Below are 57,671 nucleotides of genomic sequence, written 5' to 3'. Positions count from 1 at the left end.
CACGAGCATGCTGCGAATGCCACTCAAGGCATTCTGGATGGCCCCCATCGAATCTTCGCTGTAACCAAATTGAATCGATTCGTCGCCGAGCCCCAAGATGATGAACGGGCATTTCCAGGGCCCGGCGCCAGAGGGCCATACAGGAACACCGATGCGGACCACCACGATGCCCCCGACGGCATCACGCCGCTCGAGACGGCGCTCGGCGATCCAGCGAGGTCGTTTGGTTTTCGAGGTGGTTTTCGCGCTAGCAGGCATGTTCTCCCTCGCTACGGCAGGATCCCCAGCAGAATCATTCCGTTCGCGGCTTCGCCCGCGCCTTGCGCCGAGCCTCTCGACGCTCGTGGCGCTCGCTGATGGGCCGGACGAGCTCCTCGATCTCCGCTTGGATCATTTTTTCCATACGCTGTTGGAACGCGAGGCCGAATGCCGAGGGCACATAAACGAGAAAACCCGGGTCACCTTCTTCACCGCCCTCCCATCGAAGGGGAATTCCGCTCTGCACGAGCTTGCATCGAATACCTGTGAGGGCGTTTTGGAGCGCAGCCATCGAATCGATGCTTTTGCTAAATTGAATCGAGTCATCACCCAGTCCCAGGATGACGAAGGGGCATCTCCACACCTCGTCGCCAGGGGGTAATTCAGGAGAACCGATGCGGACCACGACGATGCCCCCGACGGCGTCACGTCGCTCAAGACGGCGCTCGGCGATCCAGCGAGGTCGTTTGGTTTTCGAGGTGGTCTTTCGAGGCTTGGACGTCGTCACTTTCCGAATCTCCATTTACACCAATTTCTCTTCATCTCTTCGCTTTCCAATTTTAGCTCCCAGCAATCCTGGGCATGAATTTTGTTCGTTATCGAGTTGCACAGATTGTCCCACAGCACACCGCCACCCGCGGCGGCGTCGAGGCATCGGTTCAAGTTCGGCTTGGGCCGCTTCCGAGCCGCCTCCGCAATCTCCGACTTGCCAATCTCCACCGACGCGGCGATCACGATGATGATGGCGGGCCCCGCCTCGATGACGAGGTCCGCGAGCGCGATCCCCACGGCCACGAGCACTCCGGGGTGCCCGACGAGCCCACGCTCGGCCGCCGCCTGCCCGTTCGTGGAAGCGGGCGACGCGGGCAGGCGCAGCTCGCGCAGCCTGACGAGCTCCTCCGGGACGGTCATGCCTCGCAGCGCGATCCGCATGCATATCGCGAGCTCTTCATGGGGCACGCCTTTGCTCTTGACATCCACGACCTGTCCATCTTCGTCGACCGTCAACGCGACATCGAACGTGAATTCCCCCCGGGGCAGGTCACCGCCGAACTCATCGACGCACGCTCGCAGCCGCTCCGCGGTGGCGTCCGGCACGCGCGGGCGGTCGTCCTGCTGCACGGGGTAACGAATCTTGGCCGCGCAGCCGAGCGGCACGAGCGCCATCGTCGCGCAGGCCACGAGCCCAACGGAGAGGAGGGAACGCACGCGCGGAGAGGTCATCGCCTGAAGGCGATCAGAAGTCTCGGCCTTCTGTCAACCGTCAGTGGTCCCCACGACGCATCAGCCTCCCATGAATTGGCCGCGCACGTGGAGAGGTGACAAAGATTCTTGCGGAGGGTTCGTCCGCGCTGTCCGCGGCTGGGACCACGCAATCGGAAGACGAGATGGCACTCCCCTGAGCTGCGACGTCTCCTGCGAAGGTTGGGACGTGTCCTCCCAAGAATCACAGGACGCATCTCCAGGATGAGACATGGCATCCACGAACCAAGACGTCCCATCCCGGCGGATGCGATCGCATGTGCGAAGCGCGGATGTCTCATTCGAAGAACAAGACCACACGCCCTCGGAAGGTGACCTCGCAATACACGACCGAGACATCCCATCTTCGAGGCTGCGAGATCTCCCGAGCGGGATGCGCTCCCATGCCCCCAAACCGACCCTCGCATGACGCAACATGAGACCGCGCATGACGCAGACGGGATGTCGCCTGACGCGGAGGGCGACCTCAGGGCCCCGATCTGGTACCCCGCTCGTTTTGTATCTGTCCTCTGTGTTAATTGACACTTCGTATCCAGATCGGTAACGTGCTCCATCCGCCTAGTACGGAAATGGAGGCCTCATGGCAGACGATTCGGTGGGGAAGTACACGGGGGAAGGCATCTTCGACGTGACGTCTTACAAGGACAAGCTCGTCGACGTGAAGAGCGGGGAGCTCAACAAGTTTCGCCGGTCCAAGCCTGGCCTCGCGCGCGTGCTCAACGAGCTGGCCAAGGCGATCCCCGAGCACGGCGATGAAGCCCGGATCCACGCCAAGACCTACCAGGAGATCCTCGAGATCGTCGTCATCCTCGCGCTCATCCGGAAAGACGCGCCAGGCGTCGCCAAGCTGTCCGAGATCCTGCGCGAGAGCGAGGTGTACTACGAGGACAAGCTCGAAACGCTCATCAGCCGGCTCGGCAAATCCGTGATCGACACAGCACAAGACGACAAGAAGCCAGGGCTACTCGCCATCTTCGAGGAGACGCTCGCCTATCGCTCAATGTACGCAGACAAGGCCGCCGCCACGCGAAAGAAGAACGAGGCGGCAGCGCAGGAAGGCAAGCCGACGACGTCCGACGGCCAAGAGCCAGCAGGCTCCTGAGCATGGGTCTCATCTGGAGGCGCTGAGCTGGGGCGTTGCCCCAGGCCCCACCAGGGGTTGTCCACCCCTGGACCCGGACCAGCGCAAGCGCTGGACCCGGGGTCGATGAACTGCGCGATGCGCAGTTCATCGAACAGGCCAGGTCAAGACCAACGACGACCCTGCCCACCAAGACAGCGGCGTTGAGGATTCAACGGGCAACGTGCCCGCTGCCAGCGTGCAACGCACCCTCATGGTCTTGCCACCGGCCTGTGGGAAGAACTGCGCATCGCGCAGTTCTTCCACCCCGAGTCCAGGGCTTGCCCTGGTCCGGGTCGAGGGGCGGATAGCCCCCGCGGGGTCCGGGGCAGCGCCCCGGCGCGGCGGCCCCAAGCGTGGAACACCCTCTCAGAGCCACGATCGCACGAACTCCACGATCGCGATCGCTGCCGCGGCGAACATGCTCGTGCGCGACAGCCGCTGCACCACGCCTGGTCGCGCCCAGATGGGCGGCGGCGCCGGGATCGCCTCGAAATGCTCGCCCCAGAGCACGCGCCTCACCTCCGGCGCGCTGCGGTAGTTTGCCTGCGCCGCTTGTGGCTGCGTCTCGCGCGAGGCGCGCACCGTCACGAGCAACGCGGGCGAACCGGACGCACGCTGGGCTGCTTCGAGCGACGCGCGCGCCGGACCCGAGAGCACGAGCTGGGCAACGTTCTCCTCCGGCGTGTCCTCCTCGACCAGCACGCTCGTCTCCGTCGTCGAGACGACCCGCGCGCGGACGAGCCCCTCGTCGCGTGCCCCCGACGTGAGCTCTCCGAGCGGCACCGTTTGCGGCGGAGCTTCCTCGGCCGCTGCGGGCATCCGGCGCTTCACGAGATGCGCGGCGACGAGCTGCACGCCGGCCCAGAGCAGCGCGACGAACACGCTTTGCCCCACGTTCACGTAGGCGAATGCGCGCGCGCCGAGCCCGTTCACGCCGGCGAACGTGAAGAGCCCGAGCCCGTTGATCAGCGCGATCGCAGCCGTGCCGACCGCGTTCATCCCGAGCCCGAGCAGGATGCCCACGGCGTTGATCCCGATCGCGATCGGCCCGACGGCCACGCTCGCGCCGATGGCGATGAAGCCGACCGCGACGTTGCCGATGGCGATGAAGCCGACCGCGACGTTGCCGAACGCGACGAGCCGGGGGCGTACGTCGTGCAAAGGGCCCAGCCGCGGATGCAGGACCATCGGGAGAAAGGCTAGGCGAGGAGGCGCGGCGTGGTCAACGCGTGCCTCGGTTCGGTCCACGAGGAATCTGCAAAGCTCGAAATTTTCCCGGAACGTCCGCCGTCCGCCCAAGGGGACCTGCGCATGGGCCGCGCACCCCCCTGCGGATACCCTGCCGCATGCGGAGCACGTGTCGCACGCGTGCGTACCGTCCGACGCACCTCGCGCCGGTGTCGACGCTGCTCCGATCCGCCCTCGCGTGCTCGCGACCGCCCGGTTTGGTCACCTTCTCGACCGAATCCCGACGCTCCCGCGTCACGGGCCGCGAAAAACCATTTGCGCGCGCCGCGTCATTTCGCAGCGAAATCGCGTCGTGGGCGTTTGTCCGTGCCGGGTACGCCGTTTGCCCTTGGCGCCCAGCATGCCCGCCCGCGTGATCCTCCCTCGATTCCTCGCCTTGCCGTTTCTCGCGACACTCGCCCTCGGATCTTCAGGCTGCGCCCTCTTTGATCTGTTCGAGTCCGAGACCACCCTCGCTGACCTCGACCCTACCCGCGCGCGGGTCGAGGTGGAGTTTGGCGAGTCGCCGCGCGTCTCGCTCGCGCTCGTGGCCAAGGAGGGGACGTGCGAGGCGATCACCGACAGCATCGAGGCCAAGGTGGATGAGCGGCCGATGGATCTCTTCATCCGCGGCGGCGAGACGCCCTCGAAAGACGGCTGGGTCTGCGGCGCGCCCACCTTCCGCAAGGCCCTCGCCGAGGAGAACCTCGGCAAAGACAAGACGCACTTCGTGGTCTCGGACGATACGGCCCGCATCGCGCTCGACTTCGAGGACCTGCTCGCCGAGCGCACGATCACCCCGAGCCATCCGCAGAACAAGATCGATCCCGGCATCGACCTCGCGCTCGCGTGGTCCGCGCCCGGCGATGAGCTCGCCGAGGAGGACATCGACGTCGTGTTCACGTACGACGACGAGACGCTCGAGCTGCCGGCGCCGCCGCAGGTGAGCGTCGTGGACAGGGAGATCGTCGTGCGGATCCCGGAGGGCTCGCCGGCGGGGCACGCGACGCTCCGCGTGGACGCGAAGGTCCAGGTCGCCGCCACGTCCTGCGAGGGCACGGAGAGCTGCGAGGCCACCGTAAAAGTGTCGCCGGAGGTCGCGCTCGAGGTGACGAGCGGCATCGTGCCCTGAAGCGAGCGAGCAGCGCTCCCCAGGCGCCGCGCGGGGCAGTAGACTCGCGCCCCGATGAGTGACGTGTCGTTGACGGAGGTTCCGGTCCTCGTGACCGGCGCGAGCGGGTTCATCGGAGGACGCCTGGCCGAGCGCCTCGCGGCCGAGGACAAGGCGAGCGTGGTCGGCGCCGGGCGATCCTTTTCGGAGGAGGCGCGGCTTCGAGACGCGGGCGTGACGATCCACCGGGCCGACGTACGCGACGCCGGCGCGATGGAGCGGCTCTGCGAGGGCAAACGCGTGGTCTTCCACCTCGCCGCGTGGGTCGAGCGTGGCAAGGGCGGCGAGGCGGACGCGTACGCGGTCAACGTGGACGCGACGCGCGCGCTCGTCACGGCTGCGGCGCGCGCGGGGTGCGAGCGGTTCGTCCTCGTGAGCACGATCTCTGCGTACGGGCTCCCGTCGACGGACCACATCGACGAGTCGGTGCCGATCGACGTCGCGCAGGCGGATCTCTACGGCCGCACGAAGGCGCTCGGCGAGGAGGCGGCGCGCGAGGCGGCGGCGAAGACGAACCTCGCGATCTCGATCGTGCGGCCGGCGATGGTGTACGGGCCGCGATCGGGCGGGTGGACGGTGGGCATGCTCCGGCTCGTGCAGAAGGGCGTGCCCGTGATCTTCGGGAACGGCCAGGGCTATGCGTATCCCGTCTACGTGGACGACGTCGTCGACATGGTGCGCCTCGCCGCGACGCGGCCCGAGGCGCGGGGCGAGGCGTTCAACGCGAGCGATGCGGCCATCACGTGGGAGCGCTTCTTCAGCTTCTACGGCGCGATGAGCGGCAAGCGCCCGCGCCGCGTGCCCATGCCCATCGCGTACCTCATCGCCCGCGCGAACGAGCTCCTCAAGCTCGGGATCCCGCTCACGGCGGAGCGGCTCGAACGGTACGTGCGGAAGCTCCAGTATCCGACGGAGAAGGCCGAGCGATTGCTTGGCTGGCAGGTGCGCGTGCCGCTCGACGAGGGCATGCGGCGGAGCGAGGCGTGGCTCCGCGAGACGGGGAAACTCAACCAGACATGAGTGCACGGAGGCGCGGGAACGCGGCCTGAATGTCGTCCATCGACACCGCGCCCACGCTCAGCCGGAACCAGCCGTTCTCCTCGCGTAGCCCGAACGCCTGGAACGGCACGACCGCGAGGCCCGCTTCTTCCAGCAGCACCTTGCGGATCTCGTCGTTCGTCTGGATCGTACGACCCCGGATCGTCTTGCCCATCCAGTCGAACCGCGCCGACAGGTAGATCGCCCCTTGCGGCGCGATCGCGTCCACGGGCAAACCCTCGCGCTTCATCGCCGAGAACCCGGCGAAGAGCGCGTCGAGCCGCTCCTTCACCTTCGCCTTCGCGCCCGAGAGGAACGTGTGCATCGCGTCGGGCGCGTCGAGCAGCGCCGCTGTCGCCACCTGCTCGGCCTTCGGCGCCCAGGCGCCCACGTGCCCGAGGATGTCCGCCATGCGTCGCCGCACCGCCGGCGGCATGAACCCCCAGCCGACGCGCATGCCCGTCGCGCAGAACGACTTCGACAGCGCGTCGAGCAGGATCGCGTACGGCGCGATCTCGGGCACGAGCGAGACGGGCGTTTCGTGGCGCGCCTCGCCGTGCGTGAGCATCCAGTAAACCTGGTCGTACACGAGGAACACCGGGCGCAGGTTCTCCGCCTGGCGCCGGCGGTTCTCTTCGAGGACGAGCTCGGCGATGCGGCGGAGCTCGTCCTTGGCGATGACGGTGCCGGTCGGGTTCAGCGGCGAGTTGATGAGGAGGAGGCGCGCTGTGCTGATGTGCGGCCGGAAGTCGTCGGCGGTCGGGAAGAAGTTCGACGCGGCCGAGACGGGGATCTCCACGGCCCTCGCGCCGGAGAGGTAGGCGTAGTGGTTGTTGTTCCAGGACGGCACGGGGTAGACGGCGACGTCGCCGGGATCGATGAGCGTGCGGTAAGCGCCGTAGAGGAGCGGGCGGGCGCCGCCGGCGACGAGCACGGACTCGAGCGGGTACTTGAGGCCGAGCTCGCGCTCGTAAAAGCGCACGAGCGCCTCGCGCAGGACGAGCACGCCGTCGGAGGGCGGGTAGTTCGTGTGGCCCTCGGCCAGCGCGGCGCGCGTGCCCTCGCAGAGCTCGGCAGGGATGGGGAAGTAGGCGGGATCGAAGTCGCCGACCGTGAGGTTGCAGATCTGGGCGCCCTTGGCCTTCATCGCCCGGATCTCGCTGGCAATCTTCAGGATCTCGGAGCCGATGACGCCGCGCGCGAGCGCGGAGAGGCCGGCGTCACCGACCTCGAGCGGAGGAAATTCGAGGGCCGTTACCATGGGGGACGCGGAGCATACTCTCGGATCCGAGGTCGGGGAATGGATGTCGTCGGTGCTTTTTGGGGGCGCAATCCGTCCGGGGCAGGGAATGGAAGCGGGAACGCAAGCGGGAGCGGCAATCAGGGAATCCTGCTCGGGGAGGGCGAGCGTACCGTCGTGCTCGCGCTCTTCAGGGCCAAGCCATGCTCGTCGTCCTCGCGCTTCGCGCTGCAGGCGGCTGCGCGCGGTGCTTACAGCCCGAGAATGGGTCGAGTCTCGAACAGGTGAACGGGGGACGTCTGAAAGCGGCCAGCAGCGGCAAGGCTCAGCCGCTCACCGTACTTGCACGAATCGTCCCTTCGAGAAGACGTGTCGCCCCACGTTCCTGCACGCCTTTTCCAGGAAGCGCCGGTCGGCCGCGTTGCGCTTCGCGTCTGAAGGGTCATAGTCCTCGCGCTTCGCGAGCGCTCGGGCGCAATTCGCTTCGGGACGCTCCTCCACCACGACCGCGGCGCCCTCGTCTTCTACGCGCACGTCGAACCGGAGCATGACGCCGGTGTTACGCGAGGGCGCATCCATGAGCAGCACCCCATCGATTACGTCGAAGACTTTGCGAAGATTCTTGCCAGACACCGCTAGCACGACGGTGTGTCCGACCGAGTACCAGTAGGCCGTCTCAAGATCAGGCCCCACGTGGGCCTGGTCGGCCATGCGGCACAGGAGCATGTCTGGTCGGTCGGGCGCGCTTGGAAATGGCTGTCTACAGGAATGGTTCTCGGGAATGGGTGCGGTGACGCCCCGTTGCGCGAGCCATGCTGCCGGATCGAAGGGCGGTGGAGGCGGCTCCAGGTCGACCGCGTGGGGAATGTCATCGACGTCCTCCTCGGGCGGAGGCGGAGTGGACGCAATGGGCGGAGGCACAGGAGACGGAGCAGGCGCAGACGGAGGGGGCGGGGGAATCAACTGGGATGCATGCGGCTCGCAACCCAGTAGATGTAGAGTTATAAGACATGCACCGATTCGGTTCGCCACGTGGACGGTTGTCACGACGAACGACTCCTTCAAAATCCGCTCCGCCGAAGCGCATCCGTGAGCATGGATCCACAGATGAGCTGGTGGACGATTTGCCCCTCGTCGTTCGCGCTCAGTTCCGCCACAGCACGACGCCACGATGACTCTGGCAGCACGGCGATGGTCCTCATTGGATGAGTGGACACATAGGGTGCCACCGCAGGACCAGGCTTGGAGAAGAAAGCCTGGTGGACCGGCGCATACGCCCCCGGGTTCGTACCATACATCCGGATCATCTTTCCCGTATGCTCCTTGCCAGTGCTGGCCCAGCGCAGCGCTGCGTCGGCCCATCCAGTCACCAGCGGACTCTTCGTGTCGAAGCAGTACACCTCCCGCAGAGCATCCGAGCGGAATCGGTGTGAAGCATTGCGATGCCGGCTCAAGAATCGCGGAATGTGGTTGTTGCCAGAGCTGAATGCACCGAGCGCCACACGCCCGATGTACGGATTCGGCGATCGGAAGAGCCCAGCCTCCTTGAAGAAGAACGATTGGATCTCGAGGAGAAACGCCTCCATCATGCCGGCATCGAGGGCATCGCCGAGCTCCGCGTCTTTGTCGTTCGCGTTCGGCACCGGGAGCACCAGCACGAGATTCTTTCCGGAAGCAGCGATCTGCGGTAGCAGCCCCCGGGTGTACGGCCCGTCGCTCGCAGCGTCGAGTGGGTTGCCCATGAAATTGAGGTATCGATATAATGATGTATAGAGATAATCCCAGCCGTCGGGATACTGCTTAAGGTACGGCAGCACATTGATGTTCTGGGCGAGCTGGTGCGTGAAGAACACCAGGAACGGCGTAGGATTCGCCCCCTCGTCACGCGGCAGCGCGCGCGGCCACGCCACGGCGAAGTATTTCGGAACGACCTGATCCCCCTTTCGCTCCAGGACGCGGACGTCGAACCCCGGAGCATACGCAAACTCCGCGAACGCCACGCTATCGCCGGAGACGACCTGCTCGGTCACGATGGGGACCAACCCAGGCTCCGAGGAGACCCAGGACTGCCCCCAGGTCGGCTCGGCCATGATCGGCTCCCACCGATCGGGGGGTGGATTCCGCAGCTTCTCGAGCAGCCTCTCGGACGCATCCCGGAAGATCGAGAGGTGGAAGTGCACGACGGTGACCGTGTCGCGCCCCGATCGGAGGGTGCCCATTGTGGAGAAAAACTCACGTGGGCTATCGGGACAGGCGACGGCGCCGTCCGGGAGCACCTCGAACACCGCCGACTCTGGCCAGTACCGCGGGTCGTCCGGAATGGCGTATACCGTCACGCGCGCCAGCTCATCGAGGGGTATACTGGCGTAAGCGTGCCCTGCGCTCGCCTGCTGGGCAGGTGTGAACGTTTGCCCTTCGTCGGTCGAGATCATGAACTTGCACGCAGGGGAAAACGCGCCACGACGATCGACTGCGCGGAAGACCAACGTGTTCATCGCTCGTTCCCTTCAGGGAGTCTCATCATGGGGCGGAGGCTCGATGATCTCGATGCACTCGAGCCATACCTGCCCTTCGTCCGCTTTCGCCTCTTCATGAATCTTCTGCGACGCGCGGAGCAGCTCGGCCGGGCGAAAGCGGATGCGCGGGCCGGTGAACTCCGGCTGCGGAGTCGCTCCCGCGAGCGCATACCCGATCTCGTGCCGCCCGTCCGGCTCGAGTCGGCGTAGATCGATGTCGAACATGGCGCCGGGCGTCGACACCTTGGATAGCGAGGAGCTCGTACCTTGCTCATCACGCGCGAGCACGAACATGCTCGGAGCTCCGGCTGGCAGAGCGCCAATCCAGCGGATCGTCCGCACGAGGCGGATGGTATTACGCGTGCCCCCGAAGGAGGGTGCTACGTGCACGCGATACCTCTCGACCGGGAAGCGGAAGCTCGGATCACGCATGGTGGACGGGCCGAGAGGATTTCAAGTCATGGGACGGTCGTCAAGCTCTGTGTGAAGGACACTCAGCCTTGCCATGACCAGCCTCCGGCTGTTACCTTGGCAGTCGCCATGGGTTCCCCCGGCGCAAAAGAGGGCGATTGCATCAGCGGCATCGACACGCACGTCGTCCTCGTTCCCTCCCCAGGCGGCCCTGTCCCGACGCCGACACTCATGCCTTTCGCTGGAACGCTTGCGGGAGGGCTCGCCAGCGACGTTTTCCTGGACGACAAGCCCGCGGCCACTGAGGGAAGTACGGCACGGAATCAGCCCGCGCACGTCCCCGTCGGTGGGTCGTTTCAAACGCCTCCGTCCAACGAGGCCAGGGTGCAAAAGGGGAGCGGCAGCGTTTTCATCGAGAACAAGCCGGCCGCCCGGATGGGTGATCCGGCAACGACCTGCAACGACCCGGCCGACGCGCCGAACGGCAGGGTGATCGCCTCGGGGACCGTGTTCATCGGCGGTTGAGGATTGACGCGATCCGCGCGTAATGCGCTTTGTAGGCATCGTGCCATGCTCCGCGCTTTCGCTCGTCTGCGCTCACGATCGCCTGGTAGAGCCGATCAAGCGCTTCTCGATCCGCCTGCGTGATACGGTAACGCGCGAGCACCTCCGCCGAGCGCTCCGGCGACATGGCGAGCTCCACCGTGAGCGCGGCGTGCTCCTCGAGCGTGAGCTTTGGCGGAAGCTCCGGCGGCGCGGGGGCGGAGGATGGAAGGGGCCGGCGAACGAGCTCTCGCGGTATCTCGAGGAGGAGCTGCGTCGATGCAAGCTCCTTCGAATTCTTTCTATCATCGAACGGCATGTCGGTGCCACGAGGGACATCGAGCGCAAGCGCCGTCCCCGAAATCGCCGCGCGCGGCGATTGGGAAAGCTCGATGGCCGACGTTGGCGACGGCTGGGCCGCCGGCTCTTGCGTCTCCACGAACGGCAGCGCAGGGCCTCGCGGGACATCGAGGGCAAGTGCAGTTCCCGATAGCTCGACAGGGGCGCGCACCACTGCCGGGTGACTTGCCTTCGACGTTGCATCCGTCCCGACGAATGGCATTTCCGAACTGCGCGGGACGTCGAGCGCAAGCGCCGTCCCCGAAATCGCCACGCGCGGCGATTGGGGAAGCTCGATGGCCGACGTTGGCGGTGGCTGGGCCGCCGGCTCTTGCGTCTCCACGAACGGAAGCGCGGGGCCTCGCGGGACATCCAGGGCAAGCGCGGTTCCCGACAGCTCGACAGGGACGCGCGCCGCGGTTCGTTTGTTCACGAATGACAATAGGTCCGCATCGACGAACGGCAGACCAGGGCCGCGAGGCACGTCGAGCGAAAGCGTGGTGCCTGATAGCGCGGCACGCGGCGGAGCGTCCACAGGGAGCCGGAGCGGCTCGGGCGGGCCCACGTCTGGCCCTTCCACGAATGGCAAGGCCGGACCGCGGGGCACGTCGAGCGAAAGCGCAGTACCCGAGATCGCGGGGGGCACGTCACGGACCTTGGAGCGTATGGACAATGCGGGCGCATTCGGTGACGGCGGCACGGGCTTCGGGCGAGCATGGGGAGAAGGAACGAGCTTCGCAGGCTCGATGCGCAGCACCGGCAAAGCGACCTTCCGGTCACCCGCGCGCGCGAGCTTTTCGGCGCGTCGAGCGAGCTCGCGATCGGCCTCGAAACGTTGCTTCCACGCCCGACCCAGCCGGGCAAGATCGGGCAGCGTCAGACCCAGATCCTGGAGTATCGAGCGTGGATCTTCGCTGGCCGCATACATCGCAAGAAAATGGACCCATGCGCCGAGATCCTCGTCGAGAGGCTGGACGCGACGCGTGAGGAGCTCCTCGGCCTGCTTTTGGGCCGACGCGTACGCGGCGAAGAGCCGAGGCCCGGCCTCCGGATTGCAGAGCATTTCCTTGCAGGCCACGTCGGCTGCGCGAAGCTCCTCCACCGCGAGGCCCTCGACGGCGAGGATCTCCGCGAGCGAAAACCCTTCGGCCTGCGCAGCCGCCACGTGGGCGAGCTGCGAGAGGGGGACACCAGCAAATGACATGACCGAGTCACCCACGTCGTCCCCGGGGGCCTCAAGCCCCATGCGCCTCGATGAGCGCCTTTCTCGTATCCGCGTCGAGCTTTCCCGTCACCGGCAAACCACGCGAACGCTGGAAGGCCACCAGGGCTCCGCGGAGCGCCTCCTCACGATCGACGGTGAGATCCGGGCCCGCGATCAAGAAGCCCAGGTTTTCCAGGCGCTTGCGGATGCCGCTCTCCTCGGAGCCTGGATCCATGTCCCCCACGAGGCCGGTGTATGCCACGTTTCGTCGAGGAAACAGGATCTCGATCTCCCGCACCGTGACCGGCACGTCGAAATGCACGCGCCCATCCGCGTCCGTCTGTCCATTCAATGGCTCCCCGTCCGCGCCCCGGAGTCCACGGACCTCGTAGGGCTCCTCGGCCATCGGTCCTTCCTCGTCCTCGAACACCAGGTCGACCGCTACGCGTGACACCGACGCCCGGTATCGATTCGCCGTCCCCGCCGTGAAAGGAAGTCCCTCCTTCGTCTGGACCGGGATGTGTATCACGTCTCCCGGCGCCAAGAGCTCCGGGTTCGGCCGCATTGCACGCAGCTCGTCGTTCTTCGGGTGTCCCCACACCTCGTCCGCGTCGAATCCGTGTACATGAGCGAGCTTCGTCAGGTAATCGCCCTGCTTCACCACGTAGGGTCGCATCACGCCATCTCCACCTTGGAAAGGTCCGGAAAGACGATCCTCCCTGACGCCTTCGCGCTCACCTCTGCTCTCCCGTCCTTGTCGAGGATCCCGCTCTGCTCAGAGCCGTCGTCCAGGATGATGAGATATCGCTGGTATGCGAGCGGATGGCCGTCCTGATCCACGAGCGAGAGGGTCGTCGTCGGCTCCGGCTCTCGCGGCGGGGAATCCTTGGCCTGCTCGGGCGAATTCAGGAGAATCCTCGCTCCGTCGAGCTTCACCTCGCTGCCCATGGCGATCGAGGCGCCGCCCTGCGTCTTCAGCACGACCTTGCCGCCGAGGAGCTGCGCCAGCGCATTCTCCGTGTTCATCTGGACGCCCTCGTCTGCCATCGACAGACCGCTGGTGCCGCCCTTCACCCGCAGCGACGGCGTGGAGAGCTCGATGCCGTCGGCCGTGATCCGCACCGAGCTCTTTCCGCAGCGCAAGACAAGCTCTTTATCGGTGGTTATCTCCATCGCCCCCGTGCTCCCGAACTTGGCCACTCCCTCCACGTGCAGCAGATACGAACGCTCCGCATCGTGGCGTCCCACCACCTTGGTCTCGCAGCCATGGATCTTGGTGGTCAAATCGTCGCCATACGTGAGATCCGCATTCCCGGTCACCTGCCGCCGCTCGCGCCCTTCGAGCCGCGTGGTCAGATCGCCCGACACGCGCCGATCTTCGTGCCCGCTCGTGACGTCGATACGATTTCCTCTGACCTGCGAGGCGCTGTCACCCTCCACGGTGACCTCACGACGCCCACCGATCCGCGACGTGGCGTCACCGAGAATCTCTTCGCGCCGGTCTCCATTCACTCGGGTCGATTCGTCGCCTTGCACGGCCAGCGTATGATTGCGCTCCACCACCTCGTCGAGATCCCGCTGGGCGTGCACGTAAATTTGCTCGCTGCCGACCTTGTCCTCGAAGCTCAGCTCGTTGAACCCATTTGCGCCCGGCGAAGACTGCGTCCGGATACCACTCCGCGTCTTGTCCGCGGGCAATCGGAACGACGGCGGGTGGGTGCCATTGAAGAGGCATCCCAGAACCATGGGTTTGTCTGGGTCTCCGCCCTCGAACGTGACCACCACCTCCATCCCGACCCGCGGGATGAACTGCGTCCCCCATCCTGCGCCGCCCCAGGCTTGCATCGTCCGCACCCAGCACGAGCTGTCGGCGCTCCCCTGTCCCTCGCGGTCCCAGTGGAAATGCACCTTGATCTGCCCCAGCGGATCCGTGTGAATCTCCTCGCTCGCGGGTCCGACCACCGTCGCGGTCAACGCCACGAGCACACTCCTTCGCTTCGGGCGCGGCGGGCACATCGTCACGTCCTCCGGCGCTGCGCTGAAGGTATTGCGGAAAATCTCCTTGTGCGCAGCCTGCGGAGTTGCCCATCCCTCGTGCTTCACGGATGTCACCACGTAGCCACGGTTCAGGTGGTGCGCCGGATGGTCCTCCAGCCGAAATCGGTGGCCCACGGCGAGAGCCTGGCACGTGCTCTCGCCCTCGGCGGTGTGCGCGCGGCGGCGCTTCTGGCGCAGGATGAGCGCTGGTTCGTGCTCGGCGTGGCGCCACTTCGGGAACAGAAAAGGCGCGTGGTGCTCGTAATGCTCGAGCTCGGGAGCAGCGATCAGCGACGAGATGGCTTCCGTCGGCACGTTCACCGAGGCGCTCGCGCGGAAGGCCCCGTCGGAGCCGGAGGAGGCGCTTGCAGACACCTGGAGCACGGCTCCCTCGTCACGCTCGTGGACGGCGCGCGTCGTGATCAGAGCGAGGGGCCGCTCGGGATCGTAGTCCCGGTAGACGGCCGTGTTGGTACGCACGCGGCTCACCGGCTCGAAGCGCGTCACTTTGTCGAATGCCGCGGTGCTCGTGCCCTCGATCGAGAGATAATGCAACACCGGGGCCTCGAGGCCAATACTCATGGAAACGCCGCCGACCTCGGTGGAGGCGGACGTGGGCACGCCCAGAGCGCTGACGACCGCGCCGATCCGGTCGCCGTCGTCGATCGGTGGATACGCCGATGCGTCGTCCGCGAAAACCACCGTCTCCCCGGTAAACACCTTGGCAGCCATCGCGCTCGCGGCATAGCCGAGCAGCCCTGCGGCAGCGCCACCGATCGCATCGCTCGCAGCAGCGAGGGCTTCTTCCACAATCGCCGAGGGCTGGGCGTAATGGAAGAAGATTCCCGCCTCGGCCGTGATCCTCCGGACGAACTGGTAGTCCGTCTCCTCGTATTGCGTGCAATACTCGCGTATCGGGTGCTCCCCGCGGAGCAGGAAGCGGGCATCGATGTTCGCCTCGCCGAGCACCTGCGCGAGGATCCGATCGATGCGCTGGTTCTGAAAAATCCGCGAGCGACGTCGGTGCTTGAGCAGCCATAACCTGGATACGAGGCGCATTCGAACCTGTGAAGCTCCGTGCGCCCCGCGCAGCCCCTCGTGACGCACCGAGGCTACGATCCCGTGAAAGACGCGCGGCGCCTTCCCGGCCCGCAGCACGAGGAGCGCACGTTGCCCGAGCGAGAGCCGCTCCACCGTGCCCTCACCGATATCGGGCCCCGTGACAACGACATCGAAGGAGTAGATGCCGGACAGCTCCTCTCTGCCTCGGAACGAGCGCACAGTGAAATGGTTGAAGGGGAAAGGAAAGACGAGGAGCTGGAAGGGCTCCCCGCTCGGGCGCGAGGCGCCGCCTTCGACGCCGAAGGTTGCCGACAGGCTCATGATGTCTGTTCGGACGATAACAGAGGTATGGGGGTCAAGGCCAGGGTCTTTCGCGTGTATGTTCACGCGACCATCGTTCGCGGATCCGGAGCCGTACGAACGTGCGTCCATGCCGAGGCCGGCGCCCGCATCCGCTCTCTTCGAGGTCTCGAAGGTTCACCTGTCGAGCATCGAGAACGCCGACCGTTGACCATCGCGACATGCCGAGCCCCTCCGCGGGGCTCGTTGTTCTTCTTTCGCTGGCCTGGGGCTCGCTCGGGAGCGCGCGGGTTGCGACAATGTGTCGCATCCGCGGACGCACGGAATCACCTAAACTCCGGTTTCTGAGGTGTGTCATGGATCGAATCTCGATCCGCCGGGCCGGCGGGGCCCTGAGATGAAGCAGGGGTACGCGACCCTTGACTGACCCGGATCACGTCATCGCCGTGACCACGTAGCGGCTTCGATCGTCTCGATGTCAGAACGCGGCGTCGAGCACGACCTCCCCGGATACGCCGACCTGGTAGGCCGAGACGCGCCGCTCGAAGAAATTGGTGACCTCTTGCACGTCCTGGAGGTCCATGAATGAAAACGGGTTCTGCGTCCTGAAACGCTTCGGGAGCTCGAGCGTCGCGAGGCGTTGATCCGCGCAGAACTCGAGGTAGCGGCGGACATCACGCGTCGACATGCCGGCGATGCCGTCGCCAAGCAGGTCCTCGGCGAACTGCATCTCGCAATCGATTGCCTCGTCGAGCATGTCGATGACCGCACTGGAAAGCGCGTTGTCGAAGAGCTCCGGTTCCTCGCGCCTCACCGTCTTCACCACCTCGAAGGCGAACGCCATGTGCGCGCTCTCGTCGCGGAACACCCAGTTGGTCCCCGCCGCGAGCCCGTGGAGCAACCCACGGGAGCGAAGGAAATACACGTACGCAAACGCGCCGAAGAAGAAGAGGCCCTCGATGCAAGCAGCGAAGCAGATGAGGTTCAAGAGGAAGGCTCGCCGCTGCGCACGCGAATCGAGCCGCTCGAGCGACCGCGTGGAGTCGAGCCATTTCATGCAAAACGCAGCCTTCTTCCTGATGGATGGAATGTTCTCGACCGCGGCGAACGCACGGTGGCGGTCCTCCGGGTCGGGGACGTACGTGTCGAGGAGCGTCAGATAGAATTGCACGTGGAGCGCTTCCTCGTAGAGCTGCCGCGACAGATACATCCGCGCCTCGGGTGCATTGATGTGCTTGTACAGGTTCAAGACCACGTTGTTCGCGACGATGGAATCGCCGGTCGCGAAGAAGGCGACGAGGCGCTGCACGAGGTGTCGCTCGGCGTCGCTCATCTTCTTCTTGAGGTCGCCGACGTCGGTCGAGAAATCGACCTCCTCGACGGTCCATGTGTTCTTGATGGCCGCGCGGTACATCTCGAAGAATTTCGGGTACGTCATTGGCCGGAGCGTCAAGCAAAGGCCCGGGTCGAGCAGGCGGGCGGGACGGGCGGCGGCGCTCATTGGCATGCCTCGCAGCTCTCGGGGTTTTCGAGGGAGCACGCCACCGCGGCGGCGTCCGTGGTCGCGGCGCGGGGGGGCGGCGGCGTCCATCCGGGCGTGCCGCCGGGATTGCTCTCTCCGCTCGATGTCGATTTCGGCTCCTCGACCGTGGCCTTCGCGATGCGCGTCGCAGGGCGGGACCGCAGATAGTAGGTCGTCTTCAGGCCCTTCTTCCAGGCATAGAAATACATCGACGAGAGCTGGCCGATGTTGGGGCTCTCCATGAAGAGGTTGAGCGACTGACTCTGGTCGATGAAGGCCCCACGATCGGCGGCCATGTCGATGAGCGAGCGCATCGGGATCTCCCACGCCGTGCGGTAGACGGCGCGCAGCTCCTCCGGCAGTTCATCGACCCTTTGCACGGAGCCCTCCGCGAGCTTGAGGCGCGAACGCATCGTCTCGGTCCACAGCCCGAGCGCCTTGAGCTCTCGGGCGAGGTATCGATTGACCTGGAGGAAGTCGCCGGAGAGCGTTTCCCGCTTGAAGAGGTTGCTCACCTGCGGCTCGATGCACTCGTAGCAGCCGGCGATGGAGGCGATCGTCGCGGTCGGCGCAATGGCGCAGAGCAGCGAGTTGCGCATGCCATGCTCGGCAATCCGGGCGCGAAGGTGCTCCCAACGCTCCGGGTCGTCAGGCGTCACGCCCCACGCGTCGAACTGGAGCTCTCCCCGCGCGGCGCGCGTCTCCTCGAATGCCGGATGACGCCCCTTCTCGTTCGCGAGCTCGACGGACGCCGCGAGCGCGTGATAATACACTTCCTCCGAGATTCGCTTCGAAAGAGCGCGGGCCTCGGGCGCGTCGAATGGGAGACGCATCTGAAAAAAGACATCCTGAAGCCCCATGAGACCGAGCCCGATCGGTCGCCAGCGCAGGTTCGACGCGCGCGTCGTAGCGATGGGGTAATAGTTGAGGTCGATGACGCGGTCGAGCTGCCGGACCGCGGTCCTCACGGTACGCCCAAGCTTGTCGAAATCGAACGCAACGACGTGGCCGTCGATGACCCGCGTGTGTCGAGCGAGGTTGATCGAGCCGAGGTTGCAGACTGCCGCCTCGTCCTTCGATGTCACCTCCAGGATCTCCGTGCAAAGGTTCGAGAGGTGCACGACGCGTCCCGGAAGGGCCGTCTGGTTGCAGGCGCGGTTCGACTTGTCCTTGAACGTCATCCAGCCGTTCCCCGTTTGCGCGAGCGTGCGCATCATCCGCGCATAAAGGTGACGCGCCTTGATGGTCTCGAGCGCTAAGCCCGCTCGTTCTGCCTCCTCGTATCGGCGCTCGAACGCCTCGCCGTAGAGATCGGGAAGATCCGGCACGGTCTTCGGGTCGAAGAGGCTCCAGAGCGCGTCGGCCTCGACGCGTTTCATGAACAGGTCCGGGATCCAGTTGGCGAGGTTCAAGTTGTGCGTGCGGCTCGCCTCGTCGCCGGTGTTGTCGCGCAGCTCGAGGAACTCCTCGACGTCGGCGTGCCACGGTTCGAGATACACGCAGCACGCGCCCTTGCGCTTGCCACCCTGGTTGACGGCCGCGACGGAGGCGTCGAGGGTCTTCAGCCAGGGCACGATCCCATTGGAATGGCCATTCGTGCTCTCGATGAGGGAGCCGCGCGAGCGGACGCGGTGGTAGGCGAGCCCGATTCCACCGGAGAACTTCGACAGCATCGCGACGTCCGTATAACTCCGATAGATGTTCTCGAGGTGATCCTCGGGGGAGTCGAGGAGGAAGCAGCTCGAGAGCTGCTCGTGGCGCGTCCCCGCATTGAAGAGCGTCGGCGAGCTCGGCAGGTATTCGAGGGACGAGAACAGGTGGTACAGCCCGAGCGCGTCCTGCACCGTCTCCGAGAGGGCGCACGCGATGCGCAGGAAAAACTGCTGCGGCGTCTCGATGACGAGACGCGAGGTCGGGTGCTTGAGCAGGTACCGATCGTATACCGTCCGGAGGCCGAAGTATTCGAACTCGCAATCCCGCTCCGGGACGAGCGCGTCGTTGAGCTTGCGGGCGTTTCCCGCGACGAACGTTTGCAGGCGATCGTTGACGAGGCCGAGGCGATGCCCCGCGGCGATCGACTGCGAGAAGGCGTGGATTTCCTGATTGCGAACTTCCTTCTCGATGTACGTCGAAAGAAGCCGGGCCGCGAGGCGAGCGTATTGCGGCTCCTCGACGATCAGCCCAGCCGCCGTCTGGATCGAGAGCTGGTCGAGCTCGCGGGTCGTCGCGCCATCGTAAAGGCCGCTGATGGTCTTGGTCGCGATGCGCAGAGCATCGACGTCCGAAAGTCCCGTGCAGCATCGGCCCACGGCGCGTACGATCTTGTTGACGTCGACCGGCTCACTCGACCCATTGCGTTTCTTCACGCGCATGGTCGTCTGCGTATAGATCTCACCAGCCGTCGAGCTCGTCGTCCGCGTGGTCGCGTAGAACGGCGCCGCGCCGTTGCTGTTCGGGGTCGTCTCGTTTTGCATCAGGCTGCCTCCTCTCCGGTCCCGTATCCGAGCGGGACAAGACCGCTCGGGTTGAAACCCGCGAGAGAGGAAGCCGGCCGATGCGCGCGCCCGCGCTGGACCCTTGGGGAGCCCTCGGACCGACCTTCGCCCCCGCGGGCGACTGGAACACCACAGCGAGGGACAGGTCGATACCGAGACGGGCACACGAGAGTGTGCCGCTCGGACCTTCCTGCCTTCCCACGAGGCTCCCAGGTCGAACCGACTCCGGATATCTCCCGGGGTCGGGTGCGGGCAGGTCTTCGGACTCACGAGCGCTTCGGCGATTGCCGGATTCCTACTTTCCGCCGCTTCCCAGGTCCCGAAGGTCCCAGTGCATGTGGCGAATTTCGTTCTCGCTTACCGCTGCGGGGCAGTCCCGGAGTTTCACCGGGTTCCCTTTTTAAGGCCGGGCCGAAGCCCAGCCACCAGCACGGGACGCACCCTATGGTCGTGTCGGGTACGATGTCAACCGAGATGTTCCGATGACGTGTAAAGGTTTGAATTTACATCTGTTCTTCGACCAGGTGGCCCCGATCTCGCGTGGCGAAGGATCGGCCCTAGCACCGGTGGTCGTATGTACGTTCTCATGGTCGAGCCTCTCCTTGTGGAGCCGTATCGCGCTGTCCCCGCAGCGACGAGATCGGTGCCTCGGGCAAAAGGGGCAGCAGCGCGCGCAGCCCGCGCAGGTCGATCGATGAGGGCCGCGTCCCCGATACGGTAAGAGCGGAAGTTTGCTGCAAAGTTCAAACGAGTCTTCCGCGGCGGGTGCACATGGCTCCCTTGCAGCCTTGCATCAGCGCTCATGGCCGCCAAAGCACCGTGTTGATGGCCTCACACCTCGCCTGGCCTCCAGGGATCCTTTCGCATCGTCCACAGTAATTCATCTCACGACATACCAGATTTTAGTCACGGTCTTGCTCTGGGCTGGCTTGATAACGGAACTTGTGGTCGTCCTGTCTCATGGAGGGCTCATTCGCACCATGGCCAGGTATCCCTCTCCTGTAGCAGTCCCCACTGATGCGGACGTCCACTCATTGCGGCAACGCGTCAAGGATCTGGAGAAACAGCTCGAGGTTCGGGCCGACGAGATCGCAGCGGCCCAAGAGGATGCACTTCGTTACCGCCGCTATTTCAATTTCGCTCAGATCGGAATGACGGTAACGTCGCTCGGAACCGGCTGGATAGACTTCAATCAGCAGCTGTGCGAACAGTTGGGCTACACGCCGGAGGAGTTGAGGGGTACGAATTGGGTAGACCTCACGCACCCCGACGACGTCTCGCTCGACAAAGATCTGTTCGAGAAGCTCGTCCGAGGCGAGATTCAGCGATACAGTCTCGACAAACGTTTTTTGCGCAAGGACGGCAGCATCATGTATGGAAACATTCTCATTCAGGGTGTCTACCGCCCCGACGGTTCGTTCGACCATATCTTCGGTTTCCTGCACGACGTCACCGAACGCTTGCAGAACGAAAGGGAGCGCTTGGGGCTCAAGCAGGAGATCATCGACACACAGAAGAAGGCGCTGCGCGAACTGTCGACCCCACTGATCCCCGTCGCCAAGCACGTCCTCGTGATGCCGCTCGTGGGCACGATTGACAGTGTGCGCGCGCAGGCGGTGCTCGAAACATTACTCGAAGGCGTCACGAGGTATCAGGCGAGAATGACCATCCTCGATATCACCGGCGTGCAGGTCATGGATAGTGAAGTCACCAGTGCATTGGTCAAAGCCGCCCAAGCCGTGGAGTTGCTCGGCGCACAGGCGATCCTGACGGGCATCCAGCCGGGCATCGCCAAGACGCTGGTGGAACTCGATGCCGAGCTGAGCAACGTCATGACCCTCAGCACCGTCCGAGAAGGCATCTCCTACGCACTGGGGAGGCTTCATCGATGACGAGTTTTCAGGGGCTCGATGATTGGTTCGACTATTCGACGGCAAGCTGGCGGGCGGCGGGTGGCCATGCTCCGCTCGATCCGCGCGACATCCCCAGGGACCCGACATCGTACAATCGCGAAACCTACCGATGGCTCGCCGCGCGGTATCGGCACATTTACCTTGACTTCTACGAGGCCATTCGGGCTGATGGAACGCTGATACGTCAGCAGCCCGCCCATTTTGCGCGGCAGTGGGCGGCACATTACGAGTCCATCACGATCTGGAAGCAGGTCTGCCCGCTCTTCGTATTCGGTCAGGCGCTCGGCGGGCTCGATGCGCGCCATCGAGACCTCGCCCGTGCCTACGTGCTGGGGTACGGCATTCCGGTGATGGCCATCGATCGGATGATGGACGCGCTACCGGGGACGCCGTCCTCGAAAAACACATGGCTCTTCGTCCTGGCATCCTATGCGCTTGGACTCGAGCAGCTCCGAAAGGTCGATGCGAAGGCCTCCGTCGAAAGCTGCTTCCTTCGCCATACCCAGGAGATGTATCACTTTTTCTGGGGAGAGGAACGGGAGCGGTATCGGTTGCCCGAAGCGGTCTCGGCGGCCACCCTGAACGAGTATCTCGAGGGCCATAGCCGGCTTCTGTCGTCCATCTTCTTTGCCGTGACGATCGAATGGGCTTTCGTGCTCGCCAAGGGAGCGTTACCTCCCGAGTTCGCGCCAGCGCTCGTTGCATTGCGGAAGATGCGGCAGCTCAATGACGAGTTGGTGGACGCCGACGAGGACATTCGCTACGGTATCGTCACATTCCCCTACTTGCACGGCCTCGCCTCACCCCACGGCGCCGTGCTCGCCCAGAATATCATCTCGACCTGGCAGCTCGATCGCGACGAGCCCGGCTCGCCGAAGATGGCCCTGCTCACGGCGCAGCGCCGCGCCATCTTGCAGGAAGCCGGGAGCTTGGAGGCGGCCGCACAGGCCTCGATGCGTTTCTTGCGGACGGTCATGCAGGCTGTGATGAGCCATTTCCCAGCCGAGAACGCGTTCGACGTCACGCTGCTGGTCAATCAACGCGTGTCGCACTTGTTCAGGTTGTTGCAACACGGGTGGAACGAAATACCCAACGTATATCAACCAGAGCCGTTCTCTGAAGCGAGCGAACCTGCCGCTCCCTTGCGCGTGCCATGGAAGTGATCTCACGCGAAACTCACGCTGGCGGCTGGCACGTTGCCAGTTGAATCGCCAGCGCCGCGATCGTGATGGGCGGGGTCGTCGTTGGTCTTGACCTGGCCCGTTCGATGAACTGCGCTTCCGCGCAGTTCATCGACCCCGGGTCCAGCGCTTGCGCTGGTCCGGGTCCAGGGGCGGATAGCCCCGGTGGGGTCTGGGGCAAAGCCCCAGCGAAGCGCCTCCCAAGCTGATACCAATGCTCAGGCGCGCCCGGCCGGGGCCCGAATCGTGCTACTTCCTCGCTTTGAGCGTGGTGTAGGAGGTGATCAGATTCCGGTAGTCCGGGATGTGGTTCGAGAACAGCGTTCCCAGGCCCTCCACGTCGTTGCGCCAATCGCGGTGCAACTCGCACGCAACGCCGAACCAGCTCATGAGCTGCGCGCCGGCTGCGGCCATGCGGCTCCACGCGGCATCGCGGGTCACTTCGTTGAACGTGCCCGAGGCGTCGGTCACGACGAAGACCTGATAACCTTCCTCCAGGGCCGAGAGCGCCGGGAATGCCACGCAGACCTCGGTGACGACGCCGGCGATGAGGAGCTGCTTCTTTCCGGTCGCCTTGACGGCCTTGACGAAGTCTTCGTTGTCCCAGGCGTTGATCTGCCCCGGACGCGGAATGAACGGTGCGTCGGGGAACATCTGCTTGAGCTCAGGCACGAGCGGACCGTTTGGGCCGTCCTCGAAGCTGGTGGTCAGGATCGTCGGCAGGTTGAAGTACTTCGCGAGGTCGGCCAGGGCGAGCACGTTGTTCTTGAACCTGTCGGGATCGAAGTCGCGGACCAGCGACAGGAGTCCGGCCTGGTGGTCGACGAGCAGGACGGCGGCGTTGTTCTTGTCGAGTCGGGTATAGGGCGTGCTCATGACGGTCATTTTCTCCTTGGTGGTTCTCCGGTTCGAGGAACCGGTTTCGGGTTCAATCCAGGTAGCCGAACTTTCCGCTGTCGAAATCAGCAAGAGCCTGCGCAATTTCGCGCTCGCTGTTCATGACGAACGGGCCGTATTGCACCACGGGCTCGTGGATGGGCTCGCCGTTCAGGACGAGCAGGTGCGCTTTTTCACGGGCTTCGATGACGACGCGTTCTCCGATGTTCGCGAACACGACGAAGTCGTGCGCTGTCGCTTTGGTTTCGTCGTTGATGGTGATGTCACCCTCCATCACGAGAAGGCTCGTGTTTTGATGTGCCGGAAACGTGAACTCGACGTTGCCTCTGGCGTTCAGGCGGACATCGAACACGTTGATCGGCGTGTACGTCCTCGCTGGCCCCTTCACGCCTTGGAACTCGCCCGCTACGATCCGCACGACTCCCGCGTCATTCGGCAGTGTCACGAGACCCATCTGGTCCGCGACGAGGGCCTGATACCGAGGACGGGCCATCTTGTGCGCCCTGGGTAGATTCACCCAGAGCTGCGCCATCTGAAATGGGCCGCCCTGACGTGCATAGGTCGCCTCATGGTACTCCTTGTGGAGGATCCCCGAAGCGGCCGTCATCCACTGGACGTCGCCTGGACCGATCACGCCTCCGCCCCCGGAGCTGTCGTGATGCGCGACGCGCCCCTGCCAGGCGAGCGTGACGGTCTCGAACCCGCGGTGCGGATGCACCCCAACGCCCCGCGCGTGCTTCGTGGGCGCATAGTCGTACGCGGGGTGGTAGTCCAGGAGCAGGAACGGATTCAGCTTTCGTACTGCATCTGGAATCGCCCGGAAGTAACCGGCGACGCGAAAGCCGTCGCCCACCCAGTGCAGTCCCGGCGCCCGGTAGATCCCGTCGAGCTCACGTGGCTCGCCACGTCGCCCGTGATCGGTGGTCGTGGCAGTGGTCATGGTTCTTCTCCTCGTCGTTCTCCCGACGCCGAGTAGAATGTACACCCCGGACCAATGGAACAATACTGAGCTTCGGCAAATCACTGTTCCAAAACCGAGAACAATCTTTGGTCTAGGTCCGAGCTGGTCCGTCAGCCAACACGAGGCGGTTGCGGAGCAGATCCAGGAGCGCGATCACCTTGGGGGACAGGTGGCGCGTGCTTGGATAGAGTGCGAACACGGGCACCTCGGCAGCCGCCCACGCGTCGAGGACGCGACGCAGGCGGCCTGCCTTCAGCTCCTCGGCGCACTGGTACTCGGGCAAAAGCGCGACGCCGAAGCCCGCGAGCACGACCGCACGGAGCATGTCGTAGTCGTTGACGGCGAGGCGCGGGCGCACCGTCATTTCCAATGACTTTCCACCGGACACGAGTCTCCATGTGTTCCCATCCGGCGCGAACACGAGCGACGGAATACGCTGGAGATCGGCGGGCTCCTTCAGCGGCCCGAGCCGCTCGATCGCCTCCGGTGCCGCAACAAGGAAGCGGCGCACCGTCCCGAGCCGACGAGCCACCCATGCTGAATCCCGCGGTCGACCTGCGCGAATTGCCAGATCAAAACGCTCCTCGACGAGGTCGACCCTGCGATCGGTGCAAAGCAGGTCGAGCCTGACATCGGGGTACAGCGCCATGTATTCGGCCAGGATCGGCCCCAGAACGGAGAACGTGAGGGGGGTGGTGACGCGAAGCAGCCCGCGGGGCGTGGACTGGAGCTGCGTCACCGCGAGGTGCGCTTCCTCGAGCTCTGCAACGATTCGAGAACAGTGCTCGTAGTACACGCGCCCGACGTCGGTGAGGCTCAGCTTCCGGGTCGTACGCTGAAGCAATCGCGCGCCGACGCGCGCTTCGAGATCGGAGATCCGGCGGCTCGCGGTCGATTTGGGTATCCCGAGTCTGGCAGACGCGGCGGAGAAGCTGCCCAGCTCGACGATCGTCGTGAAAACAATGATTTCGTCGAGGTCGACGTTGAGCGCTCGGTGTTCCATCGTGATGCCTGCTTTGCCTCTGGGCGGCGGGGGCTCAGGTGCTGCGACGGCTGGCGAGCACGAGATCAGCGCCCTTGGCCGCTATCATCATGGTGGCCGCGGCCGTGTTTCCGGAGACCGTGGTGGGTATGATGGAGGCGTCGACGACACGCAGGCGCTCTGTGCCTCTGACCTCGAGGTTGGGCGTCACCACGGCCATGTCATCCACGCCCATCTTGCACGTGCCCGCATAGTGGTAGCAGGTGTCGGCAGTCTGGCGAATGTAGGCTTCGATCTCGGCATCCGTTTGCACGCGGGGTCCAGGTAGGATCTCTTCGGCGAACCAGTCGGCCAGGCCTCGGTTGTGGCCAATATCGCGGGCAAGCTTGACGCCGAAGATACAGCGCTGGATATCCTCGGGTGCATTGAGATAGCGAGGATCGATGATGGGGTGCTCGGCGGGGTTGGTGCTCGCCAGCTTGATCGTGCCACGGCTCCTGAGGAGCTGGAGGTTCGGGTAGATGAAGTAGCTTTGCCGCTTGTCTGGAGGCAACTCCAACCCCTCCATGGTGCCGCTGGCCAGGGAGCATTCCACGTCGGTGAGGTAGGGGAGGGTGGAGGGATCCGTGGACGTGAAGATCACCGCACCCATGAGACCGTAAGGTTGTGGTGGCATGGGCTTTCTGCTCAGGAACATGGCCGTGACGAAGAGGTCGTCTTGGAAGTTCTCGCCAACTCCGGGGAGCGCTGATACCACGGGGATACCCAGATCCCGGAGCTGATTCTCCGGGCCCACCCCGGAGAGCAGCAGGAGATGCGGGCTGCCGATGGCACCCGCTGCGATCAGGATCTCTCGGCTGGCGTGAATCTCCACCTGGCGCTGGGTGCGCAAGTCGGTGGCCGCCACGGCCACGGCACGCCGCTCGCCGTCGAAGACGATGCGATCGAAGCGGACTCCGCTCGCGATGTGGAGGTTCTTGTGCCTCCCGGTGCCCAGGAAGTTGCTGAACGTGGTCTCCCGCTGCCCCCCTTGGCTGATCAGGAACTGGAATGGGGAGACACCGAATGCATGAGGGGATGTGTTGTAGTTGGGGGTGTAGGGGATGCCCATAGGATTGCAGGCGACCACCAGATCCTCGATGAAAGGATCCACCGCTGCCTGGGTGATGTGCATCCGCTCTTCCACCCGCTCAAAATAGGGGAGGATGTTATCGTAATTCCAGCCCACGCACCCCTCTTGGGCCCACCGATCAAAGCCGTACGCGCCACCGCGCACGTACACCATGGCATTGTGTACGCTGCAGCCGCCCAGCGCCTTGGCCCGGCGGAGTTGGATCTCGCGGCCATGGAGTCCCGTCTGGGCGACCGAGCGGTAGCCCCATTCCAGCGTTCGATCACGCGAAACCAGTACCCACCTGGTGGGGTCCCAGACGGTCTCGTGATGGGGAGGAATGTCGTCGCCGGCTTCCAGCAAGAGAATCCGGTCGTCGGGGAGAGCCTCCGCGAGCGTGGCGGCAAGGATACAGCCGGCAGAGCCGGCCCCGAGAATGATGTAGTCGAATGCTCCTTCGAATGGGCTCATGTGTGCTTCCTTTGAACGCGTCCCGAAAGGGGAAGCGGTCCCTCGGATTCGGGGCGCCCGATCAGTTCTGTGTTTTCCGAGAGGTCACGATTTGCCATTCATCGAATCGCATGCCGATCTCCGGGCCTATTCCGAAGATGATGTCGGAGAGGCTGGCCATTCCCTGGATGCCCGCATAGAACGGCCCATAGAACTTTGCGCCCACCGCTACCTGAACCCCATACCGCGTGCCTTCACCGAACATGAACTGCGGGCCGACGCGTGCGTAAAGGAGTGAACCATCGACGCGGACGGCGGGCGTCATCGCGAGGCGAAAACCTGGATGGCCCCACGCATCTTTGATCGGAATCATCCCCGAGATCGCGAGCTCGATCGCGACAGACCTCCATACCCGAATCGCAGGCGCAATGTCGATGGGTACCCAGCCGCCATGGCCCAACGTGTGAACGTCGCCGTACCCGAGCGTGACCATGCTGTATCCGACGACGGGCGTGACGCCGACTCCGATACGAAATGGGAAGGGGATGCCAGGGGGCGAAAGAGGCTCAGGTGGCGGCGTCGAAGCACGCACCGGCACGAGAGGCGTTTCCGGCGCCTGCGCCGCCGCGCGTCCTGAACTGAGGAGGACGAGCGTAGGCGTCAACATACACACGAAAAGGGTCGGTCGTATGCGCATGCTCAGAGCCTCGTCGACAGCCAGTCAATTGCACGGTTGCTCGCCTCGATGGCGTCGAGACCGTGGCCGACGTCTTCCAGGTACTCGATCGAGACGTCTTGGTCAGCCCCCTCTGCGGCAGCCATGAACCCGCGCTGCGTCTGCGGCGGGACGATCGTGTCGGCGGTTCCTTGGAGGATGAGCGATGGGATCTTCGGCCCCGTCCGCAGGTAGCTCAGCGGGTTTGCATCTGCGAACTGCGCTGCGTAGTCCGTCACGCTGGCGCCGTCCGGCAAGTCGAGCCAGCGGGTCATGTACACCCGGACCCACCACTCCTCTGTCGTGTCGTAAACAGCAGCAAGGTCGTTCGCGCCGTAGAACGACACGACCGCTCGAACAGCAACGCTTTCTTCGTGCGGACACCAGGTGGGCTCGAACTTGGGATCGGTCTGCGCATACCCCGCCATCATCGCAAGGTGCCCACCGGCAGAATCGCCCGCCGTGGCGACGCGGCCCGTGTCGATTTTGAAGGGAACAGCGTTGGCCGAAAGCCACCGAAGCGCGCAACGCACGTCTTGAATCTGGGCGGGCCAGGGTGACAACGCGTCGCCCTCGTCGTTGGATTCGTTCGCGAGTCGGTAATTGATCGTGACTCCGACGAAACCACGGTTCGCCACGTTCTGGATGGCGTCTCTGAACGTGCTCAGGTCACCGAACATCCAGCCGCCGCCGTGGATGAAGACGACGGTGGGGAACGGTCCCGGCCCTTCCGGGACGCGAATGTCGAGCGTCAATCGATGCTTGCCCTTGGGCGTCGGGGCCTCGGCGTACGTAATCGCCCCTTCCACGGGGGCTTGCGCGCAACTCATCAGCGCAATTGCCACCAGGCTCAGAGCTCCCTGAATTGCGCGTGCCATGTCGACTCTCCTTCTCCGGGACCGGTCCTGAAGGGAACGCCGACCCTTACCAAGGCTCAAGGGCCTGGGGCAAGGCAGCACGAAATCGTCGCCCCCTTCACGCGCCACCCTGGGATGGAGCCAGACGACGCCGACTCCGCCCTCACCACATGAGCCGCGCGAGCTCCTCCGCCGCGCGTGCGCCCTGGGAGGCGGCGCCCTCCATGTGCCCCTGGAAATCGAGCGAAGTGTGCTCGCCGCAGAAGAGCACCCCGCCTTGGCGAGCCGCCTCGTGGCCGCCGAACAGGACCCGCTGACCCACGCGATAATAAGAATACGACGCCTCGTAGAGCGGGTTCAAGTGCGGCATCGATTGCGTCGCTCTCCCGTTCCAATGCGCAAAACCTCCTTTCAGGACCCTCTCCAGCGAGCCGAGCCCCGCACGCGCGTCCGCGAGGACGCCCGCGTCCTTGACGATCGCGAAGGGCTTTCGTGTCGACATCGCGTCCGTCACGGCCCCGCCGGTGTACAGGACGAGGATCCCGGGCTCGCCCGGCTGGGCGCGGCTGACCTCCCAGGTGTTCTGGTAGCCGGTATCGGCATAGGTGGATCCATTGCTTCGGCCTGGCCAGGGGCCCTCCTCGCGCCAGTAGCGGCGCGAAAACTGGAGGTGAAGCTTGCCGTTGTGCGCCCGACCGAGCTCCTCGATCGCGAGGCGCTTGCGCGCGTCAAAATTGGCGTCCCGCAAGTCGATGGTGCGCAATACGGCGAACGGGATAGCGAGGACGACCCAGTCGGCCACGACGTCGATCGCGCCCGGCCCTCGCTGAAAGGTGAGGATCTGCCTCCCCGCCGGGCTCTCGCGTAGGCGGAGGAGTCGGTGCCCGCGCTTGATGGCGTCCGGACCGAGCGCCTCGGCGATGGCCATGGGGATCTGCTGGTTGCCGCCCTTGATATGATGAGCCTCGTCGGATTCGCCGAACATGGAGAAATGGTCGGGATCGGGCTGGTGGCCGAGCAGGTAAACGAGGTTCAGGGCGGATTGATCCCGCGAATCGGCGCCCCACTCGATGACGTAGGCCACGTCGAGGAGCTGCCCGAGCGGCGAGGCGTGCCCGCCCGGGACCCGCGAGGCGATCCAGTCGAATACGCTCATTTGATCGAGCGCGCGCCCCGCGGGCGTCGCGCGGTGATGGGTGGTGGTCTCGCCCGCGGCGAGCAGATCCGAAAGGAGAGCGGGGTAAACACGTGCGAAATCGCGTTCGGCCTCGGCGACGGGGTAATAACGGCCGTCGAAGAAATACGTATCCTCCAGGCCGGACGACTTTTCGCTCTCCAGGCTGTCCATGGTCAGGCCGAATCGGTGGGCGAGGGCGAACAGGGTGCGGTGATTGCTATCGATGAGCTCACCACACCACTCGCTGACTTGACCGGCAGCCCAGGAGGTGGTGTTGGAGAACATGCGCCCGCCGATGCGGCCGGAGGCTTCATACACCGTGGCCGAGAGGCCGCGATCGCGCAGTGCGAGGGCGCAGGTCAGGCCAGCGATGCCGGCGCCGACGATAGCGATGGTTGGATGGTCTGCGGCGCGGAGCGCGCGCGGGAACGCGAGGGTCAAGGCCCCCGTGGCCGCGGCGCCGAGGAAGCGGCGGCGATCGAGGGAAATTCCACGGCGGGCCTCCCGTTCGCGAGCGGCCGCGCGCTCCTCGCGCAGCGCGGCGAGGGTGAGCCCTCGCTCGCGCGCCGCGCGGTGCTCCGAGGCCAGCTTCTCCAGTGATCGCAAGAGTGGTGTCCGTGCCATGCGCGCCCTCCCAGCGGCATAGCTGGCGCCCGGGCGGGGCCATGTCACGGGCTTGCGCGCGACGGCGTGGAGGCTCTAGGAACGAGCACGCGCCGCCTATCGATACGCGTCCCAAACAGCCAATTCCAATGGGTTATAGGGGGCACCCCGGCTCACGTGTCGCGAAGGACCCTGCGCGCGTGTGGAAACTCCCTTCGCGCGGCCACTGCGTAGCCGTCTACTCCCCGAATCGGGTCGATCGACCTGCCGTCACGTTCCTCCCGGGGGCGCCATCATCCGCAGTGACGGAGATTCGACACCATAGCTCCCCAAGGGTCGCGCGCCATCTGGACCAATCCTTGCAATCTCACCGCGCTCCTTCCCCAGACCACGATACAGGATGACATTCATGCGGGAAAAACCCCACACCGTTTGGCTCGGCTTGGCTTCGTTCGTGTTCGCGACGAGCACCGTTGCCTGTTCCACCAATGGTTCCTCCACCCCGACGCTCATCGACGTGGCCCCGGCGGCGCAGCTCAGCGCGGGACGTTCGCATACCTGCGCTACACTTCGTAATGGTAACTTGGCTTGCTGGGGCAAGGGCGACCGGGGGGAGCTCGGCAAAGTCCTCGCGGACGGCGCCGATTCTTCCGCAGCGCCCCAGCCGGTGCCCATCCTCGACAAGGTGATCCACGTGGGGGCCGGGGCCGCTGGTTCGTGTGCGGTGCTCGAGGATCGGACCGTCCGTTGCTGGGGCAATAACGCCGACGGTCAGCTCGGTGTGACGGCGACCTGTAACCCAGGCCTAACGTTCTGTATGATCGAACCAGAGACGGTCGATGCGCTCGAGAACATCGTTACCGTCGTCGCGGGAAGGTCCCTCGCCGAGGAGGCGGTCGACGCCCCACGGAACCATGTTGCCTGCGCGCTGGACGATGGAGGCCTGGTGCGCTGCTGGGGGGGAGCTGACCAGCAAATGCTCGGGCGCGGGAGCATTGCAACGTTGAGCACGACACCCATGGTAGTGGTGGACGCCCAGAACTTTCCTTTGCGGGACATCACGCAAGTGGCGGCGGGAGCGTATCGGATATGCGCGCTCGACATCGAAGGCGTTGTGTGGTGCTGGGGCGCTGACGACACGTATCATCAGCCCGGTGGTCTGTCCGCCGAGCCGGTCGCGTTGCCCATTCCCGCGAAGACCATCGCGGTGGGCGAGGGGCATGCCTGCGCGGTCCTCGACGACGGAAGCGTCTCGTGCTGGGGCCGCAATCAAAACGGCGAGTGTGGTGTCTCCTCGGGCGGCAACGATTGCTGCAACGGGGAGGAGGGGTTCTGCATACCCGGTTGTCGTCACGAGCCGGTGACCGTCCCGGGGGTGGTCGGCGCCGTGGGTGTCGCCGCAGGCGGATTTCACACCTGCGCGTGGTTGGCCGACGGAGGTGCCCTCTGCTGGGGCAGCAACCAGTCTCTCCAGCTCGGAAACGACACCCGGTCCCTGGAGAGACCGCCGAGCGCCGTCACGTCGGTCCCCGGACGTATCGTCGAAATGGTGTGCGGCAACCTGCACACCTGCGCGCGGACCGACAAGGACGAGATTCATTGCTGGGGAACCAGTGAGCGCGGGGAGTCGGGGCAATGAGCAGACGCATGGGCTGGGGGCTCGCGATCTTGCTGCTCTCGGCTCCGGCCGAGGCGCAAACCGAGCCGAACGAAGCGCAAGCCGAGCCGGACGAAGCGCAAACCGAGCCGGGCGGAGCGCAAACCAAGCTGGGCTTCCGTTATTGGCACGGCGACATTGCTTTTGGCGTGCGGGGAGGCGGTGGAACGCGCACGGTGGATGCGCAGCTTTACGCCGGTGCCTTCTTGGCGCGCGCCGTGAAGGTCCCGGGCTGGGCGCCCTTCCTGGGCGCCGGCATGCACCTGAGCGGCGGAGAGGTGACCGTCGATGATCCTCGCGGCATCGATGGGGAGGTCGACGTCGCACGTTTCGCCGTCGGCCCCGAGCTTCGCCTGGGCGTCGCGCGAGGCAAGAAGGTCGAGCTCTTCTCGCGCGCTTGGCCCCATGTTCAGTTCTACGTCAGCTCGGCATTGACGATGGTCTTCGCGAGCGCCTTGACCGACAGGTTGCCGGAGGCAGGACATGGCTGGGACTACAAGTTCGGCGTTGGAGCATCCTTCCCTGCGTTCTGGTCGGTCATCAATGAAGACAAGGGGGCCTCGTGGCTCGTGTTCCTGTGTCCCAATACGTACGCTTTCGATATGGAGGTGCCGCTGGATGAACCATCCAGGCGCCGTTACGGGATACGTATAGGATACGGTTTCTAGCACCACGCGACCGGACCGCGTGTCCGCCGCCGCCGCCACCACGCGTGCTTCAAGTCGAAGGGCGGTTCTGATCGTGGTCGTGTAATGCGGCCTATCCAGTCAAATTCCTGGGGGGTGTACAACCGCGATCCACAGCGGCTTGCCGGCGCTGCGGGACGTGCGGGTGCGTCGAGGCGTCGCTGAGGAGGCTTCGCGTACGCGCGCATCGCGGGGAAACGCCGCCGCGCCGCAGGGTTGTACGGCTGGGAGCCGCACGCCGGCCGGTCACGCGTGGATCTGTACGGGCACTTGTTGCTCCTCGGCCGCCGCCGAACCGTTTTGTACGGCCCGGCGCGCCGCGGGGCGGCCGACGCGCCGTTCTGTACGGCCCGGCGCGCCACGGGGGCGGCCGATGCACCGTTTGGTACGGCCCGGCGCGCGCGGAGGCGGCTGGTGCGATGAGCTGTACGCGCGTTGGCGCTGCCGCTGCCGCTTTCGCTCCCGCTCCCGTCTCCCCTGACTCGGCGTCATCCACTGTATCCGCGTCGTGCGCAGCCCTGCGGGTCGGTCCTGCGCTCGCCGCTTGTCACGGGGGGCAGCTTCTTTAGGTTTCACGCATGTCGTATCGAGCAGCAGCACCGGTCTCGATCTGTGCCCGCATTCAGGGACGGGAGGTGGCGCGAGCGCAGGTGCTGCGCTGGGAGAATCGCCGCGTCACCGCCGCCGCCAAGAAGCTCGGTGTAGTCGTTCCGGACGGCGATGTCTTCGTGCGCCGCGCCGCGCTGCTCGACGCCAAGCTCGAGCTCGGGAGCGCGCAGATCGCCGAGCGCCTGGCACGGGACGTGCGCGGGGCCGACCTCGTGGGGCGGACAAACGCGCGGATCACCAGCCGCCGCCGGATCAGCGTGACCGAACTGTACATCTCCGCCGGTTCCGCGGCCGGATTCGTCGCGTGGTTCGCTCACCGCAAGTCCGACGAACGAGCCATGCTTGCGGCCTGCCCCGACCACTTCGTGATCCGCCCCCGCAGCGACGGCCAGCTCGAGGTGCTGGAGACCACCGGAGGGAGCCCGCTGGCGACCCGCTTTTTCATCGATTACGTCGACACCTCCACCCTGGTCACGGCCCCAGACCCGTCGTTCCCGCACCAGATTGCCGGCGTGGCCCGAGCGTCCGACGGCACCGCCATCGGCGGCGTCCGCCACCAGTTCCGTGACGTCGAAGGCGGCTTCCACGCAAACCTGACCGTCGAGTTCCCCTTCCTGACCGTCTCGCACATGATTGCCGAGCACCGCTGGCACCTCGCCTGCGAGTTCTCCAACTGGATCGAGGCCGCCCTCGCCGACCTCTGAACCCACGGCAATCTCGGGCGGTCGCCACGTCCGCGGCGCATCGAAATGCGCGCATGCATTGAGGTCCACCTTCGCCTGCCCGACGCGGAAGCAGTAGCGGAAGCGGTCGCGGTAGTGATAGCGGTAGCGGAGGGGAACATCCCATGGTGAAGCCCGAGCTCTCCGGTTTGCCCACGGCGCCCGATGCGCCGGAGGTCATTTCCGCGGCGTCCGAGGGCGTCTTGCGCGTGGGCCAGATCGTCGCCGGGCGATACGAGGTCACGGCGCGCCTCGGCGCGGGCGGCATGGGCGCGGTGTGGCGTGTGCACGATCGATCCCTCGACGAGGACGTCGCGCTCAAGGTCATCTTGCCCGATCGCGTCGGTGATCCCGCGGCGCTCGCGCGGTTCCGCGACGAGGTCAAGATCGCTCGCAAGATCACGCATCCAAACGTCTGCCGCGTCTTCGACCTCGGCGAGTCCGAGACGCTCACGTTCCTCACGATGGAGCTTGTCGAAGGAAGCACGCTCCGGCACCTGCTCGCGGCCGAGCTGCTCTCGCCCGCGCGCGCGCTCGACATGCTCCAGCAGATCGTCGACGGCGTCGCCGCGGCGCACGAGCGCGGCGTGGTGCATCGGGATCTCAAGCCTGAAAACGTGCTCGTGCGGCGGGATGGGCGTTGCCTCGTCGCCGACTTCGGCCTCGCGCGTGAGCCGGGGATCGGGGCTGTGACGACGGCGGCGGGCGCGGTGGGCACGCCTGCGTACATGTCGCCCGAGCAACTCAAGGGCGAGAAGCTCGACATTCGCAGCGACGTGTTTGCCCTGGGCATCGTGGGATACGAGCTGCTCACGGGGCGATCGCCATTCGGTCAGGGCTCGCCCGGGACGATTTCGACCGCGATTCTGCGCAGCGAGCCACCGCCGCTCGAGGTACCGGGGCTCGCGGAGCCCGTTCTCCAGGGCCTTCGCGAGGTCCTTTCGCGGGCGCTCGCCAAGGATCCGGATGGTCGATTCGCCTCCGCGGGCGAGCTCGGGGCCGCGCTCGCGCGGGCGCGGGACGCGACGCAGGCCCGGAGCACGCTGCGAGGTTTGTCCGAGCCCGAGCCGGACACATCACGCGCGCCCGCCGCATTTCAATGGTGGAAGCTCGCCCTCGTCCCGCCGCTGCTGTTCGTGAGCCTCTTTCTCCTGGCGCAGTTCCCGCGGGGCGACATCCGCCATTGGAGGCCTTTTTCCGGCGACGACGAAGAACCCGAACCACAAACCCCGCCGGGCGCATCCGCGTCGCCGTCGGACGCGGACGAACGCGCGACCCTCGTCGTCCTTCCCTTCGAAAACCTCACGGGGGACGCGGCGTGGAATGGTTTGTCCCTCAGCGCGCCCGAGGTCGTACGGACGGGGCTCCGCACGATGCCGGAGGTCCGGCTCTCCGAGGTCACGCCGGCTGATCGAGACGCGGCCATCGCGGCGGGGGTTGCCTTCTGGGTGCGTGGCAGCGTGCAACGCGTGGGCGGCACGCTCCGGCTCTCCGCGCAGCTCGATCCCGTGGGGGACGAAAAAGAAGCATTGCCGGGCGAGCCCGTCGAGGTCGACGCCGAGGGCAGCGACGTGACGCGACCGCTCGAGACCCTGCGCAGCCGTGTCCTCGACGAGGCGCGGCTCGTCGTGCGCCACTGGGGCAAGCGTCGCAGGGCCATGCTCGGCACGACGAACGAGGCCGCGAAGAAGAGCCTGCTCGATTATTACAAGATGGTGGGGCCCGGGCCCCGGAAAGAGCATTTTTCCGAAGGGCTCCGGCTTCTCGATCGGGCGATCGCGGCCGATCCGGCGTTCGTCCCGGCGCTCGTCGAGCGCGCGCATCTGCGCTCGATGGGCGCGGGGGAGGGGACGCAGGCTTCCAGAATGGCCGACGCGAATGCGGGGATCGAGCAGGCGCTCGCGACGAGGCCGCAGGATCCGATGGCGCTCGTCACGCGCTGTCGGCTGATGCAGGTCGCGCTCGAAGTGGGCGGCGACAAACCCACGGACGCCTCGATCGAGCGGGCGAAGGCCGCGTGTGACGCGGCGCTGGGGGTCGCCCCGGCGCTCGCCGACGTGTATCTCTCGCTCGCGCGCCTCCAGGATCGCGCGTGCCACGACGAGGAGGCCATGCTCTCGCTCGAACGGGTCCTCGAGCTCGATCGGAGCCTCTCGGGGCGGGTGCTCAAGTATTCCGTGAGCCTCGCGCTCGCGAATGATCGCATGCTCGTCGCCGAGAAAAAATCCGAGGCGCTGATTGCGTTTCACGAGGAGGAGCGGCGGCTCGGCGCCCGGTCGATCGCGCGGCGGGCGGGCATTCCGCCGGAGCAGATGGGCGTATATTTCCGGCGCGGCGTGGTGCTCCTCCGCGCCTCACGGCTCGACGAGGCCGAGCGCGCGTTCGAGCGGGAGATCACGGACGTCGAGGCGCTCGCCGGCAGCGCGTGGGCCGAGGCCGCGGCGATTCGTGGGCTCTTGCGGGTGGGAAAGGCCCGGGGCAAGGCCGTGTTGCCGGAGCACCGGCGGAGGCTCGCCGAGATCGAGGCGGAGATGCGCGCGAAGGCCGCGTCGGATCCGTCGGTCGCGAAGACCATGGTCGGCGCGTATCTCTGGGTCGATCCCGAGGCCGCGGTCGAATGGCTCGGGCGCCTGTCGGCGCGGGGATCGTGCGAGGACGCGATCTGGCGAGGGCTCGTCTATCGCGCGGCGGGAAAAACGAAGCTCGCGCGGGAGGCACTCGCCGCATGCAGCGCGACCGAGCAATGGGAGAAGCGCTGCGTTTCGCGGATCGAGTCGCTCTTGCCGCGGTGAGCGGATCAGTCGTCGCTGGCGCCCGATCGATCACAATCGTCGGGCGTCGTGCAGCCGAGATCCGGCGGGATCGCCTGCGTCTCGAAGGGCGCGTTCATGGCGTCGTCGCAGGGCACCTCGACGCTTTTTCCATCCTTGCCCGTGGTGAAGCAGGCATTGAACTCGTCGTCGTACCAGATGAGATCCGCGGGCTCGGTCGGCTCGGCCATGCAGCCGGTGGTGAAAAGGGCCGAGAGCGCGACGAGAACGAGACCGAGGAGCGACGTGGAGCGAAGCATGGGGAAGACCTCTCTAGGCGCCGATGGGGCGCCGCGTTCGGGGAGAGGTCTAAGCAGGCGGCGTGCCAGGGGAGGGGAGGGCGCGCGATCGTGCGGAAACCCTTGGTGGTTTTCGCGCAGGGGGAGGATCGGGGCAGGGGAGCGATCGATCGATGGATCGATCGGGTGATGCAGGTGGATCGATCACGTGATCGATCCACCTCGCGGGCCGCGTTTCACGGCGTGATCACGACGGCCATTCCGTCGAGGAGCGCCCCGATGTTTTCGAGGCTCGTGTCGAGCGCGAGGGCCGCGTTCCGGGGCGAAAGGCTCGTGTAGAACACGGTCCCATTGCGGAGGTAACGCACGGTGTTGCCCGAGACCTGGACGCGGAAGACGTCGTTCACCGTGTACGTCCCGAAGCTGCCCTTGTCGAATGCGCCCTCTTGCACCCGGACGAGCGGCGCGCCGCTCGCGTCGTGCGTGAGGTAAATCCCGTATTCGATGTCGTTGCGGTTCTCGCTCGTGTTCACCGTCCCGAGGCCGGCGGCCTTCTTCGCGTTGACCTCCGCGGCGGAGAACTCGGCGTACCCATTCTGTCCCATCGCGATCGTCTGGCGCGACACCGCTCCGCCGACGCTGCTCGTCCCGGACACGCTCTCGAGCTCGTTGCCCTCGGCGAAGACATAACGGACGTCGTCCCACAGGCCCGGATCGATGCACGTCGTATCGCCTTCCGCGCACGTCATGATCTCCATGTCCACGATGACGGCGCCGATGTTCTCCAGGCTCGTGTCGAGGCGGAGATCCGCGCTCGGCGCGGTGCGGCTCGTGTAGAAGGGCACGCCATTGCGGAGATAACGAACCTCGTTGTCCAGGACCTCGACGCGGAAGACGTCGCCCGCGGCGTACGTCCCGAAGCTGCCCTTGTCGAATGCGGCCTCCTGGACGCGGACGAGCGGCGCGCCGCTCGCGTCGTGGGTGAGGTAAATGCCGTATTCGATGTCGTTGCGAAGCTCGCTCGTGTTCCCGGCCCCGAGGCCCGCCGCTTTTTTCGTGGTGGTCTCGATCGCGGTGAACTGCATGTACCCCTCCGCGCCGAGCGGGATCGAGGCGCGCGAGATCGCTCCGCCGACGGAGCTTGTGCCCCACACGCTTTCGAGCTCGCCCTCCGTGGCGTAGACATACCGAACGTCGTCCCACATGCCCGGATCGATACACGCCACATCCCCCGGCTTGCACGTCTCGAGCGCCGCGTTCGTGATCGTGGCCCCGAGGTCCTCGACGCTCGTGTCGAGGCGGAGATCCGCGCTCGGCGCGGTGTGGCTCGTGTAGAAGGGCACGCCATTGCGGAGATAACGCACCTTGCCGTCCAGGACCTCCACACGGAACACGTCGTTCGCGGCGTACGTGCCGAAGCTGCCCTTGTCGTACGCGCCCTCCTGGACGCGAATCAGCGGGGTGCCGCTCGCGTCGTGCGTCAGGTAAATGCCATAATCGATGTCGTTGCGGTTCGCGCTCGTGTTGCCGGCGCCGAGCCCGGCGGCCTTCTTCGTGGTGATCTCGCCCGTGGAGAACTGGACGTATCCATTCGAGCCGAGCGGGATCGACTTGCGAGAGATGGCGCCCCCGACCGAGCTGCCGACCCGGCGCAGGTTGTTCTCCCGCGCCAACGCATACACGACGTCGTCCCAGAAGCCGGGCTTCACACAGCCGATCTCGCCCGCGATGCAGGCGTGCACGCGCGCGTCGGTGAGGAACGCGCCGGCCCCTTCGAGGCTCGTGTCGAGGACCATGCCCGCCGTGGGCGCCGTGGCGCTCGTGTAGAACGGCATGCCATTGCGTAGATAACGTACCTTGCCGGAGACGACCTCGACGCGGAAGACATCGTCCCAGGCATACGTCCCGAAGCTGCCCTTGTCGTACGCGCCCTCCTGGACCCGGACGAGCGGCGCGCCGCTCGCGTCGTGCGTGAAATAAATGCCGAATTCGATGTCGTTGCGGTTCGTGCTCGTGTTCCCCACGCCGAGGCCCGCGGCCTTTTTCCAGGAGACCTCGCCCGGCGAGAACTGCACGAATCCATCCCCCGCGCCTATGTTCCCCGACGAACGCGCGCCGCCCACCCCCGCCGCCGTCCTTGCGAGGCGCGTCCCCGAGGGGTTCGTCGCATTGACGAGATCGACCCAGCCGACGGGATCCAAGAGCTCGCAGAACGTCTTGTTCGTCCAGGCGCAGTTGAGGTCGTTCCACTTGCCCGTATCCCACATCATGCCGCAGTCCTCGTTGCCAGCATTGTTGGGCTCGTAGGTGGACCAGTTCAGGAGCGACGCGGAGAAACCGTTCGACCAGCGGTAGTCTCCCTCGACGACGCGGTCGTTCAGGTCGATCCAGAATCCTTGCGTGCCCACGGCGAACGGCTGGAGGAATGCGTTCTCCGTGAGGCTCTCGATCCGGGCGAGGCCGTAGCCGCGCCCCTCGCACATCGCCTGCGCGGTCGCGTGATCGAGCTGGTTCTGGCACACGCGGTATTCGTGGCCGCCGTCCACGTGCGTCTGGCAATCGCAGATCCCGTCCTCGTCGATCCGGTCGTCGCCGTCGTCGTCGACGCCATTGCAAATCTCGGTCGCCAGGGCCTGCGCATCCTCGCTGGTAAAATCCTCGTCCTCGGTGCCGGGCTCGGCGACGCAGCCGGCGAGGGGCGCGGCCGCGAGCGCAAGCGGGGCGGCGAGGAGCAGCGAGCGAAGCGAGGAGCGGAAGAGACGCGTCGTCGAAAGCATGGCGAGAGAACCTCCGGGGAGCCACGCCTTCCGCGCCGGTCATCGGGCGGGGTGGCTCGTCGTTCGCCGGCGAGCGATTGCGTGAAGCGTGCCAGCCTCGAATCGTGCCGAAATCTAGGTTTTTTGGAGGGAGGCGCCCGGTGCGGGCCCCGTGGTCGATCGCTCCGATCGATGATCGTTCGATCGACCGATCGATCGTCTGATCGATCGGGTAGACTCCGTCGATCCATGACGAGCTCCGAGAGCAACGCCACGGCCCCTGAAGCCCCGGAGGTCATCCGGGTGCCGTCCAAGGAGCTTTTGACGATCGGTCGCGTGCTCGCGGGTCGTTACGAGATCCAGGGGCGGCTCGGCGCGGGCGGAATGGGGGCCGTGTATCGCGCCCACGATCGCGAGCTCGACGAGGACGTCGCGCTCAAGATGGTGCTCCCTGAGCGGCTCGACGAACCGAAGACGCTTGCGCGGTTCCGGGCCGAGGTGAAGATCGCCCGCAAAATCACGCACCCGAACGTCTGCCGCGTCTTTGATCTCGCGGAGGACGAGGGGCTGCTTTTCCTCACGATGGAGCTCGTCGAGGGCTCGACCCTGCGCGAGCTCGTCGCGGCGGGCCCGATCGATCCGGCGCGGGCGCTCGATCTCTTCCAGCAAGTGACGGACGGCGTGGCCGCCGCGCACGAAAAGGGGATCGTCCACCGCGATCTCAAGCCGGAGAATGTACTGCTCCGGCGCGACGATCGGTGTGTCGTGGCCGATTTCGGGCTCGCGCGTGGCCCCGGGCTGGGCGCTTCGACGGCGGCCGGCGGGGCGGGGACGCCCGCATACATGTCGCCGGAGCAGATTCGAGCCGAGCCGCTCGACGTGCGCTCGGACGTATTCACGCTCGGGATCATCGGATTCGAATTGCTCACCGGAAAATCGCCGTTCGCCGCGGATTCGCCGGGCGTCGTCACCACGGCGATCCTGCGCGCGGGGCCGCCGCCGCTCGTTTTGCCGGGTTTGCCGGAAGGGACACGAAAGGCGATCGAGGCCGTGCTCGTGAAGGCGCTGGAAAGGCGGCCGGAGGACCGGTTCGCGTCCGCGGGCGAGCTCGCCGCGGCGCTCGCCAAGGCGCGCCGAGGAGGCGCCGAGACCCGCAGTACACTGCGCGGGGTATCCGATGGGGCTCCGGCGGCGCCGCCTTCCATTGGGAAAACCAATCTATTCGTAGGGCGGCGCGGTGTAATTGCGGCTGCGACCGCGGTGGTCGTGGTGGTCGTCGTGGCATTCGTTCTGCGCCGGAGCTCGTTCGAGCGGTCGGCGACGGCGCCGCCTGCGCCAAGCGGATCGGCCGCCATTCCGCAGGAGGATCGCGCGGCGATCGTCGTCCTTCCGTTCGAAAACCTCACGGGGGATCCCGCCTGGGAAGGCCTCGCGAAGAGCGCGCCCGAGGCCCTGCGCGGCGTGATGCGCGCCATGAAAGAAATGCGTCTCGTCGAGACGGCGGCCGTGGATGTCGTGGCCGCGCGCAATGCGGGCGCCACGTTCTGGATGCGCGGGAGCGTGCAGCGGGTCGGGGCGCGGATCCGGCTGGCCGCGCAGATCGAGCCGATCGATGCGGAGACGGGCGCGGCGCCGGGAGAGCCGATCGAGATTGACGAGGTCGAGGCCGATCCCCGGGCCGCCCTCGCGGAGCTGCGCCAGCGGGCGCTCGATGAGGCGAGGCTCGCGGTGCGCGCATTCGAACGGCGGCGGCGGGCCCTTCGAGGGACAAACGTCGCGGTGGCGCGGGAAAAATTCCTCGCGTACGAGGCGATGATCGGGCCGGCCCCGAAGCCCGAGCATTTCGATCGAGGCCTCACGCTGCTCGACGAAGCGCTCGCCGCGGATCCCGCGTACGTCCCCGCGATCGTGGCTCGCGCGCATCTCGCCTGGCAAGGCGCCGGGCCAGGGACGGACGCGACGCGTATGGCGCGGGCGCTCGAAGAGCTCGGCCGGGCGCTTTCCCTCGCGCCCACGGATGGCCTCGCGCACGAGACACGCTGCCGCATTGCGCGCGGGGCGACGGAGCTCGCGGAGCGCCGGACGGATCAGGCATTCGAGCAGGCGTTAGAGGCATGCACCCTCGCATTGCGCGTGTTTCCCACGTCCGCGGAGGCGCGTATCGCGCTCGCCCGGCTGGAGGATCGGCGGTGCCGGGACGAGGAGGCGATGCGCTTCTTGGAGGAAAGCCTCGAGCTCGATCGCGCCGTCTCCGGCCGCGCGCTCCGGTATCTCGTCACGCTTGCATTGCAGGGCGACAGGCTTCCGATTGCCGATCACGCGAGCGCGCGGCTCGTCGCGTTCCAGGAAGAGGAGCAACGCCTCGGGCCCCGCGCGCTCGGCCGGCGCGCTGGCATGCCGCCCGTGCGGGGCGCGCATCTGTTCCGCGGCGTGACGCTCCTCCGGCTCGGAAAAACCGACGAAGCGGCAGAGGCATTTCGCAAAGAAAGGGTCGATGCCTCGGCGAGCAAGAGCGACGCCTGGGCCGAAGCGGCGGCGATCCGGGGCCTCGTGCGGATCGCATCGCAAAGGCGCGAGGCGCCGGCCGAGGATCTCGTGCGGCGGCTCGATCGGATCGAGGCGAATTTCAAGGCCAAGCCCGGGGGCGCGCGGAGGCTCGCGAGCGCGTATTCGTTCGTGGATCCCGCGGCGGCGCTCGCGTGGATCGAGCCGCCGAGCGAAACGGACGGGTGCGAGGCCGCCTTCGACAAGACGCTCGCGTATCAGGCGGCGGGAAAGCTCGATCGAGCCCGGCAGAGCCTCGCCATGTGCAAACCGGCGTTCGCCTGGGAGCGCTCGTGCGTGGAGGCGCTCGCGCCCGAGCTCGGGCCCTGACGCGTCCGCGCGGGGCTCAATGCTCCGCGGTGTTCTTGGGGTCGCAATTGTCGACCTGACAGCCCGCGTTCGGGTCGCGCACGGCCGCGGGCTCTGCCCCCGGACCTTTCACCTCGGCCGGCGAGTCCGCGGGCTTCGTCGTGCCGGCACATCCGCTCATGAGGAGCGCTGCGAGCGTCATCGAGGGGAGGATCCAGTGCGCGCCGTGCTTCATTGCTTTTTCTCCAGTCCGAAGGGCCCTTGGCCCGGCGCCGGCTCGGAGCACGGCGCATGCCAAGATGGTCACTTTCGCTCGCCCGCGGCCGCGTGGCAATCGTCGTGACGAGGATCGATCGTTTGATCGATCGGATCGATCGACCGGATCGATCGCCCCGATCGATCGATCCACGCTTCGAGCGAAAATCCCGGCGAAAACCGCCTGAACGTGGGATGGCACGGTCCTTGGAAAGACGTCCTTCCGAACCACGACGACGCAGGAAGGCAGGTCCCCCCATGAAGAGCATCCAGAACATCGTTCGTTTCGGCCTCACGGTTCTCCTCGCCGCGCTCCCCGTGGCCTGCGTCGCCCCGGAAGCCACCGACGAGGATCTTTACGTTGTCGCCGAGGCGGACGATCTCGACGCTCTCGCGACGGAAGAGGACGATCTTGCGTCGGGCGACGAAGGCCTCCTCCTTCCGACGGCCTGCCTCACGAAGCGCGTCACGTTCGACGAGACGACCCAGGCGTTCACGAGCGGTTATACGCCCGTCACGGGGTCCCTCGCGTCGGGCCAGTTCAAGACCACGACCGACGCGACGACGTGTAATGGCGGCTTTCGCGGCAAGTCGCCGAACGGCAACAAGTTCGCTTGCTACGACGGGGCCACAACGTCCAGCGTGAATGCCGCGTGCGTGAGCGTGCCCATCGCCGCCGGCATCGCATATCGAGCCCAGGTCTACGCGCGCAGCCTATCGACGCAGACCAGCGAGGCGAACAAGCCCTCGCTCCAGTTCTTCGTGGCCGGCGCGGCGTGTGGCACGCCGAAGGCGCTCGCCTACAACAGCGTCGACACGGCCTGGGAGCTCGTCTCATGTGATTTCACGCGCCTGAGCTCGAGCATCGTCACGATTTGCGTCCAGGACCTCTCGACCTCCGGCTGGGCCAACGATTTTGGCCTCGAGGATCTGCGTATCGCCGCGAAGGCGGGCCAGCAGCTCGGCGAATGCATCGACGGCGGGGGCTACCACCGTGAATGCGACGGCAACGGGAATTGCCGCACGGTCGCTCTCGTCGACGGGGAAGGCGCCTGAACGCCGCTCAATCCTCGTCCTTGCCCGCGCCGCCCATCAGCCGATCCACGCGCCGCTTCATCATGATGCGCGTGATCCCGAGCAGCCGCGCCGCCTCGCTCACGTTGCCTTTCGCCCGCGACATCGCCTCTTCCACGAGCAGTTTTTCCGTCGGTTCGAGCTCGGCGAATTGCTCGGCCAGGCTCTTGCCGCGCGGCTGCCCCGGCTTCGGTCGCGCCGCGCCGAGCCGCGGGGAGAGGTCGTGCGCGTCCACGAGCGGCCCGTCCGCGTTGATCACGGCGCGCTCGACCTCGTTGCGGAGCTCGCGCACGTTGCCCGGCCAATCATGCCGCAAGAGCGCTGATTGCGCGGCCTCCGTAAAACCCTCGATTCGTTTGCCCATGGCGGATGCCGATTTGCGCATCAGCGCCGTGGCGATGAGCAGGACGTCGCTCTCCCGCTCGCGCAGCGGCGGCACCTCGATCTCCACGACCGCAAGCCGATAGTAGAGATCCTCGCGGAAGCGCTTCTCCGCGATCTCCTTCGTCAGATCCTTGTGCGTCGCGCTCACCACGCGCACGTCGACCTTCTGCGTCCGCTCCGCGCCGAGCGGCTGGATCTCGCCCTCCTGCAGCGCGCGCAGGAGTTTTGCTTGCGCCGGCAGCGCCAGATCGCCGATCTCGTCGAGGAACAAGGTCCCCCCGTCGGCGAGCGCGAACTTGCCGCGTTTTTTCGCGACCGCGCCCGTGAATGCGCCTTTTTCGTAGCCGAAGAGCTCGCTCTCCAGCATCGTCTCCGGGATCGCGGCGCAGTTCAGGGTGACGAACGGCCGCGCCGCGCGCGCGCTCGCCTCGTGCAGGGCCCGCGCCACGAGCTCCTTGCCCGAACCGCTCTCGCCCCGCACGAGCGCATTTGCGTGCCCCGCGGCCGCGTATTTCGTGAGCTGCGCCCGGAGTCGCGTCATCGCCGCGCTCCGGCCGATGATCTCCTCCGCGACGCCGCCGCCCGTGAGCGCCTCCGCGATGGCCTCCGCCCGCTGATAACGCTCGGCGCTCTCCAGCGCCGCGCTGACGAGGTGCCCGAGGGCCGTCAGATAAGCGAGATCGTCCGGTCCGAAGCGCTCCGCCTCTTGCCGATCGTCCACGTAGAGCAGACCCACCGGCCGCGCCGAGAGCCCGAGCGGCACGGCCATCGCCGACACGATTCGCTCGCGATGCATCGTCTTGAGGCCCGCGTCCCGCAACGCGTCGCGCACGATCACCGCCTCGCGCCGGCCGAGCGTCGCTTCGAGCACCGCGCGCGAAAGGACCACGTCCGGCGAGGAGCCACGCCGCGCACGGCAGAAGCGCCGCACGATGCCGCGCGTCGCGTCGCCGAGCCCCACGAGCGCGCGCTCGCCGCCGAGCACGTCCACGATCGCCTCGAGCATCTCGCCGAGCATCACCTCGGTGTCGCCCATCGCCCCGATGGCGCGGCTCACGTCGAAGAGCAGCGACAGGCGCCGATCGGCCTCGGCCTTGCGCGGCGGCGGCCCAGCGGCCGTGACCTGATGGTGCACGATCGTCCGCTCGTCCTCCTCGTAAAGCTCGAGCAGCACGTTGCCGATCTGGATCCGGTCGCCATCGGCGAGCGCGTGCGCCGTGACGGACTCGCCGTTCACCCGCGTGCCGTGCCGCGAGCCGAGGTCGCGCACCTCGAAGCCTTTTTCGGTGCGCGTGAGCGTCGCGTGCTGGCGGGAGACCTGGTGGTCATCGAGGACGAGCTCGTTTTGCTCGTGCCGCCCGATGCGCAGGACGTCCGGAAGCGGCACGGAGTAGGCCATCTGGCCCGGCTTGCGCACGACGAGGTGAGGCATGGAGGTTCTCGCGTGCATCGTAGAGCATCGTTCTTCTCGACTGAACGATGATCTCGTATGTGTCGCAACGGAAGTTCGTCGCGGCGAGGTGGCTTGCGATCAGGCGGGCGGCTCGGGGACGGGATACGCGGCCGGCGGCTCCGGAACGGGGTACGGGGCGGGCGGCTCGGGCGTCGCGTAGGCCGCCTCGGGCGCGGCCGGTACCGGATAGGTTTCCGGGGGAATGGGCGGCACATACGGCGCGGCAGCGGGCGCCGGGGGCGCCGCAGCGGCGGGGCGCGGCGCGAGCGGGGACTCCGGGATCACGGGCGGCGGGGGAATGGGCGGCGCCTCCGGGACGACCGGGCCTTCTCCTGCGCCGGCGGGCGGATCGAGCTTCGGCACCTCGACCTCGGGAATGGCCGGCATGGGCGGAACCTCGACGTCGGGAATCGCGGGGAGGGGGACCTCTTTTGCCTTCGTCTCCGGCGTGCTCGCGTCGCTCATGACGTGTTTACTCTGTCACGAGGCGTGCTCGGGGGCGAGCGGGGCCTTGGGGCTTTTCCCCTTTTTATCGCTCCGTGATCCTCGCGCCTGGGCGAGCGGCCGCGCGGCCCGCACGAGCGCGTCGCGCAGCCATCGCGCCCCGGGATCCTCGTGCGTCCTTTCGTGCCACACCATCGTCATCGTGACCGGCGCGAGGTCGAGCTCGGGGGGCGGCTCGAACGTCGCGAGGGGCAGGAGCGTGGTGAACGTCGCGGCCACGTGGGCGAGCATCGTCGTCACGTGATTCGAGGTCGCCACGATGTGCGGCACGACCAAGAAATGCGGGACGGTGAGGGCCACGTGCCGCACGAGGCCCTTCTTCGCGAGCGCGCCGTCCACGATCCCGCCCGGTTTCCCGCGTGGCGACACGAGCACGTGCGAGAGCTCCGCGTACGTCGCGAGATCGAGTTTTCCGCGCGCCCTCGGGTGGCCTTCGCGCGCCACGCCGACGAACGTGTCCTGGAAGAGGGACACGCGGCGCACGTCGAGCGGCATATTTTCGTGCTCGAAGCGCCCGACGGCCACGTCGATCTCGCCTTCGCAGAGCGACTCGGACGCCGGAGGAACGCCGATGGGCAGGATGTGCAGGGTGAGGTTCGGCGCCTCGCGGGAGAGGATTTCTTCGAGCGCGGGCAAAAGGACGAACTGCACGTAGTCCGTGGCCCCGAGCTTGAAGGTGCGGCGGCTCGTCTTCGGATCGAACGAGGGCAGGGGCGCGAGCAGCGCTTCGAGCTCCTCCACGACGGCGCGGGCGCGAGGCACGAGGGCCTCGGCGCGCGGCGTGAGCGTCATGGTGCGCCCCACGCGCACGAGCAGCGGATCGCCGAGCGTCTCGCGCAGCCGGGCGAGCGCGTGGCTCATCGCCGGCTGGCTGAGCCCGATCCGCTTGGCGGCCTCCGTGACGCTGCGCTCCTGGAGGAGGGCGTCGAGGGCGACGACGAGGTTCACGTCGATGCCTGCAAGGTTCATCGCCCCGAACATGGCTACACGATCCCCGCGGAGGAGGAAATGCCTTAACACTTATGGAAGTGCATCTATAAGATATGCCCGTTCCCCCCGGGCGCCTGCCATCGCAATTCGGCACCGAGCGCCCCGGGACGAATCCTGTTGACCCCCTCGGGTGGACTCTTGTAATCGTTTGAGAACGAACGTTCGTTCAGTTTATTCTATCGCATAGGAGGGACCCCATGCGTACTTACCTTGCGTGTGTGCTCGCGTTCGTTTCGCTCCTCGCGTGCGGACAGGCCCCCGACAACCCGTCGACCGGCTCCGGAGGCAGCGCCGCGGCGGGCGGCGCTCCAGGCACCGGCGGACTCGGAGGCGGCGGAGCCGGAGGTGCTGGCGGAGCCGGAGGTGCCGGAGGCGCCGGCGGAGCGGAGACGGGCCTGTACCATGTCGATCTCGACTTGCCCGAGGCCTCTACGCCGCCGATTCCCACGGACGGCGTCGACGTGACGTTTTACGCCGACGTGGCGTACGGCTCGGACCCGCTTCATCGATTCGATATTTTCCTGCCGAAGAGCGCCGCGCCCACGCCGCTCATGATCTACATCCACGGCGGGGGTTTCACCGGCGGTGACAAGGCCGAAAAGTACAACGCGAAGATCACGGGCGTGCTCGCCCAGGGCGTCGCCTTCGCGAGCCTCAATTATCGGCTGCTCGATCCCGTGGATACCGACGGCGTGGCAAAACCCCTCGGCGACTGCCGGCGTGCATTGCAGTTCATCCGGTACCACGCGAGCGCGCTGAACCTCGACCCGAGCAAGGTCGTTTTGCTGGGAAGCTCGGCAGGCGCGGGCGCAAGCATGTGGCTCGCGTTTCACGACGACATGGCCGCCGCGGGCGGCGCGGACCCCGTGGCGAAGCAGTCCACCCGGCCGATCGCCGTCGCGGCGAACGCCACGCAGGCCACGTACGATTTGATCAAATGGGAGACGGTCGTCTTCAAGGAATACGGCATCTCGATGGTCGAGGCCGCCGCCGCTCTGGGGCTCGAGCAGCGCTTCGCGTCGTTTTACGGAATGGGATCGATCGACGAGATCGACACGCCGCCCATCCAGGCTTATCGAGCCGACGTCGACATGCTCGGGCTCCTCAGCGCCGACGATCCGCCCGTGTACGTGCACAACCAGCTCGCGACGCTGGAGCCCCCCAAGAACACGAGCGAGCTCTTCCACCACGCCCACCATGCGCGCGCGGTCATGGAGGCAGCGCAGGGCGCGGGTGTCCCGGTGGTGGCCAAGATCGAGGCGCTCGGCGTGGACACCTCCATGGGGCAGGACGAATGGGCCTTCCTTCTCGCCAAGCTGAAGTGACGCCCCCGCAGACCGGCGATTGCCGCCCGAACCGGCCCTGCTAGAACATCGCTCGGTTTGGCCCAGCGAGCGGAGCGCCATCACGATCGCCCACCCACGCTGGGCCAGGTGCCTCGCAAGGCCGAGGCGCAGGAATGCCTCGACGAAAACACGATCGTGGCCCTCCTCGGGCGCGCGCTGCCGTCCGAAAGGCGCGCGGCGATCGAAGCGCACGTGGACGACTGCGAGGCGTGTCGGGTGCTGCTCGCGCAGACCACCGAGCTTTTGCTCTCGACGGTCGCGGCTTCGCGTCCCGGGGCACCCGCGCCGGCGGAGGAAGGGATCGGCCCGAGCACGAAGCTCGGGCGGTACGTGACGCTGCAGCCGATCGGGGCAGGCGCGATGGGGGTGGTGTACGCGGCGTACGATCCCGACCTCGATCGCAAGGTGGCGCTGAAGCTTTTGCGCCGGGAGTCGGGGCGATCGGCCGTGGAGATGCAAGCGCGGCTCTTGCGGGAGGCGAAGGCGCTGGCGCGCCTGTCGCATCCGAATGTGGTCGCGATCTACGACGTGGGCACGGTCGACGGTCGGGTCTTCATCGCGATGGAGTTCGTCACGGGGACGACGCTGGGCGCGTGGCTGCGCGAGGCGCCGCGGCCCTTTCGCGAGGTGCTGCAAGCGCTCCTGCACGCGGGAAGGGGGCTCGCCGCCGCGCACGCCGCCGGGCTCGTCCATCGCGATTTCAAGCCCGACAACGTGCTCGTGGGGCGTGATGGTCGGGTGCGCGTCACGGATTTCGGGCTGGCGCGCAGCGCACTCGTGGAGGAGGCGGCCAGGAAGGGTGAGGCGGGCGCGCATCTGCCCGAGCTCTCCCAGACGAGGGCCTTCGTCGGGACCCCCGCGTACATGGCCCCCGAGCAGATGCGAGGCGAGCCCATCGACGCACGGGCCGATATCTGGAGCTTCTGCGCCACGGCATACGAGGCGCTGTGCGGGGAGCGTCCCTTCGAAGGGGACACGGTGGAGGCGCTGCTCGAGGCGCGCTCTGCGGGGCGCTTTCGCGAGGCGCGGACGTCGCGGATCCCGCCGCGGCTGCGAAAGATCCTGCTTCGCGGGATGAGCGCGCGGCCGGAGGAGCGATACCCGACGATGGAGGCGTTGCTCGCGGATCTGTCGCGTGATCCGCGGGCAGCGCTGCGTCGGGGCGCCGCGGCGGCGCTCGTGCTTCTCGTCGCAGGATCCGCCGCGGCGGCCGTTTCGGCCTCGCGCGGCGCCCGTGCCCGGCCCGAGCAGCTCTGCACGGGCGGCGAGGCCCGCTTCGCGACGGTGTGGGGAGACGAGCAGAGCAGGGCGGTGCGCGAGCGGTTCGGGGTGTCGGGATTGCCCTTCGCGGAGCGCGCATCCAAGGGCGTGGACGAGGCGATGTCCGCGTATGGCCGCACATGGGCCGGGATGCACCGCGACGCCTGCGAAGCGACGCGGCTGCGGGGCGAGCAATCCGAGCATTTGCTCGACGTGCGCATGCAATGCCTGTCGAGGCGCCTGCGCGAGGTGGACGCGGCCGCAGGGCTTTTCGTGTCGGGCGACGCGAAGGTCATCGAAAACGCGCTCCAGGTGGTCTCGGGTCTCACGCCCGTGGACGTGTGCGGCGCCGCCTCGGCGCTCGACGCGGAGGAAGGACCGTCGCTGTCGGACGACGCGCGCGCCTCGCTCGACGCGGACCTCTCTCGGGCGCGATCCCTGCGCGACGCGGGCAAGTATGCCGACGCGCTCGACGCGGCGCGCGCCACCCTCGCAGGGGCGCGGGCGAAGGCGAGCCGGGGGCACGAGGCCGAGGCGCTCCTCATCGCAGGAGAGATGACCGACCGGCTCGGCCACATCGAGGACGGGGCGCGGCTACTCGAGGACGCGGCGGCCGTCGCGGTCGAGGGCCGAAAAGACGCGCTGGCCGCGAGGGCCATGGGCGCGCTGATTTACGTCGTGGGGAGCCGCAAAGCGCAGATCCAGGCCGGGCTCTCGTGGGAGCGTCTGGCCATCGCGACGGTCAAGCGAGCCGGCGCGCCCGCGCTGCTCGAGGCAGCCGTGCTGCATCGAGCCGGCGTCACGAAACACGCAGCGGGCATGCTCGCCGAAGCCGAGGCCGATCTCGCGCGGGTCATCACGCTGCGGGAGCAGGAGCTCGGCCCCGATCACTTCGAGCTGGCCGCAGCGCTCGCAGACGTGGGCAGGGTGCTGCGCGAGCGCGGCGAGCGCGGGCGCGCCCGGTCGGCCTTCGAGCGCGCGCTCGTGATCCAGGAGCGGAGCCTCGGCCCCGATCACCCCCAAGTGGCCACGACGCTGAGGTTCCTCGCGGATCTCGACGGGCGCGAGGGGCGCTTCGACGACGCGATCACCCGACTCCAGCGAACGCTCGTGATCCAGGAGAGAGCGCTTGGGTCCGCGCACCTCGACGTCGCATACACGCAGAACGCACTCGCGAACGCGCACCTCGACAGCGGCGCCCCCGAGAAGGCATTGCCGCTCTACGAGCGCGCGTGCGCCATGGGCGAGAAGACCCTCGGCGAAAACCACCCCGACGTGGGCATGTGCCGCATGAACATCGCCCTCGCGCTCATCGAGCAAGGCCGGTCAAAGGAGGCGCTTTCGACCCTCGAACGCTCGCTCACGATCGTCGAAGCGAAGCTCGGACCAACCCATCCCAACGTCGCACTCATCGAAGGCACGATGGCCCGAGCCATCGAGGAGCAAGGGCGCTGCGCCGAGGCCCTGCCGCATTCCCGGCGCTCGCTCACCATTCACGAAAAAGCCCTCGGCGAGCGCAACGCCGAGTTCGCCGACATCCTCGTGGGTCTCGGCCGCTGCCTGTCAAAGCTCGGGCGCGCACACGAGGCTCTCCCGCCGCTCGAGCGCGCCGTTTCCATCCTGTCGTCCCACCCCGGCGCCCCCCTCGAGCACGGGCGCGCATTGTTCACGCTGGCGCGCGCACTCTGGGCCGTGGGCACGAAGGAGCGCGCCCTCGCACTCGCCGAGGAGGCGCGCCAGCGCTTCGCAGAAGCGCCTCGCCGAAGGGCCGCAGCACTCGCCGACGTCGACGCATGGCTCGCCGAGCGTCGCGTGCGCTGATCCTGCGCCGGAGCGCTGCGCCGGGGCGCTGCCCCGGACCCCGCGGGGGCTGTCCGCCCCTCGACCCGGACCAGGCACGGCCTGGACCGAGGGTGGAAGAACTGCGCATCGCGCAGTTCTTCCAACGGGCCGAGTCAAGACCAGCAACGACGTTGCCCGCCAAAACCGCAGCGCTGACGTGTCTACTCGAGGCGAGCAGCGCTGCTGTCTCGCCTGGCAACGTGGTCCGTGGTCTTGCCACGGGCCCGTCGGATAAACCGCGCATCGCGCGGTTTATCCGCCTTCGGTCCAGGCCGTGCCTGGTCCGGGTCCAGGGGTGGACAACCCCTGGTTGGGGTCCGGGGTGAAACCCCGGCGCTACGCTGCTTGTGTCAACCGCTCTCGTCTTCCAGGATCCGGCGCACGCTTGCGTCGAGGTCCTGGCCTACGAGCCGGAGCACGCTCTCGAATTCGCGCGGCTCGAGGGAGAGCCGCTCGCTCAGGAGCCCGCGTGTCCGTTCGAACAGCCATGCGCGTGCGTCGGCGATCCATCGGGCCACGGTTGCGCGGTGCACGCCGTAGATGACCCCGATTCGATCGATGTTGAGCCCGTCGATGATGTGGAGGCGCAGCACGGTGCGGCCCTTTGGCTCGAGCGAGAGGAGTGCGTCCTGGAATGCGGCGCGGAATTCGGCTGCGTACCGCACGCGCAGGTAGTCGAGCTCGGGATCGTCCGAGGGCGCGAGCAGCGTGTCGGGGATCTCCTCTCGGAGAACTTCCCGCGGCTGTGCGCGTTTGCGATCGAGCGCGGCGCGCACGGCGACCACGCGCAGCCATGCGCCGAGGGGCCCTTGCCCGGTGTAATCGGCGAGCTTGGGCCTGCCTCCTGCCGAGGGCAGCAGCAGTTTTTCGCGGAGCGCCTGCAAGAGCTCGGGGATGGTGGCCTTGTCGTTCTCCACGCGCGAGAGGAATGCTGGGACCTGCGCGAGGAAATGCGCTTCGAAGAACGCGATTGCCCTTGGATCGCCGCGCAGGCAGGCGCACGCGAGGAACAGGTCGGACGCGTGCGCGACCTCTGCGCCGTCTTCTCCGGTGCGCTCGCGCAGGTACGCCATGAATGCCTCCCGATCCAGCGTGACGCCGGGCCAGGCCGCTTGCGCGGCCACGAATGCATCCTCGAACGCGGCTTTCATCGGTCTCGTCATGCGGACGCTCGGGAGGCCCGAGCTGGGCTCACTGACACGTGCCACCCGTGCAGTTCTGGGAGCTGCAGTCGGTGTCGTCTTTGCAGGGCGATCCTGCGTCGGTTCCCTGGCAGCAGCCGTTCGTGCAGTTCTGCGTATTGCAATCGGTGTCGTCCTTGCAGCTCTGGCCGGTCGGCTCGCCCACGCAGGCGCCCCCGCCGCTGCTGCTGCCGCTCCCGCACTGGGCCGACGGGTCCTCCATGCACGACGACGGATCGTTCGTCGCGTTCTCGGCTTGCATGAAGCAGTTGTCGATGCACCCGAAATCCTCGGGAGAACACGCGTTGATGCAGCCGTCGATGTCGAAGCCCACGCACTTGTCGAAGGCCGCCTTGTTCGGGCAACGATAGTTCGTGTCGTTCAGGCAGCACTTGAAGTCGCCGCTGCCCCCGCCCGAGCTGCTGCCGCCATTGCCGCTGCCGCCGGCCCCGTTGCCCCCGCTCCCCGGGTCGCTCCCCCCGTCTCCGTCACCCGACCCCGAGGAGCCGGCGCCGCTGCACGCCGCGATCACGAGGGAAAGGAGGAAGCAACCCGAGAGCGTCTTGATGGAAAGTTTCATCGTCGAACCTCGTCACGAGAAAGGACGCGGTGCTGTCTCACCGCACCCCCCTGACGGGCGGGCTCGCCGACTGTCGCGCAGAAAAATGGAGACCTCGGGGACGGACGCTTTCGCGTGGGCCGCGCTACGCCCGACGCCGTGTTCAGGTCGCCGGGGGCGGGTCTGGCGCGTAAAACTTCGTCGTGTTCTCGACGCATTTCTGGGCGTCTTCGGCGGACGTGCCGGCGGCTTGATTCGCGGCGCCCCAGGAAACGCTGCTCTCCGTGATGAATTGCCTCGCCTCCGGCGTCAGCCCCCAGGCTTCCTTGTCTTCGAGGAAGATCGAACGAAGCTCCATGCTTAGGCCGAGCAGCGTGAGATCCCAGCCGACGCCCACGGCGCCGGGCCCGTATTCGGACCACATGCCGGGCGGGACGATGGCCGCGTGCTCGAGCTCGAGGATCGTCTGGTCGCCCTCGCCAACCGACAGCCGCACCTCGACCTTGCTGCTCTCGTCGTCCTTCGGGCCCATCGACCACGTCACTTCGAGCAGACGGGGCGGGTCACAGCGCAGGATCTTGCCGCCGGCATTGCCTTTGAGCTGGTAATGACCGCCGAGGCGCAGCTCGCCCTCGAGCGGGAGAAACCAGCGGCGGATGCGCTCGGGATTCGTGATCGCATCCCAGACGTCCTCGATCTCCGCATCGTAGCTCCGCCGCAGCTTCACCGTGCGGCCTTCGCCCGCGAGCATGGCCTTGGGGCCGGTCTCCCGATGTACGGCGTAAAGCTCCTTCATGATGTCGATCATGGTTTGTCCTTCTCCCTCGTGGTCGTGTCGTCGGTCGTGGACGAACGCGCTTCGGCCTTCAAGCGGCGTTCGCGTTTGCCTCGCGCGAGCTCCGTCGCGAGCGCGTCGAGGCGCTGCTCCCAGAATTGGCGGAAGCGATCGAGCCACAGGTCGACCTCCTGCAAAGGCCGGACGTCGACGGCATACAAGCGGCGGGTCCCCTCCGCCCGCACCGTGGCAAACCCGTTGTCCCGCAGCACTTTGAGGTGCAACGATACCGCCGGCTGCGAAATCCCGAACTCCCTCTGGATGACCTCGGTGATCGCCCCCGAAGTCTGCTCACCGTCGGCGAGCAACTCGAGGATCCGGCGGCGGACCGGGTCCCCGAGGACGTCGAACGCTTCCACGACCGTCCTGTATCACCGTCCGCTTATATTAGTCAAGCCTGATGTTCGGGAGAGGGCCCGCAGAGCGTCGTCATCTCGATCCGCTGCCCGCGCGGGAGCCCGACCGCGTCCGCATACGCCGCGTCGAGCGCCGCGAGCACCGTGGAGAGCGTCGTTTGATCGAGCACGGCCCGGGGATCGAGCGACGCGAGATCCTGCCCGACGAAGTTTTTCGGGCACGCGTCGACGACCGGGAGCGACCGCCCGCCCTTTCGCTCCGTAAAACGAATCGGCAAGCCGTGCGTCCGGCAGATCGTGGGGCGCGCCTCGTACACGGCGCACCGGCCGTCCTCGCCGAGGGCGGGGCAATCCGTCCCCGCGGGATCCGCCGCCCGCGCCGCGATCGTTTGCCGCTCCTCGGCCGGCAGGCGATCGAGCGCTTCCTGCACCTCCGCCGCCTCGATCGTCGTCACCGAGAATCGCCGCCGGCAGCAGTCGTCGCAGCCCGCGGCGCACGTGATCGCCTCGCCGCACCGGCTCTTCGCGTGCGCGAAAAACGAGTCGACCTTGAGGAAGAGCTCGTGCAAGCGCTCGCGGGGGGAGGGCGTTCGGACCTCGGACATCCCGGCTCTCTAGCATCCGCCCACGCCAAACACGAGCCGACCCTTTGTGCGCAGCCCCGTTTGCCTCACACGAGCCCGCTCGGGTACGCTCGCCCCATGTCCATGACGCCGCCGCCGGGCCCGAACGAGCCGATCGACATCACCGTCATCCTCCACGATCGCTCGCGCGCGGAGCTCTTGGACTTGGTGATCGAGTGTTCCGATCCCGAAAGCCCGCGCTACGGCCGCCACCTCTCGCGCGCCGAGCTCGGGGGCCTCGTCGCGCTCGACGACACGCAGATCGAGGCCGTGCACGCTTGGCTTCGCCGTGCCGGCCTCGAACCGCTCCCGTCCGGGCCCGTCGGCCGGCAGCTCATCGTCGTGCGCGCGCCCGAGGAGCCGATCCGCCGCGCCTTCGGCCGCCACCTCGCCGATTGGCTGCGCGAGCCCGCCGGGCACCGCGCCCCGCGCGTCGACACGGCCGTCCCCCGCGAGCTCGCCGGCTACATCCAGGCCGTCCACGGCTTGCGCAACGCCCCCGAGGCCCGCAGCTCCATGGTTTCCCGCGCCCGACAAGAGGAAGTCCCGCTCGAGCTCCGCGAGGGATTTCCCTTTTCGGTCCGCAGCGAACCGGGAAAACCCCCGCCCGGCCTCGCCGGCGTCACGCCCGCGGACATCCGTCGCATTTACTCATTCCCGGACCACCTCACGGGCGAGGGTGAAACCATTGCACTCCTCATGCTCGGCGGATCCATCGATATCGGCGACCTGCACCTTTTCTGGCGCGCCCACGGCATCACGCCGCCCGCGGTGGAGATGATCGATCTCGGGCCCACGCGCGGCGGCCGGCTCGTCGATCCGCTGCACCGGCTCGAAGCCACGATGACCGTCGCCTGGGCCGGCGCGATGGCGCCCAGGGCACGCCTCGTCGTGTATTTCGTCGATCCCGAGGTCGTCGCCGATCCCTGGTCGATGTTCCTGCTCGCAGTCATCGGCGACGAGGAGCGCAACGTCACGGTCGCCTCGACGAGCTGGATCACGCCGGAGCGGCGGTATTATCGCATCTTCGGATCGAGCGTCGTCACGGGCCTGCTCGATCAGGCCGCGGCGCTCGGCATCACCGTGATCAGCGCGGCGGGCGATTGGGGCGCGCTCGACGGCATTCCGCGCCGCATGGTCGACGGTTATGCCGTGAGCGACGCGCCCTGGCCACACGGGGTTTTTCCTGCGGTCGAAGAGCGCGTGCTCAGCGTCGGCGGGACGATGATCACGTGCCTGGATCCGCTCACCGAGCTCGCCTGGAGCGGCCCGCCGCCGGTCGCCGTCGCCAAGTTGGTGCAATTCACGCAGCTCGCATCAAGCGGAGGCTTCAGCCAGGACGTCCCCATTCCGGCCTGGCAGCGCGACAGCCTGCGCAAATGGTACGCGCGTGGCGCGAACACGCCTGCGGTCGTCCCGTACGGCCGCGGTTTTCCGGACGTCGCCTTGATGGCGTCAGGCCCGTCGGTGCAGCGCGGCGAGGTGCTCTCGGCGCTCGGTTATCAGGCGGTGATCGGCCGCAACTGGATCGATTACGCGGGCGGCACGAGCATGGCCGCGCCGATCTGGGCCGCGATCATCGCGCTCGCGAACGAGGCGCGGCGCCGGGCAGGCAAGGGCCGGGTCGGATTCGCCAACCCCGCGCTGTATTCGCTCCGCAAGGCCGATCCTCCGGCCTTCCGTGACATCACGATCGGACAAACCGACGTCTGCGTGCGCGTAGCGAACAGCGTGGGCAAGGCCGTCGTGCAGCGCGTGGACGGCTACAGCGCGTGCGCCGACTGGGATCCGGTGACAGGCCTCGGCGTGCCGCACGTGATGAACCTCGTCGAGCACCTCGTCGCGCTGGGCAAGCCGCTCGAAGGCTGATGATGGGTCTCGTCGGGCAACCGTTGCGCCGGGGCGCAGCCCCGGGCCCCGCGGGGGCTATTCGCCCCTCGACCCGAACCAGGGCCTGAGCATTGGTCTCATCGCGAGGCGTCGCGCCGGGGCGCTGCCCCGGGCCCCGCGGGGGCTGTTCGCCCCTCGACCCGAACCAGGGCAAGCCCTGGACCGTTCGTGGAAGAACTGCGCATCGCGCA

The 57,671-nt window shown here is 66.8% G+C and carries 46 protein-coding genes and 1 riboswitch (1 of these 47 running past the window's edge); of the genes, 15 read left to right on the top strand and 31 right to left on the bottom strand.

The features are described from left to right. The 3 genes in view from KEG38_RS39675 to KEG38_RS39665 are tightly spaced (at most 34 nt apart) and all read right to left on the bottom strand, a layout consistent with a single transcriptional unit that may run on beyond the window. On the bottom strand, positions 1–258 hold the 5' portion of the coding sequence (locus KEG38_RS39675) for a DUF6968 family protein (protein WP_272425662.1). 216 nt of this gene lie to the left of the window's left edge; the window shows 258 of its 474 coding nt (coding positions 1–258); it begins with the start codon at positions 256–258; its stop codon lies beyond the left edge, outside the window. A gap of 34 nt (positions 259–292) precedes the next feature. After that, on the bottom strand, positions 293–766 hold the full coding sequence (locus KEG38_RS39670; RefSeq protein ID WP_272425661.1) for a DUF6968 family protein: 474 nt from the start codon (positions 764–766) through the stop codon (positions 293–295). Beyond that, the gene (locus KEG38_RS39665) at positions 763–1,482 is read right to left on the bottom strand and encodes a hypothetical protein (protein WP_272425660.1); all 720 of its coding nucleotides are present in this window, start codon (positions 1,480–1,482) and stop codon (positions 763–765) included. The genes KEG38_RS39670 and KEG38_RS39665 overlap by 4 nt, the downstream gene beginning before the upstream one ends. Before the next feature lie 619 nt (positions 1,483–2,101). Here KEG38_RS39665 and KEG38_RS39660 point away from each other — a divergent pair. Next, positions 2,102–2,623: a hypothetical protein gene (locus KEG38_RS39660; RefSeq protein WP_272425659.1), complete on the top strand. Its 522-nt coding sequence runs from the start codon at positions 2,102–2,104 to the stop codon at positions 2,621–2,623. Between the two features lie 387 nt (positions 2,624–3,010). Here the strand turns inward: KEG38_RS39660 and KEG38_RS39655 are convergent, their stop codons facing one another. Next, positions 3,011–3,832: a hypothetical protein gene (locus tag KEG38_RS39655; RefSeq protein WP_272425658.1), complete on the bottom strand. Its 822-nt coding sequence runs from the start codon at positions 3,830–3,832 to the stop codon at positions 3,011–3,013. A gap of 400 nt (positions 3,833–4,232) precedes the next feature. Between KEG38_RS39655 and KEG38_RS39650 the strand changes: the two genes are divergently transcribed. Both KEG38_RS39650 and KEG38_RS39645 read left to right on the top strand, forming a co-directional pair. Further along, positions 4,233–5,003, top strand: a complete 771-nt coding sequence (locus KEG38_RS39650; protein ID WP_272425657.1) for a hypothetical protein — start codon at positions 4,233–4,235, stop codon at positions 5,001–5,003. Between the two features lie 54 nt (positions 5,004–5,057). After that, positions 5,058–6,062, top strand: a complete 1,005-nt coding sequence (locus tag KEG38_RS39645) for an NAD-dependent epimerase/dehydratase family protein (protein WP_272425656.1) — start codon at positions 5,058–5,060, stop codon at positions 6,060–6,062. Here the strand turns inward: KEG38_RS39645 and KEG38_RS39640 are convergent. From KEG38_RS39640 to KEG38_RS39625, 4 genes are all read right to left on the bottom strand, one after another. Further along, positions 6,049–7,341 carry a pyridoxal phosphate-dependent aminotransferase gene (locus KEG38_RS39640; protein WP_272425655.1) on the bottom strand — a complete coding sequence of 431 codons (1,293 nt, stop codon included), beginning with the start codon at positions 7,339–7,341 and terminating at the stop codon, positions 6,049–6,051. The two genes, KEG38_RS39645 and KEG38_RS39640, sit on opposite strands and share 14 nt — an antisense overlap. Before the next feature lie 312 nt (positions 7,342–7,653). After that, on the bottom strand, positions 7,654–8,031 hold the full coding sequence (locus KEG38_RS39635) for a hypothetical protein (protein ID WP_272425654.1): 378 nt from the start codon (positions 8,029–8,031) through the stop codon (positions 7,654–7,656). Positions 8,032–8,381: 350 nt separating this feature from the next. After that, the gene (locus tag KEG38_RS39630) at positions 8,382–9,815 is read right to left on the bottom strand and encodes a hypothetical protein (protein ID WP_272425653.1); all 1,434 of its coding nucleotides are present in this window, start codon (positions 9,813–9,815) and stop codon (positions 8,382–8,384) included. Positions 9,816–9,827: 12 nt separating this feature from the next. Beyond that, positions 9,828–10,178, bottom strand: a complete 351-nt coding sequence (locus KEG38_RS39625) for a hypothetical protein (protein ID WP_272425652.1) — start codon at positions 10,176–10,178, stop codon at positions 9,828–9,830. A gap of 198 nt (positions 10,179–10,376) precedes the next feature. On the opposite strand from KEG38_RS39625, the gene KEG38_RS56195 reads away from it, so the two are divergent. Next, positions 10,377–10,772: a PAAR domain-containing protein gene (locus KEG38_RS56195; RefSeq protein ID WP_372518222.1), complete on the top strand. Its 396-nt coding sequence runs from the start codon at positions 10,377–10,379 to the stop codon at positions 10,770–10,772. On the opposite strand, the gene KEG38_RS39615 is transcribed toward KEG38_RS56195, so the two are convergent. From KEG38_RS39615 to KEG38_RS39595, 5 genes are all read right to left on the bottom strand, one after another. Then, complete coding sequence (locus KEG38_RS39615) at positions 10,759–12,333, bottom strand: hypothetical protein (RefSeq protein ID WP_272425650.1); 1,575 nt, start codon at positions 12,331–12,333, stop codon at positions 10,759–10,761. The two genes, KEG38_RS56195 and KEG38_RS39615, sit on opposite strands and share 14 nt — an antisense overlap. A 31-nt stretch (positions 12,334–12,364) precedes the next feature. Next, complete coding sequence (locus KEG38_RS39610) at positions 12,365–13,009, bottom strand: peptidoglycan-binding domain-containing protein (RefSeq protein WP_272425649.1); 645 nt, start codon at positions 13,007–13,009, stop codon at positions 12,365–12,367. Next, positions 13,009–15,753: a type VI secretion system Vgr family protein gene (locus KEG38_RS39605; RefSeq protein ID WP_272425648.1), complete on the bottom strand. Its 2,745-nt coding sequence runs from the start codon at positions 15,751–15,753 to the stop codon at positions 13,009–13,011. Before KEG38_RS39605 ends, KEG38_RS39610 begins: the two co-directional genes overlap by 1 nt. 457 nt (positions 15,754–16,210) lie before the next feature. Then, positions 16,211–17,170 carry a ribonucleotide-diphosphate reductase subunit beta gene (locus KEG38_RS39600; RefSeq protein ID WP_272425647.1) on the bottom strand — a complete coding sequence of 320 codons (960 nt, stop codon included), beginning with the start codon at positions 17,168–17,170 and terminating at the stop codon, positions 16,211–16,213. A 59-nt stretch (positions 17,171–17,229) separates the two neighbouring features. Then, positions 17,230–19,728 carry a ribonucleoside-diphosphate reductase subunit alpha gene (locus KEG38_RS39595; protein ID WP_272425646.1) on the bottom strand — a complete coding sequence of 833 codons (2,499 nt, stop codon included), beginning with the start codon at positions 19,726–19,728 and terminating at the stop codon, positions 17,230–17,232. A gap of 255 nt (positions 19,729–19,983) precedes the next feature. After that, a riboswitch (cobalamin riboswitch) is annotated at positions 19,984–20,194 on the bottom strand. 589 nt (positions 20,195–20,783) lie between these two features. Between KEG38_RS39595 and KEG38_RS39590 the strand changes: the two genes are divergently transcribed. Then, a complete protein-coding gene (locus KEG38_RS39590; RefSeq protein WP_272425645.1) occupies positions 20,784–21,641 on the top strand; it encodes an STAS domain-containing protein in 858 nt (285 codons plus the stop codon). Further along, positions 21,638–22,825: a hypothetical protein gene (locus KEG38_RS39585; RefSeq protein WP_272425644.1), complete on the top strand. Its 1,188-nt coding sequence runs from the start codon at positions 21,638–21,640 to the stop codon at positions 22,823–22,825. Before KEG38_RS39590 ends, KEG38_RS39585 begins: the two co-directional genes overlap by 4 nt. Positions 22,826–23,092: 267 nt before the next feature. Here the strand turns inward: KEG38_RS39585 and ycaC are convergent, their stop codons facing one another. The 7 genes from ycaC to KEG38_RS39550 form a co-directional block, all read right to left on the bottom strand. Then, positions 23,093–23,812: an isochorismate family cysteine hydrolase YcaC gene (gene ycaC, locus KEG38_RS39580; protein ID WP_272425643.1), complete on the bottom strand. Its 720-nt coding sequence runs from the start codon at positions 23,810–23,812 to the stop codon at positions 23,093–23,095. Further along, a complete protein-coding gene (locus KEG38_RS39575; RefSeq protein ID WP_272425642.1) occupies positions 23,772–24,680 on the bottom strand; it encodes a pirin family protein in 909 nt (302 codons plus the stop codon). The genes ycaC and KEG38_RS39575 overlap by 41 nt, the downstream gene beginning before the upstream one ends. Before the next feature lie 112 nt (positions 24,681–24,792). Next, on the bottom strand, positions 24,793–25,704 hold the full coding sequence (locus KEG38_RS39570; RefSeq protein ID WP_272425641.1) for a LysR family transcriptional regulator: 912 nt from the start codon (positions 25,702–25,704) through the stop codon (positions 24,793–24,795). 34 nt (positions 25,705–25,738) lie between these two features. Next, positions 25,739–27,265, bottom strand: coding sequence for a GMC family oxidoreductase (locus KEG38_RS39565; protein WP_272425640.1), 1,527 nt, complete (start codon positions 27,263–27,265; stop codon positions 25,739–25,741). Between the two features lie 61 nt (positions 27,266–27,326). Further along, entirely contained in the window at positions 27,327–27,737 is a 411-nt protein-coding gene (locus tag KEG38_RS39560) for a hypothetical protein (RefSeq protein ID WP_272425639.1), read from the bottom strand. Between the two features lie 206 nt (positions 27,738–27,943). Then, positions 27,944–28,837, bottom strand: a complete 894-nt coding sequence (locus tag KEG38_RS39555) for an alpha/beta hydrolase (RefSeq protein WP_272425638.1) — start codon at positions 28,835–28,837, stop codon at positions 27,944–27,946. Positions 28,838–28,979: 142 nt separating this feature from the next. Beyond that, positions 28,980–30,617, bottom strand: a complete 1,638-nt coding sequence (locus tag KEG38_RS39550) for a flavin monoamine oxidase family protein (RefSeq protein ID WP_272425637.1) — start codon at positions 30,615–30,617, stop codon at positions 28,980–28,982. 433 nt (positions 30,618–31,050) lie between these two features. Between KEG38_RS39550 and KEG38_RS39545 the strand changes: the two genes are divergently transcribed. The 4 genes from KEG38_RS39545 (at position 31,051) to KEG38_RS39530 (ending at position 37,062) form a co-directional block, all read left to right on the top strand. Further along, the gene (locus KEG38_RS39545) at positions 31,051–32,235 is read left to right on the top strand and encodes an RCC1 domain-containing protein (protein ID WP_272425636.1); all 1,185 of its coding nucleotides are present in this window, start codon (positions 31,051–31,053) and stop codon (positions 32,233–32,235) included. Next, a complete protein-coding gene (locus KEG38_RS39540) occupies positions 32,232–32,921 on the top strand; it encodes a hypothetical protein (RefSeq protein WP_272425635.1) in 690 nt (229 codons plus the stop codon). Before KEG38_RS39545 ends, KEG38_RS39540 begins: the two co-directional genes overlap by 4 nt. Before the next feature lie 596 nt (positions 32,922–33,517). After that, positions 33,518–34,252, top strand: a complete 735-nt coding sequence (locus KEG38_RS39535; RefSeq protein WP_272425634.1) for a hypothetical protein — start codon at positions 33,518–33,520, stop codon at positions 34,250–34,252. A gap of 143 nt (positions 34,253–34,395) precedes the next feature. Further along, positions 34,396–37,062 (top strand): protein kinase domain-containing protein, encoded by a 2,667-nt coding sequence (locus KEG38_RS39530; RefSeq protein WP_272425633.1) that lies wholly within the window; start codon positions 34,396–34,398, stop codon positions 37,060–37,062. Positions 37,063–37,067: 5 nt separating this feature from the next. Here KEG38_RS39530 and KEG38_RS39525 read toward each other — a convergent pair whose 3' ends face one another. Both KEG38_RS39525 and KEG38_RS39520 read right to left on the bottom strand, forming a co-directional pair. Further along, positions 37,068–37,340, bottom strand: coding sequence for a hypothetical protein (locus tag KEG38_RS39525; protein WP_272425632.1), 273 nt, complete (start codon positions 37,338–37,340; stop codon positions 37,068–37,070). A 215-nt stretch (positions 37,341–37,555) separates the two neighbouring features. After that, entirely contained in the window at positions 37,556–40,096 is a 2,541-nt protein-coding gene (locus KEG38_RS39520; protein ID WP_272425631.1) for a C-type lectin domain-containing protein, read from the bottom strand. 228 nt (positions 40,097–40,324) lie between these two features. Between KEG38_RS39520 and KEG38_RS39515 the strand changes: the two genes are divergently transcribed. Further along, positions 40,325–42,949 carry a serine/threonine-protein kinase gene (locus tag KEG38_RS39515; protein WP_272425630.1) on the top strand — a complete coding sequence of 875 codons (2,625 nt, stop codon included), beginning with the start codon at positions 40,325–40,327 and terminating at the stop codon, positions 42,947–42,949. A 16-nt stretch (positions 42,950–42,965) separates the two neighbouring features. On the opposite strand, the gene KEG38_RS39510 is transcribed toward KEG38_RS39515, so the two are convergent. Beyond that, positions 42,966–43,163 carry a hypothetical protein gene (locus KEG38_RS39510; RefSeq protein ID WP_272425629.1) on the bottom strand — a complete coding sequence of 66 codons (198 nt, stop codon included), beginning with the start codon at positions 43,161–43,163 and terminating at the stop codon, positions 42,966–42,968. A 278-nt stretch (positions 43,164–43,441) separates the two neighbouring features. On the opposite strand from KEG38_RS39510, the gene KEG38_RS39505 reads away from it, so the two are divergent. Continuing rightward, positions 43,442–44,239 carry a hypothetical protein gene (locus tag KEG38_RS39505; RefSeq protein ID WP_272425628.1) on the top strand — a complete coding sequence of 266 codons (798 nt, stop codon included), beginning with the start codon at positions 43,442–43,444 and terminating at the stop codon, positions 44,237–44,239. 7 nt (positions 44,240–44,246) lie between these two features. Here the strand turns inward: KEG38_RS39505 and KEG38_RS39500 are convergent, their stop codons facing one another. The 3 genes from KEG38_RS39500 to KEG38_RS39490 all read right to left on the bottom strand — a co-directional run bounded on the left by KEG38_RS39500 (position 44,247) and on the right by KEG38_RS39490 (position 47,567). Next, complete coding sequence (locus KEG38_RS39500; protein ID WP_272425627.1) at positions 44,247–46,073, bottom strand: sigma 54-interacting transcriptional regulator; 1,827 nt, start codon at positions 46,071–46,073, stop codon at positions 44,247–44,249. A gap of 99 nt (positions 46,074–46,172) precedes the next feature. After that, on the bottom strand, positions 46,173–46,559 hold the full coding sequence (locus tag KEG38_RS39495) for a hypothetical protein (RefSeq protein WP_272425626.1): 387 nt from the start codon (positions 46,557–46,559) through the stop codon (positions 46,173–46,175). 15 nt (positions 46,560–46,574) lie between these two features. Further along, on the bottom strand, positions 46,575–47,567 hold the full coding sequence (locus KEG38_RS39490; RefSeq protein WP_272425625.1) for a LysR family transcriptional regulator: 993 nt from the start codon (positions 47,565–47,567) through the stop codon (positions 46,575–46,577). A gap of 218 nt (positions 47,568–47,785) precedes the next feature. On the opposite strand from KEG38_RS39490, the gene KEG38_RS39485 reads away from it, so the two are divergent. Further along, positions 47,786–48,913, top strand: a complete 1,128-nt coding sequence (locus KEG38_RS39485; RefSeq protein WP_272425624.1) for an alpha/beta hydrolase — start codon at positions 47,786–47,788, stop codon at positions 48,911–48,913. A gap of 57 nt (positions 48,914–48,970) precedes the next feature. Beyond that, the gene (locus KEG38_RS39480) at positions 48,971–52,015 is read left to right on the top strand and encodes a serine/threonine-protein kinase (RefSeq protein ID WP_272425623.1); all 3,045 of its coding nucleotides are present in this window, start codon (positions 48,971–48,973) and stop codon (positions 52,013–52,015) included. Between the two features lie 371 nt (positions 52,016–52,386). Here the strand turns inward: KEG38_RS39480 and KEG38_RS39475 are convergent, their stop codons facing one another. The 5 genes from KEG38_RS39475 to KEG38_RS39455 form a co-directional block, all read right to left on the bottom strand. Beyond that, the gene (locus KEG38_RS39475; protein WP_272425622.1) at positions 52,387–53,199 is read right to left on the bottom strand and encodes a sigma-70 family RNA polymerase sigma factor; all 813 of its coding nucleotides are present in this window, start codon (positions 53,197–53,199) and stop codon (positions 52,387–52,389) included. A gap of 28 nt (positions 53,200–53,227) precedes the next feature. Beyond that, the gene (locus KEG38_RS39470; protein ID WP_272425621.1) at positions 53,228–53,797 is read right to left on the bottom strand and encodes a hypothetical protein; all 570 of its coding nucleotides are present in this window, start codon (positions 53,795–53,797) and stop codon (positions 53,228–53,230) included. A 142-nt stretch (positions 53,798–53,939) separates the two neighbouring features. Further along, complete coding sequence (locus tag KEG38_RS39465) at positions 53,940–54,584, bottom strand: SRPBCC family protein (RefSeq protein WP_272425620.1); 645 nt, start codon at positions 54,582–54,584, stop codon at positions 53,940–53,942. Next, positions 54,581–54,970 (bottom strand): ArsR/SmtB family transcription factor, encoded by a 390-nt coding sequence (locus KEG38_RS39460; protein ID WP_272425619.1) that lies wholly within the window; start codon positions 54,968–54,970, stop codon positions 54,581–54,583. Before KEG38_RS39460 ends, KEG38_RS39465 begins: the two co-directional genes overlap by 4 nt. 32 nt (positions 54,971–55,002) lie before the next feature. Continuing rightward, on the bottom strand, positions 55,003–55,572 hold the full coding sequence (locus tag KEG38_RS39455; protein WP_272425618.1) for a YkgJ family cysteine cluster protein: 570 nt from the start codon (positions 55,570–55,572) through the stop codon (positions 55,003–55,005). 96 nt (positions 55,573–55,668) lie between these two features. Here KEG38_RS39455 and KEG38_RS39450 point away from each other — a divergent pair, with 96 nt between their 5' ends. Then, positions 55,669–57,459 (top strand): S53 family peptidase, encoded by a 1,791-nt coding sequence (locus KEG38_RS39450; protein ID WP_272425617.1) that lies wholly within the window; start codon positions 55,669–55,671, stop codon positions 57,457–57,459. The last annotated feature ends 212 nt before the right edge of the window (positions 57,460–57,671 follow it).

The organism is Polyangium jinanense, from assembly GCF_028435265.1.
Lineage (GTDB): Bacteria > Myxococcota_A > Polyangia > Polyangiales > Polyangiaceae > Polyangium > Polyangium jinanense.
This window is presented reverse-complemented; position numbering and strand designations above follow the sequence as displayed.

What these genes read in the sequence shown, in the direction of transcription:
- KEG38_RS39665 (WP_272425660.1), bottom strand. Translation starts at nt 1,482, where the DNA reads ATGACCTCTCCGCGCGTGCGTTCCCTCCTCTCCGTTGGGCTCGTGGCC.
- KEG38_RS39660 (WP_272425659.1), top strand. Translation starts at nt 2,102, where the DNA reads ATGGCAGACGATTCGGTGGGGAAGTACACGGGGGAAGGCATCTTCGAC.
- KEG38_RS39655 (WP_272425658.1), bottom strand. Translation starts at nt 3,832, where the DNA reads ATGGTCCTGCATCCGCGGCTGGGCCCTTTGCACGACGTACGCCCCCGG.
- KEG38_RS39650 (WP_272425657.1), top strand. Translation starts at nt 4,233, where the DNA reads ATGCCCGCCCGCGTGATCCTCCCTCGATTCCTCGCCTTGCCGTTTCTC.
- KEG38_RS39645 (WP_272425656.1), top strand. Translation starts at nt 5,058, where the DNA reads ATGAGTGACGTGTCGTTGACGGAGGTTCCGGTCCTCGTGACCGGCGCG.
- KEG38_RS39640 (WP_272425655.1), bottom strand. Translation starts at nt 7,341, where the DNA reads ATGGTAACGGCCCTCGAATTTCCTCCGCTCGAGGTCGGTGACGCCGGC.
- KEG38_RS39635 (WP_272425654.1), bottom strand. Translation starts at nt 8,031, where the DNA reads ATGGCCGACCAGGCCCACGTGGGGCCTGATCTTGAGACGGCCTACTGG.
- KEG38_RS39630 (WP_272425653.1), bottom strand. Translation starts at nt 9,815, where the DNA reads ATGAACACGTTGGTCTTCCGCGCAGTCGATCGTCGTGGCGCGTTTTCC.
- KEG38_RS56195 (WP_372518222.1), top strand. Translation starts at nt 10,377, where the DNA reads ATGGGTTCCCCCGGCGCAAAAGAGGGCGATTGCATCAGCGGCATCGAC.
- KEG38_RS39615 (WP_272425650.1), bottom strand. Translation starts at nt 12,333, where the DNA reads ATGTCATTTGCTGGTGTCCCCCTCTCGCAGCTCGCCCACGTGGCGGCT.
- KEG38_RS39610 (WP_272425649.1), bottom strand. Translation starts at nt 13,009, where the DNA reads ATGCGACCCTACGTGGTGAAGCAGGGCGATTACCTGACGAAGCTCGCT.
- KEG38_RS39605 (WP_272425648.1), bottom strand. Translation starts at nt 15,753, where the DNA reads ATGAGCCTGTCGGCAACCTTCGGCGTCGAAGGCGGCGCCTCGCGCCCG.
- KEG38_RS39600 (WP_272425647.1), bottom strand. Translation starts at nt 17,170, where the DNA reads ATGACGTACCCGAAATTCTTCGAGATGTACCGCGCGGCCATCAAGAAC.
- KEG38_RS39595 (WP_272425646.1), bottom strand. Translation starts at nt 19,728, where the DNA reads ATGCAAAACGAGACGACCCCGAACAGCAACGGCGCGGCGCCGTTCTAC.
- KEG38_RS39585 (WP_272425644.1), top strand. Translation starts at nt 21,638, where the DNA reads ATGACGAGTTTTCAGGGGCTCGATGATTGGTTCGACTATTCGACGGCA.
- KEG38_RS39575 (WP_272425642.1), bottom strand. Translation starts at nt 24,680, where the DNA reads ATGACCACTGCCACGACCACCGATCACGGGCGACGTGGCGAGCCACGT.
- KEG38_RS39570 (WP_272425641.1), bottom strand. Translation starts at nt 25,704, where the DNA reads ATGGAACACCGAGCGCTCAACGTCGACCTCGACGAAATCATTGTTTTC.
- KEG38_RS39565 (WP_272425640.1), bottom strand. Translation starts at nt 27,265, where the DNA reads ATGAGCCCATTCGAAGGAGCATTCGACTACATCATTCTCGGGGCCGGC.
- KEG38_RS39560 (WP_272425639.1), bottom strand. Translation starts at nt 27,737, where the DNA reads ATGGTCACGCTCGGGTACGGCGACGTTCACACGTTGGGCCATGGCGGC.
- KEG38_RS39555 (WP_272425638.1), bottom strand. Translation starts at nt 28,837, where the DNA reads ATGGCACGCGCAATTCAGGGAGCTCTGAGCCTGGTGGCAATTGCGCTG.
- KEG38_RS39550 (WP_272425637.1), bottom strand. Translation starts at nt 30,617, where the DNA reads ATGGCACGGACACCACTCTTGCGATCACTGGAGAAGCTGGCCTCGGAG.
- KEG38_RS39540 (WP_272425635.1), top strand. Translation starts at nt 32,232, where the DNA reads ATGAGCAGACGCATGGGCTGGGGGCTCGCGATCTTGCTGCTCTCGGCT.
- KEG38_RS39535 (WP_272425634.1), top strand. Translation starts at nt 33,518, where the DNA reads ATGTCGTATCGAGCAGCAGCACCGGTCTCGATCTGTGCCCGCATTCAG.
- KEG38_RS39530 (WP_272425633.1), top strand. Translation starts at nt 34,396, where the DNA reads ATGGTGAAGCCCGAGCTCTCCGGTTTGCCCACGGCGCCCGATGCGCCG.
- KEG38_RS39525 (WP_272425632.1), bottom strand. Translation starts at nt 37,340, where the DNA reads ATGCTTCGCTCCACGTCGCTCCTCGGTCTCGTTCTCGTCGCGCTCTCG.
- KEG38_RS39520 (WP_272425631.1), bottom strand. Translation starts at nt 40,096, where the DNA reads ATGCTTTCGACGACGCGTCTCTTCCGCTCCTCGCTTCGCTCGCTGCTC.
- KEG38_RS39515 (WP_272425630.1), top strand. Translation starts at nt 40,325, where the DNA reads ATGACGAGCTCCGAGAGCAACGCCACGGCCCCTGAAGCCCCGGAGGTC.
- KEG38_RS39510 (WP_272425629.1), bottom strand. Translation starts at nt 43,163, where the DNA reads ATGAAGCACGGCGCGCACTGGATCCTCCCCTCGATGACGCTCGCAGCG.
- KEG38_RS39505 (WP_272425628.1), top strand. Translation starts at nt 43,442, where the DNA reads ATGAAGAGCATCCAGAACATCGTTCGTTTCGGCCTCACGGTTCTCCTC.
- KEG38_RS39500 (WP_272425627.1), bottom strand. Translation starts at nt 46,073, where the DNA reads ATGCCTCACCTCGTCGTGCGCAAGCCGGGCCAGATGGCCTACTCCGTG.
- KEG38_RS39495 (WP_272425626.1), bottom strand. Translation starts at nt 46,559, where the DNA reads ATGAGCGACGCGAGCACGCCGGAGACGAAGGCAAAAGAGGTCCCCCTC.
- KEG38_RS39490 (WP_272425625.1), bottom strand. Translation starts at nt 47,567, where the DNA reads ATGAACCTTGCAGGCATCGACGTGAACCTCGTCGTCGCCCTCGACGCC.
- KEG38_RS39485 (WP_272425624.1), top strand. Translation starts at nt 47,786, where the DNA reads ATGCGTACTTACCTTGCGTGTGTGCTCGCGTTCGTTTCGCTCCTCGCG.
- KEG38_RS39475 (WP_272425622.1), bottom strand. Translation starts at nt 53,199, where the DNA reads ATGACGAGACCGATGAAAGCCGCGTTCGAGGATGCATTCGTGGCCGCG.
- KEG38_RS39470 (WP_272425621.1), bottom strand. Translation starts at nt 53,797, where the DNA reads ATGAAACTTTCCATCAAGACGCTCTCGGGTTGCTTCCTCCTTTCCCTC.
- KEG38_RS39465 (WP_272425620.1), bottom strand. Translation starts at nt 54,584, where the DNA reads ATGATCGACATCATGAAGGAGCTTTACGCCGTACATCGGGAGACCGGC.
- KEG38_RS39455 (WP_272425618.1), bottom strand. Translation starts at nt 55,572, where the DNA reads ATGTCCGAGGTCCGAACGCCCTCCCCCCGCGAGCGCTTGCACGAGCTC.
- KEG38_RS39450 (WP_272425617.1), top strand. Translation starts at nt 55,669, where the DNA reads ATGTCCATGACGCCGCCGCCGGGCCCGAACGAGCCGATCGACATCACC.